Source organism: Persicobacter sp. CCB-QB2, assembly GCF_001274635.1.
In the GTDB taxonomy this organism is placed as follows: Bacteria; Bacteroidota; Bacteroidia; order Cytophagales; family Cyclobacteriaceae; genus Persicobacter; species Persicobacter diffluens.
Genome location: NZ_LBGV01000001.1, coordinates 1 through 57,671 on the forward strand (window position 1 = coordinate 1; position 57,671 = coordinate 57,671).

Below are 57,671 nucleotides of genomic sequence, written 5' to 3' on the forward strand. Positions count from 1 at the left end.
GCCGCCAAAGCAGCCAAAATGTTAGCAGTCGGAGTACCGGAAGAAAATATGAAAGGGAATCCTAAATTCCAGATCGCCGATGTTTTATTAAATTCTTTAGAAGATTTCAACGAAGAAGTGTTTAACACTTTAGCAAACCAACATTAAGCATGAAAAAGAGCCAAAAGCTAGTATTTGGAGGGTTGGCCGTGATGTTGATAGGAACGTATTTTATGGGGCCACAGGCGCCCAAGCCAGAGCTGGATCCGAAAATTACCAGCCTGCCGGCCATGACGCCGGGGCAGGTAGAAGCCAGTGTGCGCAAAGCGGAGGAGTCGGTGCCCAATATTCGCCCTAATAATGAGGCGGAAATTGTTTGGCCAATGACAGCCTGAAGCAAAAAAACACCCTGGGCGGTGGTGTATTTACACGGCTTTTCGGCCAGTCGCTACGAAGGGATGCCTACGCATCGGACTTCGCCAAACGTTACGGCCTGAACATGTATTTGGCACGATTGGATGCCATGGTTTGCAGTCCGAAAATCCGCTTTTAGAGATGTCTCCGGAAGGAATGGTGAATTCCGCTAAGCGCGCCATTTCCATCGGAAAGCAATTAGGCGAAAAGGTGTTGGTGATGTCTACTTCTACTGGCGGAACCCTAGGCCTGTATTTAGCGGCCAATAATCCGGAGATGATTGATGCTTTGGTTTGCTATTCCCTAATGTGGATATCGCAGATCCAACCTCCAAAATGCTGACTAAGCCTTGGGGCTGGAGATGGCCAAACTGGTGATGGGCTCGGATTTTCGTGATACCGGCGGTACGGAGGAGGAAGGGAAGTATTGGGATAATAAATATCGGGTGGAGGCTCTGGTAGCACTACGTTCCTTAATGGATGCGACCATGACCAAATCCACCTTTGAAGCCATTACCCAACCCACCTTTGTGGGCTACTATTATAAAGATAAAGATCATCAGGATGAGACCGTTTCGGTAGCTTCTATTTTAAAAATGTATGAAGAATTGGGAACGCCGGAGGGGAAAAAAGTGAAACAAGCCTTCCCCGAGGCAGGGGATCATGTGATTGGGACATACCTTCAGTAATGATATTCAAGGGGTCAAACAAGCGACATTCAGGTTTGCAGAGGAGGTACTGAATGAAACCGATAAGCGAACAAGCCAGTTAAACTTTTATGCTGAGCGCCGGGTCTGAAAAAGGTTCGGGTTTTTTTTATCCCGATTTAGCTATGCTTGAGCCGGGTAATTCATCCCTAAATCCTCGTTTAGCTTCAGGGCGGGAAAAATGACGAGATAGTTCCTTGTTTCGTTGTGGGGCCCCACGGCAAGCGGCGGGCTTTCGGCGGTCGCTTTTTTCGGAGGGAAGTACCGCTTATTATTCCAGAATTACTCGCCGAAAAAGAGCTCCACAAACGGCTGACGCCTCCGCCTCTATCCCTGCCCAAAGACTTTGTGCCTTGTCCTGAAAGCGGTGCGTCGGTTATTGCTGATGAATATCCAAAACAAGAAAAGCCAGCTCTTTCGAACTGGCTTTCGGTGATTCGGGGCTCGAACCCAGGACCCTCTCCTTAAAAGGGAGATGCTCTACCAACTGAGCTACCGAATCGGGCGTGTTAACGCGGATTTATTAGGTTGTGATTCGGCTGGGGCTCGAACCCAGGACCCTCTCCTTAAAAGGGAGATGCTCTACCAACTGAGCTACCGAATCGTTCGCTGATGCGAAGAGTATTTTTAGAAGTGATTCGGCTGGGGCTCGAACCCAGGACCCTCTCCTTAAAAGGGAGATGCTCTACCAACTGAGCTACCGAATCGTTCGCTGATGCGAAGAGTATTTTAGAAGTGATTCGGCTGGGGCTCGAACCCAGGACCCTCTCCTTAAAGGGAGATGCTCTACCAACTGAGCTACCGAATCGTTCGCTGATGCGAAGAGTATTTTTAGAAGTGATTCGGCTGGGGCTCGAACCCAGGACCCTCTCCTTAAAAGGGAGATGCTCTACCAACTGAGCTACCGAATCGTTCGCTAATGCGAAATTATTTTTAGAAGTGATTCGGCTGGGCTCGAACCAGGACCCTCTCCTTAAAAGGGAGATGCTCTACCAACTGAGCTACCGAATCGTTCGCTGATGCGAAGAGTATTTTTAGAAGTGATTCGGCTGGGGCTCGAACCCAGGACCCTCTCCTTAAAAGGGAGATGAACTGAGCTCGAATCGTTCGCTGATGCGAAATTATTTTGGAAGTGATTCGGCTGGGGCTCGAACCCAGGACCCTCTCCTTAAAAGGAGATGCTCTACCAACTGAGCTACCGAATCGTTCGCTAATGCGAAATTATTTTTAGAAGTGATTCGGCTGGGGCTCGCCCAGACCCTCTCCTTAAAAGGGAGATGCTCTACCAACTGAGCTACCGAATCCTTGCGAAGAGTATTTTAGAAGTGATTCGGCTGGGCTCGAACCAGGACCTCTCCTTAAAAGGGAGATGCTCTACCAACTGAGCTACCGAATCGTTCGCTGATGCGAAGAGTATTTTTAGAAGTGATTCGGCTGGGGCTCGAACCCAGGACCCTCTCCTTAAAAGGAGATGCTCTACCAACTGAGTACCGAATCAATTTATGTCTGAATTGACTATATTAAGGAAGAAAAAGTTATGCCATTTTTTCTTAACAGATCATATTTTTTGTGATTCGGCTGGGGCTCGAACCAGGACCTCTCCTTAAAAGGGAGATGCTCTACCAACTGAGCTACGAATCGTGGAATAAAACGGTCAATAAAAAATCGAGGTGAACTTCGGATTTAAGGAGCAAACCTGCATATTTGAAGCAGTGTTTGTTTTTCGATTCGTTCTTTCCGTAATTGGACTGCAAATGTAGTAGGTTATGTTTTAATCACAAAGTTGGTGAAGAAAATTATCTTGTTTTTTGGCGTTTTTTATGCCTGTCGGTGCAATCTTTTGGTTCCCAATCAGCTAGCGAGCGATTGAATTTAGGGGACAGTTTGTTTAGTGAGAAGCGATATTCAGAAGCTTTGAACAATATCAAGAAATTCTTATTGATCAACAGCAGGTCAGTGAAGTGATGCTGTTGAAATGCTTACATCCGGGAGGGAGTGAAGGATTGGGCAGTACAATGTACTACCTGAATTTGTATTATAACCGTACCCTGGATAAATCGGTCCTCAAAAAATGGGCGAAATAGCCAAGAAGGAGGGACTACAAGGCTATGATTATAATGATCAGGTCTTTTTTTCTAATTTGTACCAGAAAAATTATAATTTGGTCAATGTAGTTATCCTGTTCATTATTGGAGGATTTTGGTAGGGTTTTGTTTTACAAAGATCGAAGCCCCGGGGTAAATGGACTTTCGCGGCTTTACTGGCTTTTTTCTTAATGCTTTGGGCCTGGAGGTGAATATTTCTGCCGGGAAGGCAAGCAAGCCATTACGTCTTTTTCGAAAGTATGTTAATGGATCAGCCTTCAGCAGGTGGGATTTGGTGGAAACTATTCTGCGGGCTACCGATTGGATGTATTGGGAAAGAGGATGTTTGGTTGAAAGTCGCCTGGAATGGGGAGGTTTTGTTTCTGAAAGAGACCAACGCTAGGCTTTTGTAAGTAAATGTTTTTTGACACCATTTAAACCAATAAATATGAAAAAGGGAATTTTGCTCAGCATAGCTTTGTGTCTTTTTGCACTAGTATCCTTTGCGCAGAAATTTAAGGTAGATCCGCGCACTGAGCTATTGGCGAAAAAGAAATGGAAAATTGTTCGGGTAGATGGAAGATACGATGATCGCTTCCAGATGGGCGAGACCCTGGATTTCCATCGTGATGGCCGATTCTATTTTGAGGGGACCAAAAACCCATATGCGCATGGGAACTGGGTAATGGATGGAAAATATTTAATTCTGCAATACAAAGATCAGGAAGATCACGCTACCATCTCTGAGCGCATGCAGATCAAAAAGTTAAAAGATGATCAATTGGTGCTCAAAACCTTTAAGGTGAAGTCCAAGGATGGCAAAAGCATACGCTTTATCTGAGGTAAGCGAAAAAATAATATATAGCAATCAGAGGAGGCCCGGGCAATTTGTTCGGTTTTTTTATGCATTTTTCAGAGGAAAGGCACCGCTTTATTTTCTCTGTTATGCAAAAAGCCGGAGAATAATTCTCCGGGCTTATAGAGCGTGTTTAAAAGCGCACCATCCGGCTGCAAATTCTATTTATTGGAAGTGATTTTGGATAATTTCTCAACAATAGCGATGCTATTCTCTCAAAATAATCGGGTATCGCTTCTACAATACTTCAAATTTTCGCTTCGAATTTTGGCTTTTGAACACGCTCTTAGTTATTAGTATTGGGCTTGTTTTAAGCTTCTACTTCCTCCGCATAGTCACTAACCGGAATACAAGAACACATCAGGTTACGGTCTCCGAAGGCATTGTCAATACGACGAACAGAAGGCCATATTTTAGCGGCCTTCACATAATCTAATGGGAAGCCTGCTTTCTCACGGCTGTAGGGTAGCTCCCACTGATCAGCAGCCACCATCGCTTGCGTGTGTGGCGCATTTTTCAGGACATTATTCTCCTTATCGCGATGCCGTCTTCCACTTCTTTAACTTCCGCGCGAATGCCGATCAAAGCTTCGCAGAATCGATCCAATTCTTCCAGTGATTCTGATTCCGTTGGCTCGATCATTAAAGTTCCGGCTACCGGGAAAGAAACGGTCGGAGCATGGAAGCCATAGTCCATCAGGCGCTTGGCAATATCTTCCACCTCAATGCCCAGCGGCTTAAACTGACGGCAATCCACAATCAATTCGTGTGCATTACGACCATTGGCGCCTACATACAACACCGGATAGTGGTCTTTCAAACGGGCCTGAATGTAGTTCGCATTCAAAATGGCCAGTTTAGTGGCATTGGTTAAGCCCTCAGCGCCATCATGGCGATGTAAGCATAGGAGATCGCCAATACTCCTGCAGAGCCCCATGGAGCGGAAGAAATTGCGGTAATGGCTTTCTCTCCACCAGCTTCAGCCACTAATGGGTTTCCAGGAAGGAAAGGAACCAAATGTGCTGCCACGCAGATCGGGCCGATACCCGGGCCACCACCACCATGCGGAATAGCAAAAGTTTTATGCAGGTTCAGGTGGCAAACGTCCGCGCCAATATTAGCGGGAGAAGTGAGTCCTACCTGCGCATTCATGTTGGCGCCATCCATATAAACCTGACCGCCATTTTCATGAATAATATTACAAATCTCAATGATGGATTCCTCATACACGCCATGTGTGGAGGGATAAGTAATCATCAAAGAAGAAAGATCGTCTTTATGTGCTCTGCTTTCTCGCGTAGGTCAGCCACATCAATGTTTCCAGCCTCATCGCAAGCGACTAATACGATCTTCATTCCCGCCAATGCTGCAGAAGCCGGATTGGTTCCGTGAGCAGAAGTCGGGATGATACAGATGTTACGGTGGCCCTCGCCACGATCCTCATGGTAGGCTTTGATGACCATCAGTCCGGCGAATTCCCCCTGTGCACCTGAATTTGGCTGAAGGAAGTACCGGCGAACCCGGTGATTTCATTCAGCCAGGCTTCCAGATTTCGGAAAATCTCGAAATATCCCGCTGTCTGTGACGCAGGAGCGAAGGGGTGGATGGCTGCCAGTTCCGGCCAGGTGATCGGTGCCATCTCTGCAGTGGCATTTAATTTCATCGTACAAGAGCCTAAGGAGATCATGGAGTGTACCAAGGAGATGTCCTTATTCTCCAGGCGCTTCATATAACGCAACATCTCATGCTCCGAGCGGTAATCGTGGAATACCGGATGCGTCATGTATTCACTGCTACGTTGCAAGTGTGCCGGCCACTGCATTTCCAAAGCTTCTGCGGCTGCCTGAAGATCGAAAGCATTGGCGTCAGCGTTTTTCGCAGCAGCAAAGATTTCGATCACCTCCAACAGGTTTTCCATCTCGGTGGTTTGGTTCAGGGCCACACCCACGGAATCAGTGGTGTATCTAAAGTTGATGCCTTTTGCTTCCGCTGCTTCACGAATTTGTGAAATTTCTGCCGGGGAAGCAGCAACTTTCAATGTATCGAAATAATTTTCATTCAATTGCTGGTAACCGAATGCCTTTACTGCCTGCTCCAATAACTGGGTATGTCCGTGGATATTGGTGGCAATGGTTTTGATGCCTTCCGGTCCGTGGTAGACGCCATACATACCGGCGATGACAGCCAATAATACCTGAGCGGTACAAATGTTGGACGTCGCACGCTCCCGCTTAATGTGTTGCTCCCGCGTCTGCAAAGCCATACGGTAAGCCTTATTGCCATCACGATCCTGAGAAACCCCAATGATACGGCCCGGAATCTGACGCTTAAAGGCATCCTTGGTAGCGAAGAAAGCGGCATGTGGGCCTCCAAATCCTAGCGGAACACCGAATCGCTGGCTGGTTCCTACCACTACATCGGCTCCCCATTCACCAGGAGGAGTTAATAAGGTCATGGCCAAAAGGTCTACTGCTACCGCTACAAACTGACCGTTTTCTTTGGCCGCTTTTGCTACAGCAGGGTAGTCATTGATATTGCCTTCCTGATTAGGGTATTGGAGTAAAATCCCGAAGAAAGTTTCATCCTTAGCATCGTATTTAGCCACATCATCCACTACTAATTCAATGCCGATTGGGTTGGATCGGGTTTTTAGAATGGACAGGGTCTGTGGTAAGACGTGCTGATCTACAAAGAACTTAGTTGCTATCTTCTTTTGCTTGCCTTTGCGGGAAGCAAATAGCATGGACATGGCTTCTGCAGCGGCGGTACCCTCATCAAGCAAAGAAGCGTTGGCTAATTCCATACCGGTAAGGTCAGTGACCATGGTTTGGAAATTAATCAACGCTTCTAATCTTCCTTGTGCAATTTCTGCCTGATAAGGCGTGTAGGCAGTGTACCAGCCTGGATTCTCCAGTATATTTCGCTGAATAACGCCCGGCGTGATGGTGTTATGGTAGCCCAAACCAATATAGGAGCGGTATACCTTATTTTTTTCCGCTATCGCTTTAAACGACTTTAAAAAGCCGTGCTCAGTCTGAGCAGCAGGAAGGTCCAGTGGATTCTTCAGGCGAATCGCCGCAGGAATGGTCTCGTCAATCAACTGCTCGATATTCTCCACCCCAATACGGTCCAGCATCTTTTTGGTCCGGATTTCTCTTGAGCCATTGTGGCGACGCTCAAAGCGATCAGCTTCGGTTAGTCGAATCTTCGTCATTTTTGTTCTACGAATAAGTGATTTAAAATGAGCTAAAAAAATAAAGCACCCCGGTTTCCAATTGCCAGTAGGGTGCAGCTTTAATGGTTTTTTTGGATTACCGAAAGGTAAACCCCATGTGCAAGCAAAAATAATTAATTTTAAGAAGGAAAGGTTTAAATAAAACACAAAAATGTGCTCTACGTCATAATTTTTCCTGATGTGCTAATAGAATGGACTTAAAATCGTCCTGCTTTCAAAATAAATCGACTTTTGCTGTCAAAAATGAAAAAGGCCCGAGCGTTTGCTCAGGCCTAAACAGTTTAATTTAAAACGATTAGATTTACCAGCCTAGGGCATAGTATACCGGGTCGCCATCTTCATATTGACCGGTGATCAGGATGCCCCGGATTTAGAAGATAATACCCTGGAAAGTTCTTCCGTATTCCGGACCGGGCGCTTATCTACCTGTGTAATCACAAAGCCTTCTTTAATGCCTGCATTTTTAAATTTACCGGATTTAAGGCTCACGATCTTGGCGCCGCCTTCCACATTCAGCGCTTCCAGTTCTTTAGGATTCAGGTTAGCGAAAGTAGCTCCTTCAATAGCGGTGGATCCTGCGTATTTCACCACGGAGGTTTCTCCCATCATATTTTTCAGGGTTACCGTAGTGGATTTTTCTGATTTACCACGTTTAAATACTACTTTGACCTTATCACCAGGGCGATGACGGGCAATAGACTCCTGCAGGTCGGCTACATTATTGGTCTTGGAATCATCAATTTTTAAAATCACATCGCCTTTTTCCAATCCGCCATCCTTAGCTGCGGAATTTTCATTAACCTCTGCAACAAAAACACCCTGAACTTCATCCAATCCCTCTTCCTTGGCCAATTCAGCATCCACAGGACGAATCTGAACCCCCAATAGGGCGCGTTGTACAATTCCAAACTCTTTAAGGTCTGCCGTAACTTTTTCCACTATAGAAGCCGGTACTGCAAAAGAATATCCCGCATAAGAGCCGTAGGGAAGCAATGGCCGTATTTACTCCGATTAATTCTCCTTTTAAATTCACCAGAGCGCCACCGGAATTACCAGGATTCACTGCGGCATCGGTCTGAATGAAAGACTCAATACCATACTGACTGCGGGAAATGTTGATGTTACGTCCTTTGGCAGAAACAATCCCGGCTGTTACCGTAGAGTTCAATTCAAAAGGATTCCCTACAGCCAATACCCATTCTCCAACTTTAATGTTATCGGAATCACCCATTCTGACAAAGGGTAAGTTGCTTTCATCAATTTTAAGTACCGCTAAATCAGTAGTAGGATCCGTACCAATGACTTTCGCATCAAAGCTTCGGTTATCATTCAGGACCACCTTTACCTCTGAAGCGTTGTCAATCACGTGATTGTTGGTGACGATATAACCATCATCTGAGATAATTACCCCCGATCCTGAGGCTTGCCCCTGACGGGGAGATTGTTGCCTTGGTTCAAAACCGAACTCTCTGAGCCAGTCTTCCATGGGGCTCCTTCTTCCACCATAACCTGAAGTATTTTGAGTGATGGTGGATTTAATGTGCACTACACAAGGGGTGGTGGCTTCTGCGGCAGCAACAAAATTTAGCCCTGCCGGAACTTCCATATCCGTTTCTGCCAGAAAATTGGTCAACTTAACGTGATGCTCTTTGGCGGTTTCACTATTGGAAGCAGGTGTCGCGTTTTGCTGAGGGGACACCAAATGGAATCCGCCCACTGCGATGACTCCTCCCAAAAGAGAGGCTGCAAAAAGTGCTAAAAATAATTTGCGGTTACTCATGGTGAATATTTTTAAATTGCTAATGCTATTTTTGATTAAATTTCGTCAAAACTTACGCCATTATTCAGAAAAGGGTTAAAACCTTAACATATTTTAACAGGAAGGTGGCCATAATCTACAAATATTGTTTAGTAGAATCTTAGCAATGTAATATTTGGCACAGCTTAATGTCGAATTGTCATTGGTATACTGCCATTTTAAACTTCTTGTGCATTATTTTGTCAGACCGGTGTCCTTGAAAAATTCCTTTACCCAAATCAGGCGGCTGAAAAAAAAATCAGACCGAATAAAATTGAAAATGAAGCTATTGCCTTAGTGGGGGACTTTTTGAGAAAAAAATTGTTTGCCCATGCTTGCATAATTAAAGGTGATCATGCACCTTTGCATTCCGTTAAGACAAGGCGCCGATAAGGCAGCAGGAAAACGGAATATAAATTCCCGAGTAGCTCAGTTGGTTAGAGCATCTGACTGTTAATCAGAGGGTCGTTGGTTCGAGCCCAACCTCGGAGCAAAATTTGCCAAAAGTGGTAGATTAAAGAAAATATTTGGTTTAATCCCGAGTAGCTCAGTTGGTTAGAGCATCTGACTGTTAATCAGAGGGTCGTTGGTTCGAGCCCAACCTCGGAGCAAAGATTTGCCAAAAGTGGTAGATTGAAAAAATATTGGTTTATTCCCGAGTAGCTCAGTTGGTTAGAGCATCTGACTGTTAATCAGAGGGTCGTTGGTTCGAGCCCAACCTCGGGAGCAATATTTGCCAAATTGGTAGATTGAAAAAAATATTGGTTTATTCCCGAGTAGCTCAGTTGGTTAGAGCATCTGACTGTTAATCAGAGGGTCGTTGGTTCGAGCCCAACCTCGGGAGCAAAGATTTGCCAAAAGTGGTAGATTGAAAAAATATTGGTTTATTCCCGAGTAGCTCAGTTGGTTAGAGCATCTGACTGTTAATCAGAGGGTCGTTGGTTCGAGCCCAACCTCGGGAGCAATATTTGCCAAAAATGGTAGATTGAAAAATATTTGGTTTATTCCCGAGTAGCTCAGTTGGTTAGAGCATCTGACTGTTAATCAGAGGGTCGTTGGTTCGAGCCCAACCTCGGAGCAAAATTTTGCCAATAGGTGAATTTTATTTGATAAACTGAATCCCGAGTAGCTCAGTTGGTTAGAGCATCTGACTGTTAATCAGAGGGTCGTTGGTTCGAGCCCAACCTCGGGAGCAAAAAAGCCGGTCTGTTTCAGATCGGCTTTTTTTGTGTTTATTATTTTATAGAAATTTCCTGTAGTAAGGCCAGCACTTTCTGCTGCAGGGCCAGGGAGGAGTTTTTGAGGTGGAGAAGGAATTCATCCTGCGCCAGCATTCCCCCGTCTACCAAATCCGTCACGGACTTAATTCCCAAATAGGGGACTTGCATCAGTTCGGCTACATAGGCTATTCCTGCAGCTTCCATTTCCTTGACTACCCGCTCCTCCTGATCCAGGATTTGGTAATCCGTATCACACATATCCAAAGAATTTCCGGAGGAAATGGTCGCAAATTCCATTTCCAGCTTTTGGGCCAGGGCCTGATCTGTAAAAACAGGATAATCTCCCACACCATATTCCCTGAAGCCCGGAATGCTGATGCGACGGTCATGGTGAATGACTTTATTGCCCCAGTATACTTTAGCGATTTCCGCTCCTTTACTTTTAAAGGCTCCGCAAGTCCCTGCATTGAGGATGAGGTCAGGTTGCCAGGCCTGAATGGCGGCAAAAGTGGCTAAAGTGGCGGGCTGCGTGCCGATGCTGTCCACCTGAAAGCGCGGATCCACCCCATTAACCAGCAAGAGGAGCTCTGTCTGGCCGATTTTTCCTTTATAACTGTCCATGGGCAGGGAAGGGTGGAGCTTGTCCATTTCCTCCAGTTCCAGGGCATCCCGAATAGGATCTGCCTCAGAATGCATGGCCATGATTAAAACGATTTTCTTAAATGTCATGCTTGTTAATTTTTTGCAAACTAATAAGCAGGGAGGACAATCAATACCCACAGACGGTAAAATCCGGCAAAGTAGGATTGGCTGGTTCTATTTCCCCCTCCACTGGGGCTTTCTTTTTTCTCTAAAAGCAGCAAGGCCTTCTTTGGCATCCTCAGTAGCCAATAGCTTTTGGAGCTGGTCGTGCAAATATTCGTGCTGTTCGGAACTATTGATGTCTTGCATTTTACCATAGGCGGCTAATCCTTTTCTTACAGCCGAGGGGGATACCTGTTTGATCTGGTCAATCAGCTTTTCCTTTACCGATTCCAGGTCTTCAGGCGCCAGCACATAGGTGATCAGGCCCCAGCGCTCCGCTTCCTGAGCGGAGATGACCTCCGCTCGCATGCACCAGTCAAGTAAAGTGCGTTTGGGGATAATAGGCGCTAAAGAAGCCATGACCTGCATGGGCCAGATACCTCTTTTGGCTTCCGGCAGGCTGAGCTCCACATTTTCCAAACAAAGCACATGGGAACAGCCCGCCAGGATTAAAAAGGCTCCGGCATACACATTCCCTTCCACAATGGCGATACAGGGTTTATACAACTGCTGAAAGGCATCGCCCAATTTTACCGGGCTTTGGGGCTCCGGAATGGTGGAGCCCTTATCCTCCACGGGAAGGCCGGCAAAGGCTTTTAGGTCAGCGCCGGCAGAGAAAACATCTCCACGGGATTGAATGACCACCCCCCAGATGTCCCCATTGAAATGCGCATGATTTAATAGCATGGCGATTTCGTTCATCATCTGTGGCGGCATGGCATTTTTTTTCTCCGGCCGGTTCAGGGTGATATACAGGAAGTGATCGTCCACCTCCCATAAAAGAAAACCAAAATTATAATCTTGGGGATTTTTCGATTCCGATTCTGAATAAGCGTGCATGCCTTTATTTTAAAGTCAATAATACTTTATCGGATTCCACCATGCCATTTTCCTCCACGAAAACCTCATCAATGACCCCTTCTGAGTGGGCAAAAATAGTGTTTTCCATTTTCATGGAGCTCAGCACGACCAGGGGATCTCCGGCTTTTATCGAGTCTCCCTGCTGGACCATCACTTTCACGATCTGGCCGGGCATAGGAGCGGTGTAGTCATCTTTTCCACTGTTGGATTCCGAAGAGGGGTACCTTGGTACGGTATTGATTTTGATGGCCCCAAATGAAGGACTATGCAAAAAGTAAGCATTTCCTTCGGTGAAAATGCGCCACTTTCTTCTTAAGCCATTAATCTGGATAATCCATCTATCCTCTTCCTTTTCGATAATCTCTGTGGTAAATATTTTTTTCCCTAACAAGCATTCCAGCGTATTCGCTTCTATCCGCTTATATTCCATGGGGTAGACTTCCTGATCAATTTTATAAGAGATTTTCTGGAGCATGGAAAGATTGTTTCTCCAGCCGCTGGGCACATGGCGGAAGTAAGGTTGTTTTTTGCTTCTTTCCTGCCATTCATAAATCAAAGTGACGCACAGGGCTTCTTCCAGAAATCGTGGATCAGTGGGGGTTTTGATAGGATGTTTCACCAAAAAGGAGGTATCAAAATCGCCTTTTTGGAATACCTCATGCTTCATGATGGCATTCAGGAAGGCAATATTATTGGTGACACCCACCAGAGAAGTGTTTTCCAAAGCGTAAGACATTAAGCGCATACTTTCCTGTCGATCTTTCCCATGGGTGATGACCTTGGCGATCATCGGATCGTAGAAAATGCCCACCTCTGAACCGGTTTCAATGCCTGCATCTATCCGAATGTTAGGGTGGTCAGGGCAATGGAAATCCAGTATTTTTCCGGTTTGCGGGAAGAAATCTTTGGCCGGATCTTCCGCATAAAGGCGGACTTCCAGGGCATGGCCTTTTTGCTGGATGTCTTCCTGTTCCAGTGGCAAAGCAAGGCCCTGGGCTACCAGAATTTGCCATTCTACCAGGTCCAGCCCTGTGATTAATTCAGTCACCGGGTGCTCTACCTGTAATCTGGTGTTGACTTCCAGGAAATAGAAAGACTGATCCGGAGCGAAGAGGAACTCCACCGTACCGGCATTATCATAGTTCAGCGCCTTGGCAGCGGCTACGGCGGCATGAGCCATTCTCCCCCGAGTGACAGGATCCAGGGCAGGCGATGGGCTTTCTTCCACTATTTTTTGATGACGGCGCTGAATGGTACAATCCCTTTCGAAAAGGTGAAGGGCATTCCCATGCTGGTCACCGAAAATTTGAAATTCGATGTGCCGGGAAGAAGTGAAGTATTTTTCCAGCAACATACTATCATTTCCAAAGGCAGCCTTGGCTTCCCGCTTGGCGGCCTCCAGCGCTGAAGGAAATTCTTTGGCCTCATTCACCACACGCATTCCTTTTCCGCCACCACCTGCAGTGGCTTTAAGTAGTACCGGATAGCCAATTTTTTCTGCTTCAGCACTTAGGGTTTTAATGGACTGGTCATCGCCATCATATCCGGGAATAACGGGAACCTCATGTTTGGCCATGAGTTGTTTAGCCGTTTTTTTATCTCCCATCAGGCGAATAGCTTCCGCATGCGGGCCAATAAAGTTGATGCCGGCAGCTGCACATTTTTGCGCAAAATCGGTATTCTCTGAAAGAAAGCCAAAGCCGGGATGGATGGCATCCGCTCCGGCGTTTTTTGCGGCTTCAATGATTAAATCCTGTTTTAGATAGGATTCATCCGGACGATTGCCTCCAAGTGCTATGGCCTCATCGGCTTCTTTGACAAAAGCTTCTCGACGGTCGGCATCAGAAAAAATGGCCACGGTTTTTATACCCAGCTTATGACAGGTACGGATGATGCGTCTGGCAATCTCCCCGCGGTTGGCGATTAGAATCTTATAAATAGGTTTCGGGTTCATAGTTTGATTGTTGTTACAATAAAATACAAAAATCCATGAGAAAAATGGCTTTTTGCCTCATCGTAAATTTCTATGCGGTGACGTTTCCTTTGCGGGATTCCACAAATTGTTTTTCGTGTTTGATACGGTCTATTTCAAATTTGCTGATAATTTCATACATGATTTCCGAGGAGCCGGCTCCGATTGAAAATAAGCGAGTGTCGCGCCATGCCCGGGCAATACCATAGGTTTCCACATACCCATTACCTCCATGGACCTGTATGGCCTGATTAATGATTTTCATGGATTCCTCCGCGGTAAATACCTTGGACATGGTGATCAGCTCAGTGGCTTTCGGGCCGATTTCAATGAAGGATTCAATGGCCGAACGCGCCATGGCGCGGCAGGCTTCCAGCTGAGTGGCCATATGGGCAATTTTATGGCGAATGACCTGCAGTTCTCCCAGAGTCCCGCCAAAGGCTTTGCGTTCCCGAACATATTGTAGGGCCTGATCATAGGCGTACTGGGCAGAGTAGGTGGCCATTACGGACATCAGCAAGCGCTCCTCCTGAATATTATTCATCAGATAATAAAAACCTTTATGGGCTTCTCCCAGGACATTAGCTTTTGGCACTTTTACATTGTCGAAAAAAACCTGCGCCGTGTCGGAGGTATGCCAGCCCAGCTTTTTATCAATCGGGCTGGTGGATACACCTTCCCACTGATTTTCTACCAATAGTAAAGTCATCCGATGGCCTTCCCCGGTACGGGTGACCACCACCATAAAATCGCCAATATTAGCATTGGTGATGAAAGTCTTTGCCCCATTTAAAAGGAAGTAATCTCCCTTGTCCTCTCCATGTGTTTTGATGCCTTTCACATCAGAGCCAGCCTCCGGTTCGGTAATGGCCAAGGAGGCAATTTGATCCCCCATCAGTGCCGGCCGCAGGTATTTTTCTTGTTGCTCTGTAGTCCCGATAGCATTAAGTAGGGGTAGCGGAAGGAAGGAGTGGGCATAATACGAGCCGGTAAAGCCTCCGATGTTGGCATAGGAAAGCTCGGCCATGATAATGACGGAGGCCCAAAAGTCCATGCCACTGCCTCCGACCTCTTCCGGGAAATTGGCGCCAATAAATCCCTGCTCTCCCATGAGTTTGAAAAGGTGTTTGGGGCATTCCTCCTTATCTTCCCATTCCTGCACGTTGGGGGTGATTTCTTTGGCAATGAATTGGCGGAGGGCATCCCTCAATAATTGCTGTTCTTCATTAAAATTTTTCATATGGATCGTTGTTTGTTGTTGCTTGGTATTACATGCGGAATACGCCGAAATTCCGACTGCTGTCAATTTGTTGGAGATGAATCACCTCCAGGCAAATGCTCAGGTAAGTGCGCGTATCCGAAGGCCTGATGACACCATCATCCCATAAATGCCCGCTGGAATAATAGGGCGTGGATTTGTAGTCAATGTCTTCGATCAATGCTTTTTTATCGGCTGCCAGCTGTTCCTCATCCACTGTTTTGCCTCCTGCCCGGCGAATGATGTCCATCACACCGGCCAGCTGTTCTCCTCCCATTACGGAAATTTTCGCATTGGGCCAGGTGAATAAAAATCGGGGCTTGTACATGCGTCCCATCATGGCATAATTCCCGGCACCGTAGGAGGCGCCTGTCATTATGGTGATGGCAGGTACTTCGGAATTCGCAACGGCATTGATGAGCTTGGCACCATGTTTTATGATGCCTTCCTGCTCATATTTCTTCCCTACCATAAAGCCGGTAATATTTTGGAAGAAAATCAAAGGAATCCGATGCATATTGCAGAGCTGAATGAAGTGCGCTCCCTTATTGGCTGCATCGCTGAACAAGACCCCGTTATTCGCTATTATGCCCACCTTAAAGCCATTGATATGGGCATAACCGGTAACGAGTGTGCTTCCAAAGTCAGGCTTGAATTCACTAAAGGCAGAGTCATCCACCACGCGGGCAATGATTTCTCTGGCATCAAAGGGCTGTTTGATATCCGGCGGAACAATCCCATGGATTTCTTCCGGATCATGTTGTGGAGGTTTGACTTCCCGATCTGCCGCCTGTGGGCTTTCCGGTTGATAAAACTCCATGATTTCTCTTGCTTTTCGAATACCGTCCAACTCATCTTCGGCCAGGTAGTCGGATACACCGGAGGTTTTCGAATGCATATGCGCACCTCCGAGCTCTTCCGCTTTAGCATCTTCATTGGTGGCCATTTTGACCAGTGGAGGACCGGCCAAAAATACCTGCGCGCGGTCTTTGACAAAAATCGCATAGTCGGACATACCGGGAATGTAGGCACCACCAGCCGTACTGCTGCCAAAGACGATGGATATGGTGGGGACTCCCAGCTTGGATCGGCGGGTTATCTCCCGAAACATGGTGCCAGCATTATTGAAAATATTTTCCTGTTCGGGTAAATTCACCCCGGCAGATTCTACCAAATTAATTACTGGTAAATGATTCTCCCAGGCAATTTCGGCAATACGTTGGTGTTTTTGGACTGTGGCATGGTCTATGGCACCACCTTTCTTGGTTCCGATATTGGAAGCGATGAGGCAAATTTTCCCGCTGACCAATCCGATACCAGCCACCAAAGTACCGCAGGGACCGAATCCATCGCGCCCAATTCCCGCCAGGGGTAAAAGCTCTAAAAAGGGGGAATCCCGGTCCAAAAGCAATTCAATTCTTTCACGGGAAAGGAATTTATCCTTTTCGCGTGCTTTTTGAATGTGTTTTTCAGGCCCTTCGAAACGAGCCTCAGCCAAGTGTTTTTCCAATTGCTCCAGGAGGGATGCCATATGCTCCTGGTTAGATTGAAACTGGGCAGATGATTTAATGATATAAGAGTCTATTGTTTGCATTCAGGTTTATGTTGATTTTGGGTGTGTCGGAATTATGGGAAGTTTCCCCGTTCAGAACAGTTTTAGTAGGTCCTTGTTAGGGGGCGTCTTTTATTCCTTATACAGAATATACGAAAAATCAACGACTGGTTGACTGTGAATTTGAATAGCAATATAAATTTATCAACAGTCGTGATTTCTCGTGGAATGGTAAGTAGGTGTAGGTCAGGTGTTTGTTGTTTTTGTTCTAAAGGATGTAGGCTTTTAGTGTAAGTTTTATGACTAAATAGTTTAAATACCCTGTAATTGAAGATTGTTTTGATAAGCCACAGTCTGGAGTTTCCGCGTAAAATGGGCAGTAAGCAACCAGGTAGCCCACGTAAACTTAGTCGTGGAGACATTTTATATACGGAAGCATTTAAGCAGCATTATTCATCTTAATAATTGATGTTTCGGTGAAATTAACTCACGGTTAGTTTGTTGCGATTGGGTTTGGGTTTTTTAATGACCTCAATTTGGGCAAGCTTGCTTTCTCCTCATTCATCTGCTTCAAAGCAAAAAATTCAAAAGAGGAAAAATTCCTTCAATTTTTCCGCCCGATAGCTAAAGGGGGATTTAAGGATAAATAATCCGGGATTATAATCTGTGATAACCTGAGTGATGCATGATTCCAGGTCTTTCAAAATTGCTACTGTTTTTTTGATAGAAATCCCGGGAAATTTTGAGGAGGAATGAGGTGGGGGGGGATGTGAGGCTGAAATTGGAGGTTATAGCGAGGCCAAAAAAATCCCGGAGACTAATATATTTCCGGGATTTTTTAAATGGTTTTTACTTTTTAGGCTCTGCCACTTTCGGAAATTAATTGTCTGATCTCTTCATTAAATTCTTCCTCCTCTATCAGATCTTCTATGTTCATATGGAAACGGTATCTCCAGTAGTGATTAGGATTAGCCGGAACATTGATCTGCTCCGCCTGAGCATCTTCACGACGAAGTCTTTCATCAATGGCTACCAGATCCTGTATTGGGAAAATGGCCCACATGGCCGGTGACCATAGGTGCTGATTGACCATCTCCCGGGCAATCCATGGTTCACAATAGAAAGGAGAACCTCCCCAATGTCCCAGAATTTGGTTATAAAACTCCTGAGTCTGGTGCGAATCTTCTTCCCACCAACCCCGAATGGTGGACATATCATGGCAAGAAGGGGTCACCACCGACATATAAGGCGCATCTGCCGGATGGCCGAATTTGACTTTTGGATTTTTGGGCATTCTTTGAATTTCCAGTGATAAAATTCCCAAATCATCCATCACCGGCGGAACACAATCCGGCACCATGCCCAGGTCTTCTCCACAAATTAACATATTAGTGGCTTCTTTCAGTGCAGGTAATTTGATCATGGCCTGCTCCCTCCAATACCATTCCTGTCGGTGGTAGTAGAAGTCGATGTAAAGTTCATCCAGTTTTGCTTTGGTATAATCATCCAAATCCTGGAAAGAACGGGTGAAATGCATGGATATGCGAGGGCTGTAGCCCTGTCCGTTGGGTAATTCAATGAATAGCACTTCGGCAATTAACCCAAATAAGCCTTCTTTCAGTTTTTCTCTTTGGGCTTTTTCTCCCATACTCATGGTGGGGTCCGTCGCTAAAGCAGTTTCTACCTTACGTTGGGTATCAAACTCAGGCTTCATTCTGAAAAATCCCGGATGATATTCCTCCAGATAGGTTTCTTTGACCATGGCGGTATTTTCTCCGAACCTTTCGAATAGGAAATGTTCCCGAATATAGGGCTTTACAAACCGTTCGTAGTCGAAATGAATTCCCCGGTGTTGTATCTCATTCGCCGTTACTGCCAGACATGGATTGAAGTAACCCAGAATGCCCTGTACATTATCCCATGGAATCTCCCAGATCCGGAAAAAACCAAGGATGTGGTCAATGCGGAAAGCATCAAAATACTTACTCATATTGGTCATCCGGCTTTTCCACCAGGCATAGCCATCTTTGGCCATTTCCTCCCAATTATAAGTTGGGAATCCCCAGTTTTGGCCATTAACCGCAAAGCCATCCGGCGGCGCACCGGCCTGGCAGTCCATATTGTATAGTCTTGGTTCCATCCAGGCATCTACCGAATAACGATAAATCCCAATTGGAATATCTCCCTTTAAAACAATTCCCTTGGATCTGGCATAATCAGCAGCTTCCAGCAACTGCTTGTGCAGATGGTACTGGCTGTAAAAATGAACGGCTATATCATCGAACTGATCTGAGCCAGGCTTGCAAAGCGCTTCGATTTTTTTCTGATCGTAATCCGCATAGGCCCCCCACTCTTTGAAGTCCGGTGTTCCGTAAAGATCACGCAAATAGGAGAAGGCGGCATAGGGCTTCAACCAGTGGCCATTCTCTTTCATAAAAGCAGTCGCTTCCTTGTCTGCGAAGAATTTCTCTTTGGTTTCATCGTAGATCATTTTGATATAGCGTCTTTTAATACGCATTACCCCATCGTAATCTACTGTGTCCAGTTTATTGAGATTTTCCCGTACTTCAGAAATAATCCCCTGGGTGGTTTTAGAGGCTAATTTTCCTAAAGCCTCCATGTTGAGGTACATGGGGTGCAGGGCAAATACCGAAATGGCGGAATAGGGATAAGAGTCCATCCAGGTATGTTCCGCAACGGTATCATTGATTGGTAATATCTGGATTAACTTCAGCCCTACTTTTTCCGACCAGTCTGCTAGAACTTTAAGATCCAGAAATTCTCCAACTCCCATGCCCTGGCGGGTGCGCAAAGAAAACACGGGAATGGCGACTCCCGCCCCTCTCCAGGGTCCCATCGGATAACTGAATTCTTCATCGGAGATGATGTGAACGCTGTTTTCTTCACTAACTTCCGCAAAAAGCACACGGTTGAACTCCCGTTGTTCCCAGGCTGTGATTTTTTTTGCTTTGGTGTCGTAAAGCCCATATTTATACTCAACCGGAAGCGCAATGCCATTCAGCGCAACTTCCGCTTGCCAAAGTGATTCTCCTTTAGGTTCCAGTACCAGTGCTTTCGACTCCGCCCAACCTCCAAGGGCTTCAGAACTCCCCAATAAACAAATTTTATGGCCTTCAGGCACCCGCGCGGTCGAGATCTGAAAGCGGAAAAGGTCTTGTCCTTTTTTCAGGGTGATTTTTTTCTTTTTAGTTTTACTTGCCTTGGCGGGTTTCAATAAAGCATTCTGGAAAGCGGAGGTGAAGAAGGCATTTTCGGGTCTGTCTTTTGCGCGCCAAAAGTCTTTCAGGTAAAAAGCCTGTTTTTGTTCTGTTGCCGTAAAAGAAACTTTGCGTTCGGTACCCCATTCATATTTCACCTCAGTATGCTCTTCTTGTCGGATAAAATATTTGTAGGATAGCTGGGTAACTTTTCCGCTAACGGAGATTTCTCCACGCCAATGTTCTCCCTGCAGGACTTCCAATGCTAATGCTTTCTCTGGGTCCCAGTTTCCCAACTCTGGTATGGAACCGCATACATAAACACGTTGTCCCCAGTGGGTGTAGTAGTCGATATTAAACTGAACCTTCATTATAAATAGTAATGGTTTTTTGTTGGAAAAAGATGATGGGTTAAATGAAAAAAATAGCGTTGATTAAATAATTGGTTGGTCCTTAAGTTAGAAAGAAAAATAATTGTATTCGTGCATCATTGAATTTAATTTTTTGAATTCACTTGCAAATGTTTGCAAGTGAAAAAATTATGATTACCCCCCTTATAAAAGGATTTGTAGAGGAAACATTTTTGCTAAATAATGCGTAAGCTTGACACTATAATTAATCAAACAAACAACCTTTAGAACAAGACAATTCATGGATATTCTTGAAAAACTTCAGTGGCGCTATGCAACCAAGGAATTTGATCCCACTCAAAAAATTACGGAAGAAAAGCTGCATCGTTTACTGGAAGGTTTACGCTGGTCAGCCTCCTCTTTGGGTTTACAGGCCTGGAAGGTGATGGTGGTGGAAAATCCGGAGGTGAGAGCGTCATTGGTGGGGCTTTCTTATGGACAAAAACAGGTGGCAGAAGCTTCGCATTTACTAGTGCTTTGCCGGGTAAATGAGGTAGATGAACCTTATGCAGAGGATTATATTGATTTAGTCTCCTCGACTCGCCAGATTCCCAAAGAAGAATTGTCGGGTTATTCCGGCATGGTGAAAGGCTTTATCAATGGTATGGCCGATGAGGCCAAGACCGGTTGGCTGGATCACCAGATTTATTTGGCCTTGGGGAATTTATTGACTATCTGTGCCATGGAGGAGGTGGATTCCTGTCCGATGGAGGGTTTTGACAAAGCCGCGGTAAATGAAGTTTTGGAAACAGCTGCTATGGGGCTTACGGCGGTGGTGATGTGCCCTGTGGGGTATCGTTCATCAGCAGACAAATATGCATCATTAGCTAAGGTGAGAAGACCACTGGAAGAAATCGTGATCAGGAAATAAAAGACTAAAAATAGAAAAACCCGTGGTTACCAGCCACGGGTACAAATACACTTAATCGTGTTACCCAATCTTATCGGCCAAAGCCGATTAAATTATCTTTTTCTATAGGATTGATTCATTGTAGTCAAATGCTTTTTATCTGTTCTGAATCGCTTTTCGCTTCATAATTGGATTGGAGCAACATCCCAGTATTCCCATTATCCTCAGAAAGATGAGTTTTTTCCCGAACCTCCAGTTTTGCCAAAGGAAAGAATTGCTCCCCTTTTGGTAGACTTACCAAAAGTCCGATAATCAAGCCCAATATGATCAGTATTCTTTTCATAGTATTAGTTTCACTGATTAGAATCCTAATACTGTGCCAAAAATAGAAAAGGGAGTTTTAGCACGGTGAGAGCAGTTTTTGATTTTTCCTGTAATAAAAAGTGTCCGTTTTTAGGACAGTACTGATTACAAATCGGACAGTTTAAACCGAATGACGTATGCTTAAATTCTCGTTTAGCTGTAAGGCAGGGGAAATGAAAGCATGGTTTCTTATTTTGGGTGGAAGGTAAACCAAATAGGCCTTTCCTGTTACCTTTGGCTTAAAAGATTTGCTTAGGATGGATTTTCGTTGATTTTCTTACTGGCCAAAAAAAGCCCGTAAATGATTTACAGACTTTGGAATAGCGACTAATCAATATACTCAGGCATTTGTGAGTTTTATTTTTCAATTTCAGACCTTCTAATAATTACTGACTTATCCGGGGTCTGGTGAAGCGTTGCGAAAGAAGGATTCAATCTCGGGGAAAGCGCCATTAAAACTGCACCAGTAAGTGGACAATTTTATTGAGGTTGGTTCTGTCAAAGGCCCCGACGATTTCCTCACCGGCAATGCGAACCGTTAATTTTTCCAGTTCATAAGTACTCTGCTTAAGCATACCTCCGAAGTAGCGCACCACGCGGGTTTTATAAGCATATTCATCCATTCTGTTTAAATCGATGGCAGTGTGCTGATCCTTTAATTGCTTTCCGCTTAAATCAATTACCATTTCTTTTCCATCGTCGGTAATGGCTACGGTGATTTTATCGCCCTTTACATCTTCAGCGGAAAAATTCATAGCGGGGGCATGGATGGCGGTTATTAAAAGAACGAGTAGGGTGGTTACAAAGCTTCTCATGGTATTAAGGTTCGAGGTTCGTTATTTATAATGCCAATGAGATGCCAAAATGTAAAAAGGGCTTTTTAAGCGAGCGGGAGTGGTTTTTGTTTGTGAGTCAGTGTGTTAGTGTTCGGTTTTTGGACACTTTTTGTTGAGAAATCGGACAGTTGTACGTAAGGTAATTGTTCCTCTTTTTCCCATGTTTTTTTAAGAAATCTTTCCTTGAGGTGGTTTATGGCTCTTTCTGTCATTAATTAGCTATGGGTGGGAAAAAGGAGGCAAGATGCTCTAATTAAAATTTATAGAGGTCGGTAGTTAAATGCATAAAATTTGGGTCTGGTAAATTTTTTCTGACCTAACCATTCTCGAAATCAGATTATGGAAGATCGTTTCTTTTGTTTGTGAGCGATTTAATCGGTAATTGAATTCACTTAAATACCGATCTACGTGCTTTTTGCTCACCCATGAAAAGGTTGTTCGAACCCAAGATTTTACCTGATGAATCATCGTGTGTAATGCTTTGAAATTCATCCCATTTTCACTTTTAATCTGGGTCAATGAATAATCTTCAGCAATTGGATCATACCCTCTCCATTCATCTGCTGTAACCTTTGCATTTGGTGATATATGACGATCAAAAATCTGCCTCAACTCCTTACTGGAATAGTCTTTTATTCTCATCGAATACATCCGTTTCACTTTTAAATCTTCCGTTAATTCAAGGGCACAAACAATCTTTTTCTTCTTTGTATGATAGCTGCGGCCTATTTTCCCATTTTCCTTTCCTCCAATCACAAATTCGTCAACGTGGACAGTACCCTGCATCGGATGTTGTTCACTTGATTTCATTGCCTCCCGAACTTTGTGCATAAACATTCTCGCCGTTTTTTCGGTGATTGAATACCTTTTAGCCATATATCTGGCAGAAAAACTCTTAGTCGATGTAGACATTTCGAAACAAATAAAAAATGCCTTTCTAATACCAAATTTAACTTTGTGAAAAAGTGTATTTGCCGTTGGTGATTCTGTATGGCTACATTTATTGCAGGTACGAGAGTGATTCTTCCGAACCTGACTTGCTCCATGGCCACATTTTCTACAAGTATAACCATGGTCCCATTTTTGTGCCGCTAAATATTCCTGGCACTCTAAGTCTGATTGGAATTTCGTTGTAAAGGCAATAAGATCCTGTCCCTTGAAAATTTTCATGATTGTATGGCTTTTACAGTTATAACAACCTATTTTAATATGTGTTTACCTACCGACCTCTAAAAATTTATATGATCGCGAACACTGAATAAACAGTTTGCACATAAACCGGATTATGGATATTTTATTTTTGACCGGATAGGAGCAGAGGCCAGATTAATAATTTTATAAAATCGGGCAGGTGAATGATTCAGCTTTATGAAACAAATAGCGCGGCCTTAAAAAAGAAAAACTCGCGGTACCAAACCGCGAGCACAAAACTTAACACTTTCTAGTGTCACCCAATCTTGTCGGCTTATGAGACCGACCACTTAATAATATTTTTTTCAGATAAACTGCTGAATTTCTGTTTGATTGTAAACTATTTAACGATTGCCATGAAAGATGAGTTTCCTCCTTTCTGATTACATGGATTTTTTTCTGATGAAAACGAAATCCATTTTTTTGTTTTCATATAGGAAAAAAATATTAAATCTAATGATTTCCTAACAATAAATGTACCAATTGATTTACGTTAGCACGGTCAAAAATTTCATTTATTTCCTCAGTTGCTGTTCTGATGGTAAGCGTCTTGATTTCATAGGTTTTTTGTTTCATTAATCCGCCAAAATACCTCACAACTCTGGTCCGATAGGAGAAAATGTCCATTTTTTCCAAATCAACAATCGTATGCTGGTTATCCAGTTGTGCGCCGGTAAGATCTACCACTAATGCTTCTCCGTTTTCTGAGATAGCAACAGAGACTTTATTATTGGTGATTTGATCTTGAGAAAAATTCATTCCATTTACGGAAAGGCAAATAAGGAAAAGTGGAAGTAGGATAAGGTTTTTCATGGCGGTTAAATCGTTGTGTTATGCCATATTAATAACCAATCCAGTGCCAAATATTAAAAAGGGCGATTTAAGCGAAATAAGGCACTTTTTGAAAAAAAAGGTCCGGGAAAAGTGTCCGTTTGTGTACAGTATCGGACAGTGGCGGACAGTTTTTCTCTCGAATAATGCACGGCAAAGTGCTGCATAAAGACTCAACTTAACCCGAATTATTCATACAAAACACACAAAAAAAGCTATAAATCACTATATTACAATTAGTTAAATCAAAAATATAGCATCGATTTATAGCCCAAATATGAGCAATCAAAATACAGTATTTTATCAAAAGAGTAAAGCCGTTTTCGTTGATTTTCATGGTGATGAAATGACTTCTGATGGAGGAGTTGTTCTATTGGAGAAAATAGAAAAGAAATTCGGTTATATAAATGAAATAAGTAAGGCTTACATTGATAGCCGAAATCAAAGTTTGATTCATCATAAAGCCGTTGATTTGTTCAAACAGAGGATTTTCGGCTTAGTCTTAGGATATCAGGACTGTAATGATGTGAATTATTTAAAAAATGATCCCGTGATTTCCAGTATCTTAAATGGTTCTCTTGCCTCTCAGCCAACACTATCCCGATTTGAGATGAGCGTTGATCGAAAAGTTATCTATTCGCTATGTGAAAGCTTTGTCAGTCATTACATTAACTCACTCAGAGGGAGGAAAAAAATCATTTTAGATTTTGATGGAACAGACGATAAAACACATGGGCACCAGCAGTTAGCCTTATTCAATGGCTATTACGGGCACCATATGTATCATCAATTATTTGTCCATGATGGGGAAACAGGACAAATAGTTCTACCAGTATTACGTCCAGGCAATAGTCATTCAAATCGTTGGTTTGTCGCGATCTTAAAAAGGTTAGTTAAAAAAATACGATCACATTATCCCGAGATAGAAATTGTCATTCGCGCAGATGCTGGGTTTAGCTGTGCTCCATTTTATAAATTAGCCAATGAATGTAATTTGAAATATACTATTGGTATTGCCAGTAATTCAATATTAAAGGCTAAAGCAGAGAAGGTGCAAAGCGCTGTGCGTCATATTTTTGAAGATGGCTCCGAAAAACATCAGCACTTTTTTAATTTCCAATATCAGGCTCAAACCTGGGAACAAGAACAAAATTGCATAGCTAAAGTCGAATGGACCGGAAAGGGGCTCAACACCCGATTTGTAATCAGTAATATGGATGAGGCAAGTGTACGAGATATATATTTTGGCTTCTATGTTAAACGGGGAGAAAGCAGCGAAAATAGGATAAAAGAAGTGAAAAATATGTGTTTCGCCGATAGGTTGTCCAATCATTTTTTTTGGCCGAACTTTTTCAGACTAATTCTATCGTCGATGGCTTATGAAATTTTCAGATTAATAAAAAAAGAAATAAGTCAGACAAAGCATGAATGGGCAAAAAAATGGCAAGTGGATACAATTCGCCTATGCCTATTAAAAATTGGTGGGACGATAAAATCGACGGTTAGACGAGTATATTATAGCTTCTCCAAGGCATTTCCACAACAAAAATTATTTTTGGAACTACTGCAATAGATTAATTCGCAAAAACAATCCAATTTCATGGAAGAGGTCCGTCCAAACCACTCTAATCTGCTATTTCATGCATCAAATTGGTATTTTGACCTTAAAATCTCGCTATTGAAAGCCGAATAAATAAATAAAAACACCTCACCATTTTAAGTGCCACTCCATTTGCTAGAGATATCAGGAAATACACTACCAAAATCTATTTAGATATAAAGGGTATGAATAATTCGGGTTAATCAATTCCTCCCTTTGGTAGGTCGTAGGTGTTTTACATATTTTTTTACAGCCCAGATCTTGTTGAGCTTGTTCTCTCCTCATTCACCTGCTGCCATGGGGAAAATTCAAAATTGGGATCTATTCCTTCATTTCTTCCACTTTGCAGCTAAACGAGGATTTAAGCATGAAGTAATTCAGGTTAGGCATTTATAATCCGGACAAAGCAAAAGGCTATCGTGCGATTTGATTTGAGCTTTTGTATCATTTAGTGGAAATAAAAAAAGGCGGAACAAGTCCGCCTTTTGAATATATTTTACGTCGAATGATTTAAATATGCACGTCCTTATTCCATGCCTCTAGATATTCACTCACTCGTTTTACAAATAAACCACCTAATTGCCCATCTACAACACGATGATCATAGGAATGAGAAAGAATCATTTTTTGGCGGATGCCAATAAAATCTCCTTGTGGTGTTTCAACCACTGCAGGTTTCTTTTGAATAGATCCAAGGGCCATAATGGCGACCTGAGGCTGCATAATGATCGGGGTTCCGGCAATATTTCCGAAAGACCCAATATTGGAAACCGTATAAGTTCCGCCACTTAAATCATCAGGACTTAATTTATTTTCACGGGCGCGCTTGGCCAAATCATTTACTTTTTCTGCCAAACCGGCAAGGCTCAGTTTATCGGCATTTTTAATGACCGGAACTATCAGGTTGCCCGAGGGAAGTGCTACTGCAATCCCTATATTAATATCTTTGCGCATGATGATGCGATCACCATCCACGGAGGCATTAATGGCCGGATAATCCTGAATAGCTTTCACAATCGCCTGAACGAAGATAGGGGTGAAGGTAAGCTTCTCTTTATAACGTTGCTGGAAAGGATTTTTATTGGCATTTCTCCAGTTGACTACCTCGGTAACATCAGATTCCACAAAAGAGGTTACATGGGGAGCCTGACGCTTGGAGTCCACCATACGGTCCGCAATCATTTTCCGCATACGATCCATTTCCACGATTTCATCGTTGGCCATTGGGCTCGCTTTTACCAAAGGAGCGGAATTTGAGGCCGGAGCAGAAGGCGCAACTGCTTTTGCCACAGGTGCAGCTTGTGATACCGGTTTGGCTTGTCCTCTGTTTTGGAGGTAAGCCATGATATCTTTTTTGGTCACACGTCCTTCCAGGCCGGTACCGTTTACCTGTGCCAACTCCTGGGTAGAAATATTTTCCTTAGCGATGATGTTTCTTACCAATGGGGAATAAAAACGTTCCCCGTTCGCCGCTAAAGTGGTTCTGCTTGCCGTTGCCTGAACCGGAGCATCCTGTCCGTTTATGGCTTCAGCCTGCTTCTCCGTAATGGTTTCACTCTTGGTGCTTGATGTTACCACTGTCGTATTGCCATCAGCTGTTTTGATCAGCGCGATCGGGGATCCGATTTTCGCAAGCTCTCCTTCCTGTACTAAAATTTTAGTAAGCACGCCGGAAGCACTTGCCGGAACCTCCGTATCTACTTTGTCAGTAGCTACTTCCACTATGGATTCATCCGCTTCAATGGTGTCACCTTCTGCTTTCAGCCAGTTGTTTACCGTTGCTTCAAAAACACTTTCTCCCATCGGAGGAAGTACCATTTCTATTTCGCCGCCTGCTTCAGAAGTGTTATCCTCTGCCACAGGTTTAGCTACGGGTGTCGCCTGTGCTGCGGTGCTTTCATTTTTTGCTGGCGCATCTCCATCGGTATTAATCAAGGCGATAGGCTGACCAATTTGCGCCACCTCTCCCTCCTGAATAAGAATTTCTTGAAGTACACCCGTATGAGAAGCCGGGACATCGGTGTCTACCTTGTCCGTTGCAACTTCAACCAGTGATTCATCCTGCTGGATGTTTTCCCCCACCTGCTTCAGCCATGAATTGACGGTTGCTTCAAATACACTCTCGCCCATTGGGGGCAATACCATTTCTACAATTGCCATGTCAAAAAATTGATAAAAGACACAAAAAGTGCCCAATTCCAAATTACGTTTGTTCCATTGAAGATTTTGTTGAAGAATCTTCTGTGGCGAAATCACTGAAAGACCAACGAAAGTTTTGAGTTTCGGTGTGTTTTCAGTGGTTGAAATTCGCCCTATGTAAATATAATCATTTGGTGGGTTCTATGAAATTCAGGACCAGGTGCCTCGCAAGAAGCGTTGGATCATATTGAGCACTGCGTAGGAAGAAAGTTGAATGTTCCATTCCCGGTTCTTGCCCATCAGGAAATGCCGGGTAGTGGTTCGCTCTCCATCAGAAAGGGCTATCCATACGGTTCCCACCGGTTTTTCAGCGCTGCCACCATCCGGTCCGGCAATGCCTGAAGTAGCCACGCCTATATCGGTACCTAACACTTTTCTAACTCCCTCTGCCATTTCAATGATGGTGGCCTCGGAAACAGCGCCATGGGTCTCCAGGGTAGATTTTTTCACGCCTAATATTTTTTCTTTGATTTCGTTTTGGTAGGCGACAATACTTCCATTAAAATAAGCAGATGAGCCGGGGACAGTGGTAATTAAATGCGCAATATTTCCTCCGGTACAGCTTTCGGCGGTAGAGAGTGTTAGTCCTTTTTCTTTTAATAATTTGCCCACTACGGTTTCTAAAGTTTCCTCTCCATAGCCAAAAACATAGGGGTGAGCTAATGGTAACAGTTTTTCTGTTTCTGCTTCCAGTGCCTCTCTGAGGGCATCTTTATTTGTTCCGGCAGCCGTAAGCCGTAACTTTACCTGTCCGGGCGAGGGCAAATAAGCCAGTTTAATGTTTTCGGGCAGCCGGTCTTCCCAGTCTTTGATCTTATCCGCCAGAAAGGATTCTCCGATGCCCGCAGTTTTGATCATCTTATGGGCAATTACCGGCAGGTGAAAATACTCCCTGATTTTAGGCAGTACGGATTCTTCCATCATGATGCGCATTTCATGCGGAACACCCGGCATGCTCACAAAAATTTTCCCATTTCTTTCGAACCACATCCCGGGAGCGGTACCATTTCTATTGGTGATTTTGGTACATTTTTCAGGAAGCATGGCCTGAAGGCGGTTAAGCTCTGTTAGTTGGCGGCCACGACTTTCGAAATAGTGCCTCACCTCTGCCAGTGCTTCTTCATCCATGCTCATACCTGAATTAAAATATTCGGCCAATAGGGGTTTGGTGAGGTCATCGCTGGTGGGACCGAGTCCGCCGGTGATAAGGGTAATATGCGCTCGGCTTTCAGCTTCCTCAAATGCCTGCATCATTTCGGATTTCACATCCCCTACGGTGGTTTTGCGAATAACCTTAATGCCTAATTCATCCAGCTGACCACTCATCCAATGAGAGTTGGTATCCAGGGTTTGACCATATAGAATTTCATCTCCTATTGTGAGCAGTTCAGCGTAGATATGCATAATGTTGGTTTTTGTTTTTTAGCCCTTTTGTTCCAATACCTTTTTTGCATGCAGGTGATTGGTCAGCGGGTTGGTGTACATTCTTAAAATATACGGCATGTAGGCTTCGACGTGGCCGTTTATTTTCAATATTTTATTTTCGATATAAGCGATAAATTGGTCTTTGTCTTCCTGAGTATAATGATCGGTATAATGATCATTCTCATTGAGCAAATCAGCACAAATGTAGTTGGACGGCCACAGTTTGTAATGATAATGAATCAGGGTATCGATCAATTTCGCTACGGCAAAAATATAATCGTTTCGATTACTGATATCATCCAGTGCACCTAAATGTTTGTTCAACCCTTCGGTGAACCCAATGTGTACATTTCCTTTGTATTCTACCAGTCCGGTTTGCATGGAAATGATATCATCCAAAGGTCCTTTTTGGTGGTCCGGATTCATGGATTTATTGTAGTGCTCCTGCGCTTTCAGCGCATCACAAGGATCAAATTCATAGCTTATCGCAAAAGGCTTAATGTTCATGTTTCGGATGGCTTCTTTCGGGTCTTTAGCACCCCCCATCAACAACATTTTCAATAGGCCCGTTTGCGTGAAATCATTACCATCTTTGGCCCTTCCTTCTCGCTGCGCAATCCAAACGGATTGTTTTTCCTCTTCAATCTGGTGATGAATATAGTTGGATAGTCGCTGAGAGACAAAATACATTTCCTTAGGAGAAACATCACGGTTTACCACAAAGCTTTTGTTCAGCCTGGCCAGACGTCGAACATCCGGATTTTGCAAAAGATTCGAGCCAATAGCAATCTCGGTAGTGGGGTAGCCGGAGCGGAAAAAGGCATAATTCATCAGACCGGAATCCAGGATAATATCCCGGTGATTGGAAATATAAAGGCCGGGCTGGTTGGGCCGGGTTTCTTGAAGTCCATCCTGGGTGAAATCTTTGATCTGGCTTTTCAGCATATTGTCCAGAAAAGGGACAATTACTTTTCCCTGAAAATTATGGATGTCCTTTATGCTTCCTGCAAAGGAAGTGATTTCTTCTTTGTTTTGGTTCGGAAAGAAAAAATGAAGGGCCTCATTCAGGTACTTTGACTCCAGCAATTCCTGTATGGCTTGCTGTACCTCATGGTCCCGATAAGGTCTGATCGCATCAAAGTCGTTGGTATCTATCATCTATGGTTTTGCGCTATTCAATTAAATCGCAAGTTAAGAATTTATTGTCATCCCTAACTTATTCCATTAGAATTCTTGGCATAGGGCAATAAAAAAGCCCTGTTACCATTGGAACAGGGCATTCATTTAGTTTGTTCTTTTTCTATTTTTCAAAAACGACGAAGTCGTAATCATATGGATTTTTTTCATCTGCCTGATGACGCTCCCGACTGATTTCTTTCCACTCTTCGGTCAGTTCCGGGAAATAAGTGTCGGCCTCAAAACTTTCCTGGATTTCCGTGATATATACGCGATGCGCATGGGGCAGAATTTCATGATAAAGTTGGCCTCCGCCAATCATAAAGCAAGCTTTAGAATTTTCCTGTTCCGCTAGCGCAAATGCGGCAGGCAGGTCGGTGACGGTTTGACAACCGCTGGCCTCATAGGCTTCATTCCTGCTGACCACGATGTTCAGCCTTCCCGGCAGTGGGCACCCGATGGACTCAAAGGTTTTTCTACCCATGATCACCGGATAGCCCATAGTGGTTTTCTTGAAATATTTTAAATCTGCCGGCAGGTGCCAGGGCATTTGGCCGTTAAGCCCGATGGCCCGGTTTTTCCCTGTGGCAACAATAAGGTTGATTTCCATGGGATCAGTTGAATTTATATCCTCTTAAAAAGTCGGTGATTTTCATGCGCTTTTTGCCCTGAAGCTGTAAGTCCAGAATGCTCAGCGTACCGTCCGCAGTACCAAAGTAAAGATAGTTTTTACCATCGGTTTTGAATGTTCCGGTGGGCACTTCCTCCTCCACGATTTCGGTCTGGTAGACTTTCATTGTTTTGTCCTGAAGGGTCGTCCAGGCGGCAGGGTAAGGGGACAGACCTCTTACTAAATTGTGAATTTCTTCGGTTGTTTTATCCCAATGAATCTCGCAGGTCTCCTTGAAAATTTTCGGGGCATGTTTCAGTTCCGTAGACTCATCCTGTGGTTGCAGGTCATAATTTCCCTCACTGATTTTTTCCACGGTTTTCAGGACCAGCTTAGCGCCATTGTGCATGAGTCTTTCATAAACTGTCCCGACATTATCTTCCGGATGGATGGGCTCTTTGATCTGGTACATGATGCTGCCTGTATCGATTTCATGCTTGAGCATGAAGGTGGTGGCACCGGTTTCTTTTTCTCCATTGATGATGGCCCAGTTGATGGGCGCTGCTCCACGGTATTGCGGTAAAAGAGAGGCGTGCAAATTGAAGGTGCCTTCTGTCGGCATACTCCAAACCACTTCCGGTAACATGCGGAAGGCGACTACCACCTGAAGGTCTGCTTCGTAACTGCGAAGTTCTTCAATGAATTCCGGATTCTTCAGATTGGTGGGTTGAAGGACCGGAATGTCCTGGCTCACGGCATATTCTTTTACCGGAGACATGGCTAATTTTTGCCCTCTGCCTTTTGGCTTATCAGGAGCGGTAATGACGGCGACCACCTTTTGGCCGGCTTCTACTAAGGTTTGTAAGGAAGGCACCGCAAACTCCGGCGTTCCCATGAATATTATTTTTAGAGACTTCATTCTTTGTTATTTATCCTATAATTCAAAATCAGGATATAGCAGATACTGTTTGCGCATTTTCTTGTATTCTGTCAGCCGATCCTGCCAGGACAGTCGAATTTCATCTTCGGAAAGGTTGGCCTTGATCTGCTTTCTAAGTTGATCAGAGCCAGCCAGCTTGTCGAAGAATTTATTTTTCAGGAAAAAATTTTCTTTATCCTTATAGTGGAAGTAGGCATCCAAAAGGTATTCCAGTGAGAAAGTACGCGCGTTTTCGTCTTCTCTCAGGTCATAACCATAACAGGTCTGATTTTCAAATTTTGGGTATTTGGCCATGCCATCAATGCTTCTGGGGGTGAAGGAGAAAGGTCCTGCCTCCGGATCCGGATGTCCATATATCTGGAAAGGAATCATGGTGCCACGACCAGCGCTGATTGTTGTTCCTTCAAAAAGACAAAGGGAAGGGTACAGGCGGATGGATTGGTAATTGGGCAGATTTGGTGATGGCTTTACCGGCAGGTCGTAGAATCTTTTATGGGAATAATGTTCCATGGGAACGATCGTGACATCGCACTGAACGCCATTTTTGAGCCATTTTTCTCCATTGATCATTTTGGCTAATTCTCCTACAGTTAAGCCATGAACAATCGGAATCGGGTGCATGCCGACAAAAGATTCAAAACCTTCTTCCAGTACCGGACCATCCACATAGTCCCCGTTGGGATTCGGTCGGTCCAGCACTACCAAAGGAATATTCTGTTCCGCACAGGCTTCCATCACCAGGTGCAGGGTAGAAATATAAGTGTAAAAACGAACGCCGACATCCTGAATGTCAAAAACCATGACCTCTATGCCGTTCAGCATTTCCGGGCTGGGCTTTTTGCTCTTGCCATATAAAGAGAGCACCGGCAATCCGGTGGTTTTATCTTTGCCATCTTCGATTTTTTCTCCGGCATCAGCATCTCCCCGGAAGCCATGCTCCGGAGCGAAGATTTTACTGACCTCTATTTTTTTCTTAATCAGAAAATCAACCAAATGCTTTTCCTTGATGATAGAGGTCTGATTCACTACCAAACCCACTTGCTTTCCCTCTAAAAAAGGAAAGTAGACATCGGTCTGGCTGGCGCCCATTTTTATTTCCGGAAGACTCCTAGATTGCTCCGCAGACTGGGACTTGCATGAAAATGAAAAAATCAATGCATAAATGCACAAAATCCAAACTTTACCCTTCATTAAATATAATTCTTGCTTGATATTCGATAGTTTTGACAATATGAAAATCATTTTTGATTTTCCCATCAAAGGGGAAATGATTTAGACATTTAAAATTAAAGATAAAATTGAACCTATCTTTATTTATTTCCAAAAGAATTAATCAGGTAGAAGGAGGGACGTTTTCCTCCGTGATCCACCGTGTTGCGGTGGTGAGTATTGCCATGGGGCTGGGACTCATCTTGATATCCTTTCTTATTCTTACGGGATTTCGGGAGAATATTATTCGTAAAGTCGTGAGTTTTAGTGGACATTATCAGGTGATTCGGTACTCCCTGAGTAACTCTTATGAAGAAGACCCCATCTCTACCAATAATCCTATACTGGAACATTGGGAAACTTTTGCCGATATTCAGGGGGTTTATCCCTATTCCAATAAACCCGGGCTACTGAAAGATAACGATGAGGTAGCCGGCATTATTTTAAAGGGAGTGGAGGAAAGCTATCAGGAGTCCGGATTTTTGGAGAATGTGGTGGCGGGCTCATTCCCTCAATTTGATGCTACCAAAAGGTACGATCAGCAGGTGATGGTGAGTCAGAAGTTGGCCAATCTGCTGGATCTTCAGGTAGGAGACACGACAAGGATGTATTTTATTCAGGATCCACCGCGGTTTCGGAAAGTGTATGTGAGTGGGATTTATGAGTCGGGTTTGGAGGAGTTTGATGAGAAGGTAGTGCTGGGAGATATTCGAATGATTCAACGCCTGAATCAGTGGGCTGACACCCTGGTAGGTGGCCTGGAAGTGCACCTGAAAAGTATGGATCATATCGATGAGGTGCATGAGGAGCTCTTTGATCTGGCCGGCTTTGATTTATTCGTTACCAAAGTTACGGATCGGCATGCAGATTTCTTTGACTGGCTGAAGTTGCTGGACAATAATGTGGTGATCTTCCTGACTATTATCCTGTTTGTGGCCTGTTTTAATATGGTTTCTGTGGTGTTGATTCTCATTATGGAGCGCACACAAATGATTGGGATGCTGAAGGCGCTGGGAGCTACGGATTTTCAGGTTCGAAAAATATTCATGTACAATGGACTTTTGCTGATTGCCAAAGGAATGTTTTTGGGTAATCTGGTCGGTTTAGGCTTCGGCTTCTTGCAGGGAAATTTTCATTTGATTCCTTTGGAGATGGAATCCTATTATATGAATCACGTACCGATTTCCTGGGATTGGCCCATGTTATTGGCGGCGAATCTTTTGACCTTATTGGTGGTGGCTTTGGTGTTATGGATTCCGACCATAGTGGTCACCCGGGTGAATCCGATCAGGGCGATCCGTTTCGATTGACCTGAATTATTCACCACTTAATTTAGTCGCTCTCCTTAAATGAATTATTGATCAGCGTGATAAGATCGTGGTTGTTGATTTAATTTAATAGCCCAAATTGGGGCAAGTTTGCTTGCTCCCCCTTCATCTGCTTCCTTGGAAAAAACTCGAAATAGGAAAAATTCCTTCATTTTTCCCGCCTTGCAGCTAAAGGAGGAGTGAAGCATGAATTATCCGGGCTATCCGCCCTTGGCGCAAAAAAAAATCCTGCGACGGTATTTCGGTCGCAGGATTTTTTTGTCTCAATATTGGGGCGTCCCTCAGGCATGTATTGTCGGTTCCGAATGGGGATCTCGACGCACTGCATCGAAGGCCATAGTGCCCAGTAGAATGACTACCGGAATAAACAAACCTTCCACGCCAAAGGAGCCGTAATCAAACACCGCAATGGCGCCTCCACAGATAAAACAGGCAGCGATGGATATTTGCAGCGTTAGTTGTCTTCCAATTTTTTTGCGTTCCTCACCTTTCTTCCAGAAAAAGCTCACCAACTCCATTCCAATATCAGTAGTAATACCCGTCAGGTGGGTAGTGCGTACCACTGCGCCGGAAACACGGGTAACCATCGCATTCTGTAAGCCCATGGCGAATAGTAGGATGTAAGAACTGGTGATATTGCCCAATTGATTATGCAGGAAGATCACCATGAAAAGTAAAAGTACTTCCAGAAAAATAGAGGTGGTATGGGAATACCTGGGATATTTTCTACCGGTAATATATATTAGTAAAGAAGCGGTGGAGGCTCCGGTGAGAAAGAAGAAAATGAAGCCGAATTGTTCGATAATGGGACTTAATTCTTTTCTGCCAATGGCTTCGGCAAAATAGGTATAGTGGCCGGTTACGTGAGTGACCAGTCTGCCAAATTCCAATAGTCCGATGATGTTGACCAAACCCGCGGCAAAGGTTAAGAAACATGCTAATTGCAGGTTTTGAGAAAAAGTACGGTTTAATTCTTTAAGCTTAAACATAATTCATATTAGAAAGAACCATCAAAAGTCTATAGCATCGCTTGGAATTTATATGATTCAATTGTCTTTTTCAGAAGGGACAGATCATGCTAAGTTGTGAATTGTTGTCGCGGGATTATTGTTTTGATTCTAACTGTTTTGTTTTTAAAGGATTGGGTTGGGGTACTGCTTTTGGGTGAAACATAAAGGGAGAGTTAGGTTTGTGAATTCTAATTAAATCATAATCAGAATCTAAGGGGTTTGGATTTGGAAAGAGGGTTCTCAAATCATATTCCAATAAAAAAGCGGACTGTATAGCCCGCTTTTAAATATCTTCCCCTGAAATTATGCCTCCACCAGCGAGGCCTCTTCCTTTTTTTCTTCGATCTCTGAAGCTGCCTCCACCACAGCATGCTTGGGTAATGAACATGGTTCATACTTGCGGAAGAAGCTGCTCAACTTCATCTTGATCACCCCAAACACTGCTTCTTTGAAAATACCTCCGGACATTTTGGATTCTCCCTGCGTACGATCAGTAAAGACAATCGGTACCTCTACAATGTTAAAACCGTGCTTCCAAATGGTGAACTTCATTTCTATCTGGAAGGCATAGCCTACAAATTTTATTTTCTCCAGGTCCATATGTTGCAGGACTCTTCGACTATAGCATACGAAGCCAGCGGTGGTGTCATTGAAAGGAATGCCCGTGATAAACTGAACATACTTACTGGCAAAGTAAGACATCAATACCCGCTTCATCGGCCAGTTCACCACATTGACACCAGATACATAACGAGAACCGATGGACATATCTGCCCCTTCTACTGCACAGGCATTATATAGCCGAACCAAATCTTCCGGATTATGCGAGAAGTCAGCATCCATTTCATAAACGAAATCATACCCCTGTTCCAGACAATATTTAAAACCAGTAATATAAGCCGTACCCAGACCCAATTTGCCAGAACGCTCAATAAGGTGCAGTCGCTGACCAAACTCCTGCTGTAGCTTTTTAACAATAATCGCTGTTCCATCAGGAGAGCCATCATCTACTATAAGGATATGAAAATCTACCTCCAAAGAAAACACCTTTCGGATGATTGCCTCAATGTTTTCCTTTTCATTGTAGGTAGGGATAATGACAATATTCTTACTCATAAAAATGTTCTTTTTCACCCATTGATCGGGTCTCAATACCTGCCAGCAATAATGCTGCCGATTTGGGATTGAAATTGGAGATTAAAGATGTAAAGCTAAGAAAAGCATATGGATTCCCCAATAAAATATGACTTAGGCTTTTTTGATGCTCATAATTCAATAGTTTTGGGATGTGAAAAAGGAATTATTGAATATGAACAAGTGCATATTTCTAGATAGGGATGGGGTGTTAAATGTGGAAAGAGGGGATTACACCTTTCGATTGGAAGATTTTGAGATAGAGGCTGGGGTGGGAGAAGCGCTTCAGCGTTTGAAAGCTGCAGGCTATTATTTGGTGGTGATCACCAACCAGGCAGGTATTGCCAAAGGCTTGTACACTAAGGAGGATGTGTTGGCCTGTCATGAAAAATTACAAGCCAATACAGGTAGATTGATTGACGCCATTTATTATTGTCCGCATCACCCCACCAAGACGGAATCTTTGGCAAGAAAACCGGGGACGCTGATGTTTGAGCGTGCGATTGCCCGCTTTAAGATTGACCCGACGATTTCTTTTATGGTGGGCGATCAGGAGAGGGACTTGATACCCGCAAAGGCATTAGGCATGGGCACGGTACGAGTGGCACCAGAGGTAGTCGAAACCGATGGAGATCATTTCTGTCATAGTCTTTTGGAAGCTTGCGATTACCTTTTGAAATGATTTTCAGGAGATGTCATTGAGCCGGTCCTCAAATTGACATTTTTTAATTTTGACGGCCCGGGAGGCGAAGATGATTTGAAAAAGAATCCCTACGGTAAGGCAGACGGTGGCCAGGGCAAAAAAGAAAAGAAATGGACTCGGAACTTGAATTAACCAATGCTGATGAACTCCTTTACTGAGGGTGGAGAGGAGAAAAAGGAGGGCAGAGAGATAAAAGAAAACATTGGCTTTGCTCAGGAAATTTAGTTGTTGGATTTTTAATTTGACAAGGGTTTGTGGTCTGGGGTCTTCCTTCAGCAATTGCTGAATGTATTGTTCCAGTGCCACGGAGGCATTGGTATTGGCTGCGATGAATAGGCCAATGCCCGGCAATATGGTCAGGGGAATGATCCAGGATTCCATTTGCAGGGATAACCCGAAAAAGGCGCATATGTTGAGCAAGTCGAAATTTTTCGAAATAGAAATTTGTGAAGTCGAATGATGCGGGCTAATCTCCGCCTTGCAGCTAAACGAGGATTTAAGCATACATAATTCGGATTAAGTTGTTTTGGGATAGTGGACCATAAAAAAAATCCCTCTGGCTCGGAAGTCAGAGGGATTTTTTATGGAATAAACGCAAAGTTTACCAATTCACCCAACCGGAAGGTAATAGCTTGATGATGTCATTGGCAAAAATGAAGACCATCAGGCCGAGCAGTAGCACCATCCCAACTTTTTGAGCATTCTCCAGGAACTTGTCACCAGGCTTATGACCGGTAATCATTTCAAAAAGTAAGAACATTACATGTCCACCATCCAATGCAGGAATTGGTAATAAGTTCATAAAGGCCAAAACCATAGAAAGCATTCCGGTCAGCGACCAGAAACGGAACCAGTCCCAGGTGCCTCCGAAGGATTGGGCAATGGCGATTGGTCCACCCAATGATTTCTTAGCCGAAAGCTCACCGGTGAAGATTTTACCAAAGGCTTTGATGTTTAACCAAACGACAGAGAAGGCTTTCTCCGTACCCAGACTCATCGCTTCGCCAAAGGTAGGCTGGATCGATGAGAAGTTAATGTCAAAGTCCGGCATGAAGCCTAATTTGCCATCTTCTCCTACAGTGGCCTGCAGGGTTTTGATCTCTGTTCCTCTCTTTACTTCTAAAGAGATGGCCTTGTCGGCATGACTGTTCAAAGACTGCTGCAACTCATCAAAGAAGCCGATAGGTTGCTGATTGATGCTGATAATTTCATCTCCCTTGCTCAATCCGGCTTCGGATGCCGCAGAGTTGTTCATCACATCACCTACGGTGAATGGACGGCGGAAATCAATGAAATGGGGCTTGTCATCCTCATTCGCTGTTGCCAGCTTATCCATGAAGCCGGCGGGAATTACCACCTTGTGCTCACTCCCGTTACGTTTTACGGTGTAATAGGAACCGGAGGTCATCATCAATTCCGGATCTCTCAGATCTGAGAAGCGCTCGAAGTCCTGTCCATTAATATTTTCAACTTTATCTCCGGTACGGAAGCCAATCTCCTGTGCCAGGTCATAAGCCACGATACCGTTTTTGTTCAATTCACTTTTTGACAGATAATTCTCTCCATAGGAAAAAGTCAATAGCACGAAAATGAAGATACCCGTGATCACATTAACAATAATACCGCCCAGCATCACGATCAGACGTTGCCAGGCTGGTTTAGAGCGGAACTCCCAAGGCTGAGGCTCCTGGTTCATTTGCTCTTTGTCCAGTGATTCATCAATCATACCGGAAATTTTCACATATCCTCCCAGAGGAATCAGTGATAGAGAGTACTCGGTCTCTCCCCATTTCTTAGAAAAAAGTTTAGGCGGGAATCCAATAGAATATTGCTCCACGCGCATTCCAAAAACTTTAGCTGCCACCAAGTGGCCCAACTCGTGAACCCCCACTAAGATCGACAGTCCCAGGATCATCTGGGCAGCCATAATCAAACCTTCCATTTCTTAAATTAATTCTGATGCTAGATTTCTAATTACTTTGTCTGTATTGATGAGGTCTTCCAGGCTTGGCTGGGCAATGAACTCACCAGATTGCATGCATTTCTCGATCAGGTCAGACATATTCAGAAAACCTATGCGATCTTCTAAAAAAGCCTGCACGGCAATTTCGTTCGCGGCATTCAGTATGCATGGCATATTCCCCCCCTTTTCAATGGCTGCATAAGCCAACTGTAAGTTACGGAAAGTTTTTGTATCCGGTTGCTCAAAGGTCAAATTTGGATAGTCCATGAAGTTAAATCGCGGGAATTTGTTCTTCATTCGCTTCGGAAACCCTAGCGCATACTGAATGGGTACGCGCATATCAGGCAAGCCCAACTGTGCTTTAATGGAGCTGTCTTCAAATTCCACCATGGAGTGAACAATGGACTGAGGATGCACCACTACATCAATCTGGTCTGTATGCAGGTCAAACAGCCATTTTGCTTCAATCACCTCCAGCCCCTTATTCATCAGGGAGGCGGAATCAATGGTGACCTTGGCGCCCATGTCCCAGTTGGGGTGTTTTAAAGCCTGGGCTTTAGTGACATGGGCAAGTTCTTCCGCTTTTTTTCCCCGAAAGGGCCCACCGGAAGCGGTCAGGATAATTCTTTCAATCGGATTGTATTCCTCCCCTACCAGGCACTGGAAGATGGCCGAGTGCTCGGAATCTACAGGCAAAATGCTTACGCCGTTTTCTTCTGCCAGCCTGGTGATAATCTCTCCGGCAACGACTAAAGTTTCCTTATTAGCTAAAGCAATATGCTTCTTTGCTTCGATCGCTTTGATGGTCGGAATTACGCCGCTGTAGCCAACTAAGGCGGTTAATACGATGTCAATTTCGTCCATCTGTACCACGCTGTTCAAAGCGTTGTTCCCCGCATAAACCTTAATGCCATGGGGATCCAGCGCATCAAACACCTTATCATACAGGCTTTCTTCCGTAATGACTACCGTATTGGGTTTAAAGGCAATCGCCTGTTGAATCAACAGGTCCGCATTGCGTCTTGCAGTCAGCAGAGAAACTTCAAAGTGCTCCTGCTGCTCTGCAATCACCTCCAAAGCCTGGGTGCCGATGGAACCCGTAGAGCCGAGGATGGCAATATTTCTTTTCTTTTCAAAAAATGAACTCATTCTTTAGTATACCGAAGGCCGGTATCTACTTTATTTTTGATTTTTGATTTTCTTTATCTTTTACCCCTCAAGCGCATAGGCCATCAGTGCATCCGCAATTTTTCGATCGTTGGACAGGCGCGGCACCTTATTTTGTCCCCCTAATTTACCTTCGCTTTTCATATACTCCTGAAAAGCACCTTCTTTAAGTGAAACGATCTCCAGCGGACGAAGGATATTTCCCACAATCAAATCCTGGTAATAAACATTCAGCTGCTGCAATTTTTCATCCAAAACCTTAGCAAAGGCCGGCATGTCAGCGGGCTTTTGAGCAAAATCAATGAACCATTGGTGACTGGATTGTCCCTCATCCTGACTCACATTCGGTGCCACGGTGAACTCTCTCAATTCAGTCTCCGGATATTGGTCAATAGCGGCCTTCATGGCTTTCTCTACTTCCTCTCCAATCACATGCTCACCAAAGGCGGAAATAAAGTGCTTGATACGTCCGGTAACAATTACCCGATAAGGTTTTTTGCTCACGAATTTCACGGTATCTCCGATGGAGTAGCCCCAAAGTCCGGCATTATTGTTTACAATCAGGGCATAATTTACTCCAAGTTCTACTTCTCCTATACTCAGGCGGGTCGGGTTTTCATTGAAGTACTCCTCAGAAGGAATGAACTCAAAAAATATACCTGACTTCACATTCAATAACAGTCCTTCTGCTGTCTGGCTATCCTGATAAGCGAAGAATCCTTCAGAAGCCGGATAGGTTTCCAAAGTATCCACTTTCTTCCCGATAGACTGGTACAGTTTGGTACGATATGGCTCAAAGTTTACCCCTCCCCAAACAAACACGCTGAAGTTAGGGAAGATGTCCTTAATTTTCTTGCCCCCATGTTTTTCCTGTAGACGGTCGAAATACATCTGCACCCAGGGTGGAATACCAGAGATTAGCGACATGTCTTCCGGAGTAGTCTCTTCTACAATTTTGTCCAGCTTGGTTTCCCAGTCCTCTATGCAGTTGGTTTCATAAGAAGGCAACTGGTTACGACGCAGATATTCCGGTACATGGTGATTCACAATGCCGGAAAGTCTGCCGGTGAAGATGCCATTCTTCTTTTCCAAAGTCGGAGAGCCGGAAAGGAAAATCAGCTTTCTGCTGACAAAATCATAGTTGCCGGTTTCATGCATATAATTCAATAGCATGTTTCGGGCTCCATTGATATGATTTGGGATAGACTCCTTGGTCAGGGGGATATATTTCGCACCGGAAGTGGTTCCGGAGGTCTTGGCAAAATAGACCGGTTTACCCTTCCAAAGGATATCTTTTTCACCCGCCACTACACGATCAATGTAAGGGCGCAGGTCTTCATAGTCACGAATAGGCACACGCGCTTTGAAATCTTCATAAGTGACGATCTCTTCAAAGCCGTGATCTTTTCCAAAAACGGTATTTTTTGCCCCTTCCAGCAAGTCCATAAATACAGTATGCTGGCTCTCTATTGGGCGACTGGCCCATTGGTTTTGTTTTTTGACGGTGTAGGCCGCCACATATTTAGAGAAAAATGATAGTAATCCCATAGGTCACAAAAGTAGTAAAAATCACTGATTAAAGAAGGCCTGTTAGCTTTTAGGAAGGCCATACTGCTTCAGCCATTATACGAAGATGCAATTTTGTGTGGGGATTAGGTTAAAAAATGTGAAAAATATTGGAAGCTCATTAAGGGCGTTTATTTTTGAAGCATTATGCACGGCTATCAATACCTAAATTGGCCGTGGAATGGAAAAAAAATATACAAACTGATCGATGAAGGACAGCATTAAACTAATCACCGTAGCCTTAGGGGCAGGAATTGTGGCCTCTGTCATCACCCAGTGTTGGGATCAGCCCCGGGAGGCAGCCATGCAACAGGTAAGCAACTCCTATCAGGAACCCATGGCACGAGAGGTGTTTTCGAATAACAGTGCTTACGCAGAAGAAGGGCATGTGCTTCCGAAGAATGGCTTTGTAGAAGCTTCTCGAAAAAGCCTCAATAGCGTGGTATACATTAAAACCTATGTACAGGGTCGGGCGGTGAGCTCCTGGTATGAATATTTTATGCGGGGCGGTGGAGGCTCCGGCTATCAGGGAGTGGGCTCCGGCTCCGGGGTGATTTACTCTACGGATGGCTTTATTGTAACCAATAATCACGTGATAGAAGGTTCGGATAAGATAGAGGTGATTCACCAAAAGCGTACTTATGAAGCCAAAGTAATCGGGACGGATCCCTCTACAGATCTGGCAGTGCTGAAGGTGGAGGGCCGGGGGATGCCCAATGTGGAGATAGCCACCTCCCGTGATTTGCCGGTGGGCGCTTATGTACTGGCGGTTGGGAACCCTTTTAATCTGACCTCTACCGTGACGGCGGGGATTGTGAGTGCCAAGGGGCGGCAGATCCATGTGAATAAAGGAAGTTTTCCTTTGGAATCCTTTATTCAGACGGATGCGGCCATTAATCCGGGTAATTCCGGCGGGGCCTTGGTGGATATCAGGGGCCGTTTGGTGGGGATTAATTCCGCCATTCTTTCGCAGACGGGCTCCTATGCCGGTTATGGCTTTGCTGTTCCATCGGACATTGTGACGAAGGTCGTTGATGATTTAATTAAATACGGCGAGGTGCAGAAGGCCTTCTTTGGTGGCACGGTGGTAGATGTGAATGAGAAGATAGTGAAAGAATTAGGGCTGAAAGCTTATGATGGAGTAGCTTTGGCGGATGTGCAGGCCAATGGGGCCGCCAAGAAAGCCGGTTTAAAGGTGGGAGATATCATTCTGGATATTGATGGGCTGAGCATTGACTCTCAGGCAGAATTTGAGGAGATGATCAGCTACCGATCACCAGGAGATGATATCCGGCTGACCTATAAGCGGGCAGGCAAGATTCAAAATACGCATTTGGAACTCACGAATATTGATGGCAAGACTGGTATTGTGAAAAAAGAGGTGTATGCCGATCGGGAGTTGGGTGCCGCTTTTGAGCGGGTACCGACGGTTGAGCGTGATATGTTGGAAATAGACCATGGAGTTCGGGTAATTGAAATCGGCAGGGGCTGGTTCCGCCGCCTGGGCATTAGTGAGGGCTTTGTGATTACTGATATTAACGGTATTCCGATCAAGGACCCGGAGCAGTTGGTCGACATGCTTTCAAAAATTCGTGGCCGGGTGATTATAGAGGGCGTTACGGCCAATGGTCGAAGAGGGTACTATCGTTTTTACTTTTAGAAGAACATATTAGGTTAAGGTCAGGGAGGGCGTGTCATAAGATGCGCCCTTTTTTTGTTTCATGCCGAAATAGACCTGCTCTCTCCGAATTAAGCAATCTCATGTTGGATTATATACACTTAATCGTGTAGCTGCAAGGCGGGATAATGCCGAAATAATGCCCTATTTCTAATTTTTCCAAGGGAGCAGAGGAATGAACAGAAGCAAATCTATCCAAATTCGGGCTTTTGAAAATCAGTAAAACCGACCGAAGTGTGTTGATAGGGGGTCTCTTAGTTTGGTCCGCTGAATTTGGTGGTGATTAATTTGGATTAGGCAATCTCTAGCTGGTTCAAACGAAACAGAGGAATCCCTTTTGCTGCCTGATTTTTTTTCAGAGCCAGGGGTGTTGCTGGTGGGTTTTTCCAGCGGTTATGAGACCACAGGTAGGTGTGAGGCTGTGCCTCAATACTTCTTTCCAGCTGTTTGAAAAAGCATTCCACCACGCTTTCTTCAGCAGAAGGCTGCAGTGCTTTGAAGGTGACTTCATATTTTCCCCTCGCAGTTTTGCGGATGTCTGCATAAATGACTTCATAGTCAAACATTCGGCTGATGAAATTCAGTCCCTGAAAGGCAGCCACCGGTTGATGCATAAACTCCAGGATGGTAGGTTTTTTACTTTCGGAGGGGCGCTGGTCGCAGAGCATGTAGAGTAGTTGGGGCTGTTTGTTGTCCTGATGCTTGAGATAGGGAAGCAAGTCCTTGTCTTGCACCAGTTCCATCCCGAATTTGCTCCGGTTGGCATAGATCACCTCATCCGCAAAAGGGGAAGACTGTTTTCGATAAACTGCTTTTGCCTCCTGCCCAACGTATAGCGGAAGCAGGGCCATCCATTCCCAATTGCTCTGATGTCCGCTGGCGAGTATTACGTTTTTATGCTTTCGGTAGTATTCATGTAATAGCTCCAGGTTGTTGAATTGAAAGCGCTTTTTCAACTCATGAGCCGTCAGGCGAGACATGGCTGAGGTCTCCACCAGGTAATCAGAGAGGTGGCGATAGAATTTTTTTTCTATCGAAAGACGTGCTTCTTCTGTCATCTCGGGGAAGGCGGCTTTGAGGTTTTTTTGTACTACAGCTTTCCTGTAGCCAAAAAGCCTATAGCCAATCAGGTAAAGCACATCTGCGAGCAGGTAGTAGAAAGCCATTGGGATGCGTTTGAGGGTGGATTGAAAAATACTTACGGCGATCATCATTAATGTAGGTTTAGGGAGGGAACCTATTTCCTCTCCCTAATGAGATTGCCGAAGCAGACTTTACCCCCACGCCGGACATAAAAAAAGCAGCTCTTTTTTTGAGCTGCTTCGATATCGTTTGTAGGTCAGAGGTTTACTCCGCCATGTTTAAGTCAAAATGTTTTGCCTCTTTAAAGGAAGCGCGTGGTTTCAGGTTCAACACCTGGAACATTTCTTTGTCACGATCCTCTTCAGGGTTTGGAGTAGTTAACAACTCGTCACCAGCGAAGATAGAGCTTGCACCCGCCATGAAGCAAAGGGCCTGATCTTCAAAGGACATTTCGGTTCTACCAGCAGATAAACGAACCATTGATTTAGGCATCAGGATACGAGCAGTAGCAATCATACGGATCATTTCCCAGGTGCTTACCCGCTTGTTGCCTGAAAGTGGAGTGCCGTCAATCGGTACCAAAGCATTTACAGGAACCGATTCCGGATGCGTCTGCAGAGTAGAAAGGGTATGCAACATCGAGATTCGATCCTCATTGGTTTCTCCCAATCCAATGATACCGCCGGAACATACGGAGATCTTCGCCTTCTGTACGTTCTCGATTGTTTCCAAACGATCATCGTAGGTACGGGTAGTGATCACTTTGTCATAGTGCTCGCGAGAAGTATCCAGGTTATGGTTGTAGGCGTAAAGACCGGCATCTTTCAATTTTTGAGCTTGCTCTTCCGTTAACATCCCAAGGGTACAACACACTTCCATGCCCATCTCGTTTACTTCCGAAACCATTTCCAATACACGGTCGAAGTCACGGTTGTCACGGATGTTTCTCCAGGCAGACCCCATGCAGAAACGGGTAGATCCATTAGAACGTGCATTTTGTGCCGCCTGAATCACCTCATCTTTAGGCATTAATTTGTGTACGTTCACGTCTGTATTGTAACGGGCAGATTGTGAGCAGTAGGAGCAGTCTTCAGAACACCCACCAGTTTTGATGGAAAGTAGCGTACAAACCTGCACCTCATTAGGGTCATGAAACTCACGGTGAACCGTAGCGGCACGGTAAATCAGTTCCATGATGGGCATATTAAAAATCTCAGCAATTTCTTCGCGAGTCCAATTATGTCTTATCTCAGCCATGTTGCATTAGTTTAATCTTATACCGATTCAAAAAAATAACATTGGGAACCGGTCGAGTAAAAGTAGCGCATTTTTTCTAATCATCAAATTATCAGGAGGCATGAACAGGTTGATTTTCGTCATCCTTTTTGACTAACACTCAAGTTGAAGGTTTCCGCTCAAATGCCTGATAATGCCCGAAAAGAATTGAATGGATTCTAACAAGTTTCCTGAGGGGAAGTGTTTGCGCAGGATTTGGGTAATGATTATGGAATGCCTCATAAAGAAATCAGACTTAGATCATCTTAACTTTCTCTTCATTTTATCTTTAAATTATAATCGAGAATCTAATTTAGAGAGGGGAAGGAATTCCTATATTTGTCGGTTGATTAATTGATGGAGATAAATCATGAAGAATTCATATAAGGGCCAGTCACTTTTGATTTTGATGGCCTTCTTCTTTCTGGCAGCCTGCCAGCCAAAGGTATTGGTGAAGCAATCCGTCACCGGGGTAGATGTGCAGGTAAGTCCGGCTCAGGGAGCTGATCCGGAGTTTGAGGCCATGATTCAGCCTTATAAAGAAAAACTGGATGCCGGCATGAACACCGTGATCGGTGAAAATGCAGTGGACATGACCGTTCAGCGAGTAGAATCCAACCTGGGGAACTTCATGGCTGACCTGATGCAGGTAGAAGGAAGTAAGGTCTACGGGCAGCCAGTGGATATGGGTGTGGTGACGAATGGCAGTTTGCGTAAGCCGATTGCGGCGGGACCGATGACCACCCGTGACATATATGAATTAATGCCATTTGAAAACCGATTGAATATTCTGGAACTTACCGGCGAGCAGGTGATGCAGTTGATGGAATATATGGTGAAAACCAAATCGGCATCGGTTTCTAACTCGCAGGTGCATGTAGTGGGAGATCAGATCCAGCAGGTATTGATTGGCGGAAAACCATTGGAGTTAAACGGAACCTATACGGTGTCTATTAGTGACTACCTTGCCGGTGGAGGAGATAATATGAAATTCTTTTTGGAGACCAAAAAAGTATTGGCCTCCGATTATATGGTAAGACAGATGATCTTTGATTATATTGAAGCTCATACTGTTAAGGGGGAGCCTGTTCATGCAGAAGTGGAAGGTCGTGTAATCATTGAGTAAGTCAGGAGATGAAAAGAAGAGATTTTATTAAAAAGACGGCCATGGGAACCGCCATGGTAGCGACCGGTTTGCCTGCATTGGGGAAATCGGCGAATTCACAGGTGAAATTGACCATCTTACACACGGCTGATACTCATTCCCGCATAGAGGCTTTTCCGGCCACCGCTTCCAAGTATGCCGGACGTGGGGGCTATGCTGCTCGTGCCTCTTTAGTGGATAAAATTCGCGCTGCAGAACAAAACGTATTGCTATTTGATTCCGGGGATATGGTGCAGGGAACGCCTTATTTCAACTTCTACAAAGGAGAGTTGGAGATGAAGCTGATGAGTAAGATGAAATATGATTTGGCTACGATTGGTAATCATGAGTTTGATAACGGGCTTTCCGGTATTGAATACATGCTGCAGTTTGCAGAATTCCCATGGATTATCTCCAATTATGATTTTAGTAATACCATTTTAGCGAATCGTTTCGCCCCCTACAAAATATTTGAAAAGCAAGGATTGAAGATCGGGGTTTATGCCGTAGGGGTGGAGCTTGATGGTTTGGTTTGGGGAGAAAACTTTGGTGCTACCCAATATCTGGATCCTATAGCGGTATCTCGTGAAATGGTACAGGAGCTGAGGAATAATCAGGGCTGTGATTTAATCGTTTGTTTGAGTCATCTGGGCTATGATTATGAGGGTGCCGTTTGTGACACTGCTTTAGCCAAGCAGGTTGCAGGAGTGGACATCATTTTGGGCGGGCACTCACATACCTTTATGGAGGAGTCCGTTTTTTATACCAATCCGGAAGGAGAGCAAGTGTTAGTGAATCACTCCGGATGGTCGGGTGTAAATCTGGGTCGAATTGATTTGACCTATGATTTGCAGAAAAAGAAGAAGCGCTTCGGTGGAAAAAACATGGAAGTTTAAGGGGTCTTGAGGGAATGTTCTTTTTTTTTAAATGAATTTTTATCAATTTTGGTATCCTTTTTGGAACCACTCGTCGGGAACGGGTAAATTTTTATTCGGATAATGAATTTGGATGCGCAAACGGTTTGGCAGAGATGCCTTGATTTTGTAAAGAGCAATATATCGGAGCAAGCTTTTAATACTTGGTTCAGCCCAATTGTACCCTTGCGTTTGAGTGGCACTGTGTTGACCATTCAGGTTCCAAGCCAGTATTTTTACGAATACCTGGAGGAGCATTTCGTATATTTATTGCGAGCGGCTATTGATAAGGAAATTGGAAAGAGCGGTAGGTTGGAGTATTCGGTGATCGTGGATCGCGGTAATGAAAACACCCAGCCCTATACGGTAAACCTTCCCAATGGCGGAGGGAGTAGCTCAAAGCCTTCCACTACAAGAGGAGAGGATAAAGATAGTGGCTATACCAGCCCCTTCGATATTCAGGCGATTGATAAGACCTTCAAGAATTCCAACCTGAATCCTAACTACACTTTCGAGAATTATATTGAGGGAGATTGTAACCGACTGGCACGTTCCGCAGGATTTGCGGTGGCGCAAAAGCCGGGGATTACTTCTTTTAACCCTTTGATGTTATACGGAGGAGTAGGTTTGGGAAAAACGCACCTGGTGCAGGCGGTTGGTAATGAAATCCTGAGAAAGGATGATTATAACGGAAAGTTTGTCCTGTATGTCTCTTCCGAGAAATTTACCAATCAGTTTATTGAGGCATTGAAGGCCAACCAGATGCGGGAGTTCCAGAACTTCTACCTGCAGGTGGATGTGCTGATTATTGATGATGTTCAGTTTCTGTCGGGTAAGGAAAAGACGCAGGAGATGTTCTTCCATATCTTCAACCATTTGCATCAGTCAGGCAAGCAGATCATTATGACCTCTGATTGTCCTCCGCGCGAGTTGAAAGGGTTGCAGGAGCGTTTATTGTCCCGATTCAAATGGGGATTGACTGCGGACTTGCAGACGCCGGACTTTGAAACCCGTATTGCGATTATTCAGAAGAAAATGCAGGCGGATGGTATCAATATTCCGGATGAGGTATTGGAATACCTTGCCCATACGATAGATACCAATATCCGCGAGCTGGAAGGGGTCTTGATATCTTTGATTGCACATGCCTCATTGGTGCGCCAGGAAATTGATGTGCCATTGGCCAAGCAGATCCTGAAGAATATTGTACATGATATTGAAACAGAAGTTGGGATTGATTTTATTCAGAAGACCGTTGCTGAATATTTCAGCCTGAAGGTAGATGATCTGAAGGCTAAAACCCGTAAAAAGGAGATCGTGGTGGCGCGTCAGATTGCCATGTATTTCTCTAAAGAATATACCAATCACTCTTTGAAGTCCATTGGTTATCATTTCGGAGGTCGGGATCACTCTACGGTGATTCATGCCGTACAGTCGGTGAATGATATGCTGGAAAAAGATCACGATCTGAAGACCAAGATTGCAGAGGTGGATAAACAATTGAAAATGACGGCGCGTTAATACCGACCGACCAAATAAGATATTTTAAGCCTGTAGTACTTTGATGCTGCAGGTTTTTTTATGGTCAGGCATCAACTATTCCCCGGATATTATCTTTCTGATAAACGGAAATCTTCTAAGCCGAATTATTCATTGTTAAAATCAACAAGTGACTGTAATTTATTTATTATCAATGCGTTGGGATTGGTTTTGCTGATTTTTTAATAGACCGAATTTGGGCAAGCTAGCTTTCTGCTAATCGCTCTACTTTCTTGGAAAAAACTTGAAAATGGAAGCTATTCCCTCATTTTTCCTGTTTGGCAGCTAAAATTGGTTTATGGCATACATCATGCATAATCCAGCTTAGCCTATGGGGTGGATTCCTTTAACCCGAATTATTCACCGCTAAATTTATTAACTAAGAGCAAGTAGTTTAATTTCAGTTCATTATAATTTTTTTTCTTTGGGTTATAATAGCCAAAATTGGTCAAGCTTGCTTTCTCCTCATTCATCTCTTTCGTTGGGAAAAATTCGAAATAGGAAACTATTCCTTCATTTTTTCCGCCTTACAGCTAAACGAGGATTTAAGCCTGAATAATCCGGGTTAATACCTCAAAAGTCCCGGCAGGAATAAAGGTTTCGGGAATAAAAAAGAGACTACTCCCTAAGCCGGAGCAGTCTCTAAAATCAGAACAGTTGTTCTAAAAGGTGTTTATCTAATCTTTTTGACGGATCCTGCTCCACTGGTGTTCACAATCACCCGACTGGGGCTACCCGCATAGCGAACATTTCCGGCACCGGAACATTTCCCTTCAATGGACTTTTCAGCATGGATGCTTAAGTTACTTGCTCCACTTAAATGGGTGTTGACATGCTCACAAATAAAGTCTTGTGCTTTGATATTGGATGCGCCGGAGGCATGTACCTCGGCGGTGGAGGCCTTGCCCACCAGCATTAAGTTACTCGCACCGGAAGCATGCAAATTAACATGGCTGCCTTCCAGTTCTATTTTGACGGTGGAAGCCCCGGATACATGTACTTCCACATCTTCAGATTTGATGCTGTTCTTGGTGTAGAATTTGGATGCTCCGCTAATGTGCAAAGCACTTACCTTTGGAGCTTGAATATACACCTTAATGGTTTTGGTGTTATTCGTACCCGACTTCATCTGAACTTTAAGCTTATTGCCCTTGGTGTAGATGTTGGTGCGTTCTAAATCCTGAGAACGGCCTTCCATACTCACCTTGCATTCCCCTCCGGTAGTGAAATAAACTTCATAGGCTCCGCCTACATGAATCTCGTCAAAGTTGCCCACTTCCACAGTCTGCTTGTCCTGAGCAAAGGCAAAAGTAAGGCAAAGGAGTGTCGTAAGTAGTGTTAGGATAGCTGGTTTTTTCATAATTCCTATTAATTAATTTGTTTAATCTTTGAGAAGTCAGACTTGCCGAGTTGGTTCACCTCCGGATTGCCTGTGAAACGGATTTTGCTGAAGCCCTCCGCATGTCCGCTAATTTTTTTATCTGCACAGACGGTGGCTTTGCAGAAGCCTTCCAGTTCCACATCAGTCGTCTGGCATTGCAGGGATTCTGCATTAAGTTTTCCGGTTCCTTCCATATTAACGGAAAGGCTTTCGGCCTGCCCTTTAAAAGTAGCGCTTCCCACACCTGTACTTTGGAATTCCAGGTGTTTCACGTCCACCATCAGATTTGCTTCGCAAGAGCCGGTGAGTTCCACATTCAAATGATTTGCGATAAGGGGTGTTTTGGAAAATACTTTTACCGCTCCTACCACTTCAATACTTTCCAGATTTTTCACTTGTAGGTAAACCGTGGCCTTGGGTAGCCTTACCCCAAAGTTTTGGTCAGGGAATTTGAGCTTTAGTTTACCACCGGTTACTGTGGTGGTCATGGCATCCAATACTTTCTGATTGGCGCCCTCGAGACTTAATCTATTTTCTGGCCCCTGCGTGATGATGATTTTCAGGGCTCCTTCCATATATATGGCATGGAAATCCGATATTTTTCGTTCCTCTTTCACGCTGTCATTTGCAAAAGCAATCAGGGAAAAAGACATCAGGAGCAATAAGCTGTATATGCGTTTCATAATAAGATAAGATTAAGCGTCCTCCAACATAATTTGGCGACCTTCCTGTCCCCATTCTACCATGACATATTGTTCGATGATTGGAATGTACATTTTCCCGCTAATGCGAAAGTCGGTTGGCTTTAGGGAAACATGAGAAGACCAACGGCATTGGGAAAAGAGGAATAAGATCCCCAGAGCGAAAAGGATAAATACCGGCTTTTTCATGGTTCAAAAGATTCGTTTTCAGTGGTTTGATGCCGAAGAGTCGGGAGAGGTTGCAGGACTGGACTAAATTTTTACAATTTTTTGACCGTACTTGAGCCAGATGATTCTACAATGATACTAGGAGCATCGCCCTTGTAGCGTAATGTTGAGGCGCCAGAGGCTTCTGCCATTATTTTTTCTGATCCATTAATTTTGGCATTGGAGGCCCCTGAGAGGTCAACGATCACTGATTTGCAAATAAAATCTTCCGCGTTCATACTGGAAGCTCCGGATACTTCAAAAGTGGCAGATTCTGATTTTCCTACCAGATACATTCTGCTGGCACCCGAGGTTTCAGAAACCAGCTTTTGGACAATTAGTTCTCCTTTGAATTCACAGGCTCCACTAACTTGCAGGGCTAAATTGGTGCTGTTCAATACATTTTTAGTGTAGAATTGGCAGGCGCCACCCAGCTCAATGCCATGCAGCGTTGGAGCTTGTAAGTAGATGGTGGGTTCTCCCCAGTTTTTCCAGCTTCCCTTATTGTTGATGGAGATGGAAAGGACATCACCATCGGATTCCACCTCAATTTTTTCCATGGTTTTACCGGAGGCATCAATTTTTATGGCATATTCCGGACCACTGGTGAAGTATATTTTAAAAGGTCCTCCAACCTCCAAAAATTTAAAATTTCCTATTTCGAAATTTTTGGTTTGTGCCTGAGCGAAAAATATGCTCAAGGATAAAATGAGCGTGAATAAAATACGTGTCATGGTCGATGAATTTTCTGTCTTATGCCGATATGATGCAGCAAATAGAAAAGAGGTTGCTTCGACCGTAAAAAAAAATCAAAAAAAATCCTCCGGTGAGTTTTCATCGGAGGAGAACTTCATTAGCCCGAATTATTCACCGCTAGATTTAATAGATCTGTGGAGAGGGGTATTTTAATGGTGTTGAAGGTTTTATTACTGATTTTAATTATACCAATTTTGGGCTATAAAAAATCAGTCGACTTGAATGCAATAAATTGCCAGAAAGCTAGTTAAGGCAAGCCACTAAATCTGGCGGTGAATAATTCGGGCTAGTTCCCAATGAAAGTCTATTTGATTTGAGCGCTTGTTTATGAGATAGCTTTCTATCTTTTACCGCATTGACTTTATGGTATAAAATCTTCCACACCAACAATCCGGCCTTGATCAATGGGCGAATAGATAAAGGTTCTACTGCTAACAAGAAGGCATCACAGCGACATTTTAGCCATATTTCAGCATTCTCCTGCCTTCTCCAAATGTCGCCTTGATCAATTCCGCCAGCAGGTGCTTTGTCCCGCCGACATTGATCACAGCCATTACTTTTTTGCTTCGTTTTTTATCAAGAAAAATTGAAAAAGAAGCGATTGAAGATTAAATATAAGGTGTTGAATGACTGATCTGGCTTTTTATGAAAAGCCCAGCCCTTTATATTTCCGCCTTGCAGCTAAACGAAAATTTAGGCATGAATAATTCGGCTTGTGGGCAACCATATCCATGCTGTTAAAACGAAAAAAAGCTTCACACGGCAAAATCAAACGATCGTTTATGGGTGATTAAAATAAGTGCTTATTCTTCTGTAAAGGCGTAAGTGATAATATTTGCCCCCATTCGGAGCGCCTGCTGCCGAACTTCTTCCGGATCGTTATAAATCCGTTGATCTTCCCAACCATTGCCCAAATCACTTTCATAGGTATAAAAACACACTAATTTTCCCTCGTATAAAAGGCCAAAACCCTGTGCGGGCTTTCCATCATGTTCATGGATTTTAGGTAAACCCTTCTTAAAATCATATTTGGTGTGAAAAATTTTATGATCGTGAGGCAGCTCCACAAAATCCAGCTCAGGGAATACCTTTTTCATTTCTAACCGAATGAACTGATCCAGTCCGTAATTATCATCAATATGAAGAAAACCACCGGCAATTAAATATCGACGCAAGTTTTCCGCTTCCTGATCGGTGAATACCACATTGCCATGCCCGGTGAGGTAAAGGAATGGATAGAGAAAAATATCAGAACTCCCCACTTCTACGATCTCTTCCTGCCTGTCAATATCGGTTCCAATATTTTGATTACAAAACTGTATCAGGTTGGGTAATGCCGTTTTATTGGCGTACCAGTCCCCGCCGCCATTATATTTTAGTTTGGCAATTTTTAATTGGGCAATGGAAGGGATTGTCAAGAAACAAAAGCATACAATTAGTAAAAGGCGGTTGCGCATGGAAATAGATGTTGGATTTTATTGGTAATTAACGAAAAGTCATCTGCATCAGCCAAAACCTTGGCCATTATTTCAATTTTCCGACCGGGGAAAATTTTTCAAAGACTTTTTCCGAATGAGGGGCATCGGCTAATTCCTCTGTCAGGTCCTGCCCGGCCCAGTGTTCATAGTGCTGACCATTTCTCCACATTCGGGACTTCGTCAGGTCATAAATGATTCCTTCGTGGGCAACCCATATTTCTTCTTTGTCCTGTCCATTGCGTAAGGCCAGTTGGCTTTTGGTGTATTCTTTCAGGTTTTTCATTTCTTCCATTATAAAATATTAATGTTGGTCAATATGGCAGAAAATGCAATCAAGTTCTAAAAAATTGGTAATCCCGCAGCTGAATTGTAAAAATTCAAACTTTCATGACTTATCTCTCCCTAAAAAAAGTCGAAAACTGACCCATGTTAGCTTCTAAAGCGGAATTGATGGCGACTTTTGTAAATCGAATTTTAGAAAAATTTATGAAAAGATCACTACTTATTTGTCTTCTATTGATGACAGTGCCCTTTATTTCTTTTGCGGAAGGAGAGGGACCTGTAGTTGAGGAAGAGAAATCTCAGATCCAGCGTGCAGCAGAGCAGGCATCAAAGGGGATGACTATTCCAATTGGGAAAAACTCTTATTTCAAGTATGGATTAGGAGTGCAGACATGGTTCCGTGCAGGGGAGATGAATCCGGGTTCCATTAATTCCAATACAGATCAGCCGGCGACGAATTTTCAGGATTTTGCCATGAGACGATTGAGAATGTTGGCTTACACCAATATTGAGAACAAGTACTTTTTCTGGACGCAGATTGGTATCACTTCTCATTCGCCTTATGATAAAGTACAGGCACCCATTTTCGTTCACGATTTTTGGGGGAAAATTCGCCTAGGTCAAACAGATAATTTTATCGGAGCAGGTCAGCATATGTTTATGGGGCTTTCTCGTCTGTCTTTGGTGAGTTATTGGAGAACCACTTCTTTGGATAATCCCTCCTTTAACTTTCCACAGGTAAACGTTAATGATGATTTTATCCGGATGATGGGGGTGTTCTTTCAGGGGATGACGGGCCGATTTAAGTATATGGCTTCCATTAACCAGCCCTTTCAGCCTTCTTCCTCCAGTCGTTTGAATACCAGAGCAGAAATAGCGGAAGGAGTTGCCAATGGGGATTACAAAGAAGGTACCGCGTATAATTTGCGTACTTCAGAGCTAAGTTATAATGCTTATTTGGAATGGCACTTCTTTTCCAAAGAGAAACCGGGTTTTTCTCCATTTAATACCATGTCGCATTTAGGGCAAAATGGTAGATTCCTGAATATTGGCGCAGGCTTCCGTTATGATGGTAGCAATATGGGCTATATCGAAAAAGGGGTGGCCAACCCTACCGCTGATGATATTAAAACACATAGTAGCCTCGCCTTAGCAACGGATGTGTTCTATGAAGAGCCAATGGCCAAGGGGGCAGTGCTGAATGTGTATGCGGCCTGGTATAATTACGATTATGGTCCAAATTATGTTAATACTATCGGAGTAATGAATCCGGGAGCGTTAGATCCAAATGCTTCCATTGGTACTCCCCAGGGTGCCGGGATCTCGCAGTATTATGTGGGAACCGGTAATGTTGGGTATTTGAATGTGGCCTATATTCTTCCTTTCACGATAGGAGAATTGGGACGTCTGCAGCCTTTTACTGCCTTGCAGTATAAAGACTTTGAAGCCTTAAATGACGCCTCTACCCAGTGGGACTTTGGGGCGCACTGGCTGTTGGCAGGTCATAATGTGAAGTTGTCTATGGCTTACTCTACCCGCCCGATTTACGATGAGGGGCTTAATTGGGTAGATTCAAAAGGATTGTTCATTACCCAGATGCAATTTAGATTCTAGTTTTCAAAAAGATATTGATGCAATAAAAAGCGGACTTTGTAGTCCGCTTTTTTTGTGCTGATTTTTTTGGGGAGCTTAGCCAGTTGTTGTGATAAATTAATCAGCTGAGGGTGAAATTGTGATGATTGATCGGTTTTATTTAATTCTAATTCAAACAATCCCGTAAAATTCCAAGCTAATTTCTATTTTCGGGAAGCATATTTTTTTGATCTTCTGTTTCTAAATCAACGGGACTTTTTATCTTTGATATACGCAAGCAGAAATCAAACAATAACCTAAAATATTCATGAGTGTATTAGTAAATAAAGATTCGAAGGTGTTGGTACAGGGATTCACTGGTTCTGAAGGTACTTTCCATGCGGGTCAGATGATAGAATACGGAACCAATGTAGTAGGTGGTGTGACTCCTGGTAAAGGTGGTCAGCAGCATTTGGAGCGTCCGGTGTTTAACACTGTTCAGGAAGCAGTAGATGCTACCGGGGCTGATGTTTCCATCATATTTGTGCCACCAGCATTCGCCGCAGATGCGATCATGGAGGCCACAGCAGCAGGTATTGGTGTCATTATTTGTATTACCGAAGGTATTCCAGTATTGGATATGCAGAAGGCCAAGGCTTATGTGAAAGAGCATGGCGCACGCCTGGTAGGTCCTAACTGTCCGGGAGTGATTACGCCGGAAGAAGCTAAAGTGGGGATTATGCCGGGCTTCATTTTCAAAAAAGGTCGTATTGGTATTGTTTCTAAATCCGGTACTTTGACTTATGAGGCAGCGGACCAGGTGGTGAAAGCCGGAATGGGCGTTTCAACTGCTATCGGTATTGGTGGTGATCCGATCATCGGAACTTCCACCAAAGAAGCAGTGGAATTGTTGATGGCAGATGAAGAGACAGATGCTATCGTGATGATTGGTGAGATTGGAGGTAACTATGAAGCAGAAGCTGCCCGCTGGATTAAGGAGCAGGGTAACCCGAAGCCGGTGGTAGGTTTTATTGCTGGCCAGACAGCACCGAAAGGGAAGCGTATGGGCCATGCCGGTGCGATCATCGGTGGTGCGGATGATACAGCCGAAGCTAAGATGAGAATCATGGGAGAGTGCGGCATTCATGTGGTACAATCTCCGGCAGATATTGGCGCGACTGTAATTGAGGCGAT

Annotated in this window: 47 protein-coding genes, 19 tRNA genes and 1 pseudogene (1 of these 67 running past the window's edge); 22 read left to right on the plus strand and 45 right to left on the minus strand. The window is 44.0% G+C overall.

Annotation, left to right across the window (positions count from 1 at the left end):
- Positions 1-149: 149 nt before the first annotated feature.
- From NG22_RS17500 to NG22_RS17510, 3 genes are all read left to right on the plus strand, one after another.
- Positions 150-374, plus strand: a complete 225-nt coding sequence (locus tag NG22_RS17500; protein WP_053403847.1) for a hypothetical protein — start codon at positions 150-152, stop codon at positions 372-374.
- A 160-nt stretch (positions 375-534) separates the two neighbouring features.
- Positions 535-735 (plus strand): hypothetical protein, encoded by a 201-nt coding sequence (locus NG22_RS17505; RefSeq protein WP_053403848.1) that lies wholly within the window; start codon positions 535-537, stop codon positions 733-735.
- 19 nt (positions 736-754) lie between these two features.
- Positions 755-1,081, plus strand: a complete 327-nt coding sequence (locus tag NG22_RS17510; RefSeq protein ID WP_216597576.1) for a hypothetical protein — start codon at positions 755-757, stop codon at positions 1,079-1,081.
- Between the two features lie 445 nt (positions 1,082-1,526).
- Here NG22_RS17510 and NG22_RS00020 read toward each other — a convergent pair.
- The 12 genes from NG22_RS00020 to NG22_RS00070 all read right to left on the minus strand — a co-directional run bounded on the left by NG22_RS00020 (position 1,527) and on the right by NG22_RS00070 (position 2,740).
- Positions 1,527-1,599: transfer RNA gene (locus NG22_RS00020), tRNA-Lys, on the minus strand.
- Positions 1,600-1,630: 31 nt separating this feature from the next.
- Positions 1,631-1,703: transfer RNA gene (locus NG22_RS00025), tRNA-Lys, on the minus strand.
- A gap of 30 nt (positions 1,704-1,733) precedes the next feature.
- Positions 1,734-1,806: transfer RNA gene (locus NG22_RS00030), tRNA-Lys, on the minus strand.
- Positions 1,807-1,835: 29 nt separating this feature from the next.
- Positions 1,836-1,907: transfer RNA gene (locus tag NG22_RS00035), tRNA-OTHER, on the minus strand.
- A gap of 30 nt (positions 1,908-1,937) precedes the next feature.
- Positions 1,938-2,010 (minus strand) — tRNA-Lys (locus NG22_RS00040).
- A 29-nt stretch (positions 2,011-2,039) separates the two neighbouring features.
- Positions 2,040-2,110 (minus strand) — tRNA-Lys (locus NG22_RS00045).
- 30 nt (positions 2,111-2,140) lie between these two features.
- Positions 2,141-2,204: transfer RNA gene (locus NG22_RS17685), tRNA-Lys, on the minus strand.
- 28 nt (positions 2,205-2,232) lie between these two features.
- Positions 2,233-2,304: transfer RNA gene (locus NG22_RS00050), tRNA-OTHER, on the minus strand.
- Between the two features lie 29 nt (positions 2,305-2,333).
- Positions 2,334-2,403, minus strand: a tRNA-Lys gene (locus NG22_RS00055).
- Between the two features lie 22 nt (positions 2,404-2,425).
- Positions 2,426-2,495: transfer RNA gene (locus NG22_RS00060), tRNA-Lys, on the minus strand.
- 30 nt (positions 2,496-2,525) lie between these two features.
- Positions 2,526-2,596, minus strand: a tRNA-OTHER gene (locus NG22_RS00065).
- 72 nt (positions 2,597-2,668) lie between these two features.
- Positions 2,669-2,740 (minus strand) — tRNA-Lys (locus NG22_RS00070).
- A gap of 600 nt (positions 2,741-3,340) precedes the next feature.
- On the opposite strand from NG22_RS00070, the gene NG22_RS00075 reads away from it, so the two are divergent.
- Both NG22_RS00075 and NG22_RS00080 read left to right on the plus strand, forming a co-directional pair.
- Complete coding sequence (locus NG22_RS00075; protein WP_053403850.1) at positions 3,341-3,586, plus strand: hypothetical protein; 246 nt, start codon at positions 3,341-3,343, stop codon at positions 3,584-3,586.
- Between the two features lie 45 nt (positions 3,587-3,631).
- The gene (locus tag NG22_RS00080) at positions 3,632-4,024 is read left to right on the plus strand and encodes a hypothetical protein (RefSeq protein WP_053403851.1); all 393 of its coding nucleotides are present in this window, start codon (positions 3,632-3,634) and stop codon (positions 4,022-4,024) included.
- Between the two features lie 325 nt (positions 4,025-4,349).
- On the opposite strand, the pseudogene gcvP reads toward NG22_RS00080, so the two are convergent.
- The 3 genes and pseudogenes from gcvP to NG22_RS18235 form a co-directional block, all read right to left on the minus strand.
- A pseudogene (gcvP, locus tag NG22_RS00085) lies at positions 4,350-7,252 on the minus strand (aminomethyl-transferring glycine dehydrogenase).
- 375 nt (positions 7,253-7,627) lie between these two features.
- Positions 7,628-8,212: a PDZ domain-containing protein gene (locus NG22_RS18230; RefSeq protein ID WP_367379209.1), complete on the minus strand. Its 585-nt coding sequence runs from the start codon at positions 8,210-8,212 to the stop codon at positions 7,628-7,630.
- Positions 8,187-9,053 (minus strand): S1C family serine protease, encoded by an 867-nt coding sequence (locus NG22_RS18235; RefSeq protein ID WP_367379210.1) that lies wholly within the window; start codon positions 9,051-9,053, stop codon positions 8,187-8,189. Before NG22_RS18235 ends, NG22_RS18230 begins: the two co-directional genes overlap by 26 nt.
- Before the next feature lie 437 nt (positions 9,054-9,490).
- Here NG22_RS18235 and NG22_RS00095 point away from each other — a divergent pair.
- The 7 genes from NG22_RS00095 to NG22_RS00125 all read left to right on the plus strand — a co-directional run bounded on the left by NG22_RS00095 (position 9,491) and on the right by NG22_RS00125 (position 10,264).
- Positions 9,491-9,564 (plus strand) — tRNA-Asn (locus NG22_RS00095).
- 44 nt (positions 9,565-9,608) lie between these two features.
- A tRNA-Asn gene (locus NG22_RS00100) sits at positions 9,609-9,682 on the plus strand.
- Between the two features lie 42 nt (positions 9,683-9,724).
- A tRNA-Asn gene (locus NG22_RS00105) sits at positions 9,725-9,798 on the plus strand.
- Positions 9,799-9,841: 43 nt separating this feature from the next.
- Positions 9,842-9,915, plus strand: a tRNA-Asn gene (locus tag NG22_RS00110).
- Positions 9,916-9,959: 44 nt separating this feature from the next.
- Positions 9,960-10,033 (plus strand) — tRNA-Asn (locus tag NG22_RS00115).
- 44 nt (positions 10,034-10,077) lie between these two features.
- Positions 10,078-10,151: transfer RNA gene (locus NG22_RS00120), tRNA-Asn, on the plus strand.
- 39 nt (positions 10,152-10,190) lie between these two features.
- Positions 10,191-10,264: transfer RNA gene (locus tag NG22_RS00125), tRNA-Asn, on the plus strand.
- A 42-nt stretch (positions 10,265-10,306) separates the two neighbouring features.
- Here NG22_RS00125 and NG22_RS00130 read toward each other — a convergent pair.
- The 6 genes from NG22_RS00130 to NG22_RS00155 form a co-directional block, all read right to left on the minus strand.
- On the minus strand, positions 10,307-11,020 hold the full coding sequence (locus tag NG22_RS00130) for a hypothetical protein (RefSeq protein ID WP_072159007.1): 714 nt from the start codon (positions 11,018-11,020) through the stop codon (positions 10,307-10,309).
- Between the two features lie 87 nt (positions 11,021-11,107).
- Positions 11,108-11,935, minus strand: coding sequence for an enoyl-CoA hydratase/isomerase family protein (locus NG22_RS00135; RefSeq protein WP_053403853.1), 828 nt, complete (start codon positions 11,933-11,935; stop codon positions 11,108-11,110).
- A gap of 4 nt (positions 11,936-11,939) precedes the next feature.
- Positions 11,940-13,910 (minus strand): acetyl-CoA carboxylase biotin carboxylase subunit, encoded by a 1,971-nt coding sequence (locus NG22_RS00140; RefSeq protein ID WP_053403854.1) that lies wholly within the window; start codon positions 13,908-13,910, stop codon positions 11,940-11,942.
- Positions 13,911-13,980: 70 nt separating this feature from the next.
- On the minus strand, positions 13,981-15,168 hold the full coding sequence (locus NG22_RS00145) for an acyl-CoA dehydrogenase family protein (protein WP_053403855.1): 1,188 nt from the start codon (positions 15,166-15,168) through the stop codon (positions 13,981-13,983).
- A gap of 28 nt (positions 15,169-15,196) precedes the next feature.
- Complete coding sequence (locus NG22_RS00150) at positions 15,197-16,780, minus strand: acyl-CoA carboxylase subunit beta (RefSeq protein ID WP_053403856.1); 1,584 nt, start codon at positions 16,778-16,780, stop codon at positions 15,197-15,199.
- Positions 16,781-17,594: 814 nt separating this feature from the next.
- Entirely contained in the window at positions 17,595-20,327 is a 2,733-nt protein-coding gene (locus tag NG22_RS00155) for a 4-alpha-glucanotransferase (protein WP_053403857.1), read from the minus strand.
- A gap of 280 nt (positions 20,328-20,607) precedes the next feature.
- Between NG22_RS00155 and NG22_RS00160 the strand changes: the two genes are divergently transcribed.
- Positions 20,608-21,237, plus strand: coding sequence for an NAD(P)H-dependent oxidoreductase (locus NG22_RS00160; protein ID WP_053403858.1), 630 nt, complete (start codon positions 20,608-20,610; stop codon positions 21,235-21,237).
- A gap of 124 nt (positions 21,238-21,361) precedes the next feature.
- On the opposite strand, the gene NG22_RS00165 is transcribed toward NG22_RS00160, so the two are convergent.
- From NG22_RS00165 to NG22_RS00180, 4 genes are all read right to left on the minus strand, one after another.
- Positions 21,362-21,559 (minus strand): hypothetical protein, encoded by a 198-nt coding sequence (locus tag NG22_RS00165; protein WP_053403859.1) that lies wholly within the window; start codon positions 21,557-21,559, stop codon positions 21,362-21,364.
- Between the two features lie 472 nt (positions 21,560-22,031).
- A complete protein-coding gene (locus tag NG22_RS00170; RefSeq protein WP_157600783.1) occupies positions 22,032-22,394 on the minus strand; it encodes a hypothetical protein in 363 nt (120 codons plus the stop codon).
- Between the two features lie 297 nt (positions 22,395-22,691).
- On the minus strand, positions 22,692-23,585 hold the full coding sequence (locus NG22_RS00175; protein ID WP_053403861.1) for an IS1595 family transposase: 894 nt from the start codon (positions 23,583-23,585) through the stop codon (positions 22,692-22,694).
- Between the two features lie 474 nt (positions 23,586-24,059).
- Positions 24,060-24,419, minus strand: coding sequence for a hypothetical protein (locus tag NG22_RS00180; protein ID WP_157600784.1), 360 nt, complete (start codon positions 24,417-24,419; stop codon positions 24,060-24,062).
- Positions 24,420-24,714: 295 nt separating this feature from the next.
- Between NG22_RS00180 and NG22_RS00185 the strand changes: the two genes are divergently transcribed.
- Positions 24,715-26,010 carry an IS1380 family transposase gene (locus tag NG22_RS00185; protein ID WP_053403863.1) on the plus strand — a complete coding sequence of 432 codons (1,296 nt, stop codon included), beginning with the start codon at positions 24,715-24,717 and terminating at the stop codon, positions 26,008-26,010.
- 537 nt (positions 26,011-26,547) lie between these two features.
- On the opposite strand, the gene sucB is transcribed toward NG22_RS00185, so the two are convergent.
- The 6 genes from sucB to NG22_RS00215 all read right to left on the minus strand — a co-directional run bounded on the left by sucB (position 26,548) and on the right by NG22_RS00215 (position 33,476).
- Positions 26,548-28,197, minus strand: a complete 1,650-nt coding sequence (gene sucB, locus NG22_RS00190) for a 2-oxoglutarate dehydrogenase, E2 component, dihydrolipoamide succinyltransferase (RefSeq protein ID WP_072159008.1) — start codon at positions 28,195-28,197, stop codon at positions 26,548-26,550.
- Positions 28,198-28,386: 189 nt separating this feature from the next.
- Positions 28,387-29,640, minus strand: a complete 1,254-nt coding sequence (locus tag NG22_RS00195; RefSeq protein WP_053403864.1) for a competence/damage-inducible protein A — start codon at positions 29,638-29,640, stop codon at positions 28,387-28,389.
- A gap of 18 nt (positions 29,641-29,658) precedes the next feature.
- The gene (locus tag NG22_RS00200; protein ID WP_053403865.1) at positions 29,659-30,819 is read right to left on the minus strand and encodes a 1-acyl-sn-glycerol-3-phosphate acyltransferase; all 1,161 of its coding nucleotides are present in this window, start codon (positions 30,817-30,819) and stop codon (positions 29,659-29,661) included.
- Between the two features lie 142 nt (positions 30,820-30,961).
- Positions 30,962-31,447 carry a dihydrofolate reductase gene (locus NG22_RS00205; protein ID WP_053403866.1) on the minus strand — a complete coding sequence of 162 codons (486 nt, stop codon included), beginning with the start codon at positions 31,445-31,447 and terminating at the stop codon, positions 30,962-30,964.
- Between the two features lie 4 nt (positions 31,448-31,451).
- The gene (gene fmt, locus NG22_RS00210) at positions 31,452-32,366 is read right to left on the minus strand and encodes a methionyl-tRNA formyltransferase (protein ID WP_072159009.1); all 915 of its coding nucleotides are present in this window, start codon (positions 32,364-32,366) and stop codon (positions 31,452-31,454) included.
- 15 nt (positions 32,367-32,381) lie between these two features.
- A complete protein-coding gene (locus NG22_RS00215; RefSeq protein ID WP_367379211.1) occupies positions 32,382-33,476 on the minus strand; it encodes an exo-beta-N-acetylmuramidase NamZ domain-containing protein in 1,095 nt (364 codons plus the stop codon).
- A gap of 209 nt (positions 33,477-33,685) precedes the next feature.
- On the opposite strand from NG22_RS00215, the gene NG22_RS00220 reads away from it, so the two are divergent.
- Positions 33,686-34,906, plus strand: a complete 1,221-nt coding sequence (locus tag NG22_RS00220) for an FtsX-like permease family protein (protein WP_053403868.1) — start codon at positions 33,686-33,688, stop codon at positions 34,904-34,906.
- Between the two features lie 299 nt (positions 34,907-35,205).
- Here NG22_RS00220 and NG22_RS00225 read toward each other — a convergent pair whose 3' ends face one another.
- Together NG22_RS00225 and NG22_RS00230 are read right to left on the minus strand one after the other, a co-directional pair.
- A complete protein-coding gene (locus NG22_RS00225; RefSeq protein ID WP_053403869.1) occupies positions 35,206-35,913 on the minus strand; it encodes a YoaK family protein in 708 nt (235 codons plus the stop codon).
- A 324-nt stretch (positions 35,914-36,237) separates the two neighbouring features.
- On the minus strand, positions 36,238-37,050 hold the full coding sequence (locus NG22_RS00230) for a polyprenol monophosphomannose synthase (RefSeq protein WP_082304945.1): 813 nt from the start codon (positions 37,048-37,050) through the stop codon (positions 36,238-36,240).
- Between the two features lie 193 nt (positions 37,051-37,243).
- On the opposite strand from NG22_RS00230, the gene NG22_RS00235 reads away from it, so the two are divergent.
- A complete protein-coding gene (locus NG22_RS00235) occupies positions 37,244-37,750 on the plus strand; it encodes an HAD-IIIA family hydrolase (RefSeq protein ID WP_053406835.1) in 507 nt (168 codons plus the stop codon).
- A 3-nt stretch (positions 37,751-37,753) separates the two neighbouring features.
- Here NG22_RS00235 and NG22_RS00240 read toward each other — a convergent pair whose 3' ends face one another.
- The 4 genes from NG22_RS00240 to NG22_RS00255 all read right to left on the minus strand — a co-directional run bounded on the left by NG22_RS00240 (position 37,754) and on the right by NG22_RS00255 (position 42,449).
- A complete protein-coding gene (locus tag NG22_RS00240) occupies positions 37,754-38,152 on the minus strand; it encodes a DUF2721 domain-containing protein (RefSeq protein WP_053403870.1) in 399 nt (132 codons plus the stop codon).
- A 220-nt stretch (positions 38,153-38,372) separates the two neighbouring features.
- A complete protein-coding gene (rseP, locus tag NG22_RS00245; protein WP_053403871.1) occupies positions 38,373-39,713 on the minus strand; it encodes an RIP metalloprotease RseP in 1,341 nt (446 codons plus the stop codon).
- A gap of 3 nt (positions 39,714-39,716) precedes the next feature.
- Positions 39,717-40,883, minus strand: coding sequence for a 1-deoxy-D-xylulose-5-phosphate reductoisomerase (locus NG22_RS00250; protein ID WP_053403872.1), 1,167 nt, complete (start codon positions 40,881-40,883; stop codon positions 39,717-39,719).
- A gap of 60 nt (positions 40,884-40,943) precedes the next feature.
- A complete protein-coding gene (locus NG22_RS00255; RefSeq protein WP_053403873.1) occupies positions 40,944-42,449 on the minus strand; it encodes a GH3 auxin-responsive promoter family protein in 1,506 nt (501 codons plus the stop codon).
- A gap of 226 nt (positions 42,450-42,675) precedes the next feature.
- On the opposite strand from NG22_RS00255, the gene NG22_RS00260 reads away from it, so the two are divergent.
- Positions 42,676-44,127, plus strand: coding sequence for a trypsin-like peptidase domain-containing protein (locus NG22_RS00260; RefSeq protein WP_072159010.1), 1,452 nt, complete (start codon positions 42,676-42,678; stop codon positions 44,125-44,127).
- Between the two features lie 311 nt (positions 44,128-44,438).
- Here the strand turns inward: NG22_RS00260 and NG22_RS00265 are convergent, their stop codons facing one another.
- Complete coding sequence (locus tag NG22_RS00265) at positions 44,439-45,359, minus strand: lysophospholipid acyltransferase family protein (protein WP_082304946.1); 921 nt, start codon at positions 45,357-45,359, stop codon at positions 44,439-44,441.
- 133 nt (positions 45,360-45,492) lie between these two features.
- A complete protein-coding gene (gene bioB, locus NG22_RS00270; RefSeq protein WP_053403875.1) occupies positions 45,493-46,485 on the minus strand; it encodes a biotin synthase BioB in 993 nt (330 codons plus the stop codon).
- Between the two features lie 388 nt (positions 46,486-46,873).
- On the opposite strand from bioB, the gene NG22_RS00275 reads away from it, so the two are divergent.
- From NG22_RS00275 to dnaA, 3 genes are all read left to right on the plus strand, one after another.
- Complete coding sequence (locus tag NG22_RS00275) at positions 46,874-47,629, plus strand: 5'-nucleotidase C-terminal domain-containing protein (RefSeq protein ID WP_053403876.1); 756 nt, start codon at positions 46,874-46,876, stop codon at positions 47,627-47,629.
- Between the two features lie 8 nt (positions 47,630-47,637).
- The gene (locus NG22_RS00280) at positions 47,638-48,543 is read left to right on the plus strand and encodes a metallophosphoesterase (protein ID WP_053403877.1); all 906 of its coding nucleotides are present in this window, start codon (positions 47,638-47,640) and stop codon (positions 48,541-48,543) included.
- A 102-nt stretch (positions 48,544-48,645) separates the two neighbouring features.
- The gene (dnaA, locus tag NG22_RS00285; RefSeq protein WP_053403878.1) at positions 48,646-50,082 is read left to right on the plus strand and encodes a chromosomal replication initiator protein DnaA; all 1,437 of its coding nucleotides are present in this window, start codon (positions 48,646-48,648) and stop codon (positions 50,080-50,082) included.
- Positions 50,083-50,773: 691 nt separating this feature from the next.
- On the opposite strand, the gene NG22_RS00290 is transcribed toward dnaA, so the two are convergent.
- From NG22_RS00290 to NG22_RS00320, 6 genes are all read right to left on the minus strand, one after another.
- Entirely contained in the window at positions 50,774-51,460 is a 687-nt protein-coding gene (locus NG22_RS00290) for a head GIN domain-containing protein (RefSeq protein WP_082304947.1), read from the minus strand.
- A gap of 8 nt (positions 51,461-51,468) precedes the next feature.
- Entirely contained in the window at positions 51,469-52,164 is a 696-nt protein-coding gene (locus NG22_RS00295) for a head GIN domain-containing protein (protein WP_082304948.1), read from the minus strand.
- Positions 52,165-52,176: 12 nt separating this feature from the next.
- Positions 52,177-52,371, minus strand: a complete 195-nt coding sequence (locus tag NG22_RS00300; RefSeq protein ID WP_053403881.1) for a hypothetical protein — start codon at positions 52,369-52,371, stop codon at positions 52,177-52,179.
- A gap of 71 nt (positions 52,372-52,442) precedes the next feature.
- Complete coding sequence (locus NG22_RS00305; RefSeq protein WP_082304949.1) at positions 52,443-53,123, minus strand: head GIN domain-containing protein; 681 nt, start codon at positions 53,121-53,123, stop codon at positions 52,443-52,445.
- A gap of 825 nt (positions 53,124-53,948) precedes the next feature.
- Positions 53,949-54,602: a DUF4159 domain-containing protein gene (locus tag NG22_RS00315; protein ID WP_053403884.1), complete on the minus strand. Its 654-nt coding sequence runs from the start codon at positions 54,600-54,602 to the stop codon at positions 53,949-53,951.
- Between the two features lie 67 nt (positions 54,603-54,669).
- On the minus strand, positions 54,670-54,897 hold the full coding sequence (locus NG22_RS00320; protein WP_082305116.1) for a cytochrome b5 domain-containing protein: 228 nt from the start codon (positions 54,895-54,897) through the stop codon (positions 54,670-54,672).
- Between the two features lie 212 nt (positions 54,898-55,109).
- On the opposite strand from NG22_RS00320, the gene NG22_RS00325 reads away from it, so the two are divergent.
- Complete coding sequence (locus NG22_RS00325; protein ID WP_157600786.1) at positions 55,110-56,519, plus strand: hypothetical protein; 1,410 nt, start codon at positions 55,110-55,112, stop codon at positions 56,517-56,519.
- Positions 56,520-56,805: 286 nt separating this feature from the next.
- Positions 56,806-57,671, plus strand: partial view of a succinate--CoA ligase subunit alpha gene (sucD, locus tag NG22_RS00330; protein WP_053403886.1) — the 5' portion only. Its footprint extends 19 nt past the window's final position; 866 of the gene's 885 nt are visible here — the first part of the coding sequence; it begins with the start codon at positions 56,806-56,808; the stop codon falls past the right edge of the window.

Excerpts from the sequence above, each read along its gene's own strand:
- NG22_RS17500 (WP_053403847.1), top strand. The coding sequence starts at position 150 with ATGAAAAAGAGCCAAAAGCTAGTATTTGGAGGGTTGGCCGTGATGTTG.
- NG22_RS17505 (WP_053403848.1), top strand. The coding sequence starts at position 535 with ATGTCTCCGGAAGGAATGGTGAATTCCGCTAAGCGCGCCATTTCCATC.
- NG22_RS17510 (WP_216597576.1), top strand. The coding sequence starts at position 755 with ATGGCCAAACTGGTGATGGGCTCGGATTTTCGTGATACCGGCGGTACG.
- NG22_RS00075 (WP_053403850.1), top strand. The coding sequence starts at position 3,341 with ATGGACTTTCGCGGCTTTACTGGCTTTTTTCTTAATGCTTTGGGCCTG.
- NG22_RS00080 (WP_053403851.1), top strand. The coding sequence starts at position 3,632 with ATGAAAAAGGGAATTTTGCTCAGCATAGCTTTGTGTCTTTTTGCACTA.
- NG22_RS18235 (WP_367379210.1), bottom strand. The coding sequence starts at position 9,053 with ATGAGTAACCGCAAATTATTTTTAGCACTTTTTGCAGCCTCTCTTTTG.
- NG22_RS00130 (WP_072159007.1), bottom strand. The coding sequence starts at position 11,020 with ATGACATTTAAGAAAATCGTTTTAATCATGGCCATGCATTCTGAGGCA.
- NG22_RS00135 (WP_053403853.1), bottom strand. The coding sequence starts at position 11,935 with ATGCACGCTTATTCAGAATCGGAATCGAAAAATCCCCAAGATTATAAT.
- NG22_RS00140 (WP_053403854.1), bottom strand. The coding sequence starts at position 13,910 with ATGAACCCGAAACCTATTTATAAGATTCTAATCGCCAACCGCGGGGAG.
- NG22_RS00145 (WP_053403855.1), bottom strand. The coding sequence starts at position 15,168 with ATGAAAAATTTTAATGAAGAACAGCAATTATTGAGGGATGCCCTCCGC.
- NG22_RS00150 (WP_053403856.1), bottom strand. The coding sequence starts at position 16,780 with ATGCAAACAATAGACTCTTATATCATTAAATCATCTGCCCAGTTTCAA.
- NG22_RS00155 (WP_053403857.1), bottom strand. The coding sequence starts at position 20,327 with ATGAAGGTTCAGTTTAATATCGACTACTACACCCACTGGGGACAACGT.
- NG22_RS00160 (WP_053403858.1), top strand. The coding sequence starts at position 20,608 with ATGGATATTCTTGAAAAACTTCAGTGGCGCTATGCAACCAAGGAATTT.
- NG22_RS00165 (WP_053403859.1), bottom strand. The coding sequence starts at position 21,559 with ATGAAAAGAATACTGATCATATTGGGCTTGATTATCGGACTTTTGGTA.
- NG22_RS00170 (WP_157600783.1), bottom strand. The coding sequence starts at position 22,394 with ATGAGAAGCTTTGTAACCACCCTACTCGTTCTTTTAATAACCGCCATC.
- NG22_RS00175 (WP_053403861.1), bottom strand. The coding sequence starts at position 23,585 with ATGAAAATTTTCAAGGGACAGGATCTTATTGCCTTTACAACGAAATTC.
- NG22_RS00180 (WP_157600784.1), bottom strand. The coding sequence starts at position 24,419 with ATGAAAAACCTTATCCTACTTCCACTTTTCCTTATTTGCCTTTCCGTA.
- NG22_RS00185 (WP_053403863.1), top strand. The coding sequence starts at position 24,715 with ATGAGCAATCAAAATACAGTATTTTATCAAAAGAGTAAAGCCGTTTTC.
- sucB (WP_072159008.1), bottom strand. The coding sequence starts at position 28,197 with ATGGCAATTGTAGAAATGGTATTGCCCCCAATGGGCGAGAGTGTATTT.
- NG22_RS00195 (WP_053403864.1), bottom strand. The coding sequence starts at position 29,640 with ATGCATATCTACGCTGAACTGCTCACAATAGGAGATGAAATTCTATAT.
- NG22_RS00200 (WP_053403865.1), bottom strand. The coding sequence starts at position 30,819 with ATGATAGATACCAACGACTTTGATGCGATCAGACCTTATCGGGACCAT.
- NG22_RS00205 (WP_053403866.1), bottom strand. The coding sequence starts at position 31,447 with ATGGAAATCAACCTTATTGTTGCCACAGGGAAAAACCGGGCCATCGGG.
- fmt (WP_072159009.1), bottom strand. The coding sequence starts at position 32,366 with ATGAAGTCTCTAAAAATAATATTCATGGGAACGCCGGAGTTTGCGGTG.
- NG22_RS00215 (WP_367379211.1), bottom strand. The coding sequence starts at position 33,476 with ATGGGCGCCAGCCAGACCGATGTCTACTTTCCTTTTTTAGAGGGAAAG.
- NG22_RS00225 (WP_053403869.1), bottom strand. The coding sequence starts at position 35,913 with ATGTTTAAGCTTAAAGAATTAAACCGTACTTTTTCTCAAAACCTGCAA.
- NG22_RS00230 (WP_082304945.1), bottom strand. The coding sequence starts at position 37,050 with ATGAGTAAGAATATTGTCATTATCCCTACCTACAATGAAAAGGAAAAC.
- NG22_RS00235 (WP_053406835.1), top strand. The coding sequence starts at position 37,244 with ATGAACAAGTGCATATTTCTAGATAGGGATGGGGTGTTAAATGTGGAA.
- NG22_RS00240 (WP_053403870.1), bottom strand. The coding sequence starts at position 38,152 with ATGGAATCCTGGATCATTCCCCTGACCATATTGCCGGGCATTGGCCTA.
- rseP (WP_053403871.1), bottom strand. The coding sequence starts at position 39,713 with ATGGAAGGTTTGATTATGGCTGCCCAGATGATCCTGGGACTGTCGATC.
- NG22_RS00250 (WP_053403872.1), bottom strand. The coding sequence starts at position 40,883 with ATGAGTTCATTTTTTGAAAAGAAAAGAAATATTGCCATCCTCGGCTCT.
- NG22_RS00255 (WP_053403873.1), bottom strand. The coding sequence starts at position 42,449 with ATGGGATTACTATCATTTTTCTCTAAATATGTGGCGGCCTACACCGTC.
- NG22_RS00260 (WP_072159010.1), top strand. The coding sequence starts at position 42,676 with ATGAAGGACAGCATTAAACTAATCACCGTAGCCTTAGGGGCAGGAATT.
- NG22_RS00265 (WP_082304946.1), bottom strand. The coding sequence starts at position 45,359 with ATGATGATCGCCGTAAGTATTTTTCAATCCACCCTCAAACGCATCCCA.
- bioB (WP_053403875.1), bottom strand. The coding sequence starts at position 46,485 with ATGGCTGAGATAAGACATAATTGGACTCGCGAAGAAATTGCTGAGATT.
- NG22_RS00275 (WP_053403876.1), top strand. The coding sequence starts at position 46,874 with ATGAAGAATTCATATAAGGGCCAGTCACTTTTGATTTTGATGGCCTTC.
- NG22_RS00280 (WP_053403877.1), top strand. The coding sequence starts at position 47,638 with ATGAAAAGAAGAGATTTTATTAAAAAGACGGCCATGGGAACCGCCATG.
- dnaA (WP_053403878.1), top strand. The coding sequence starts at position 48,646 with ATGAATTTGGATGCGCAAACGGTTTGGCAGAGATGCCTTGATTTTGTA.
- NG22_RS00290 (WP_082304947.1), bottom strand. The coding sequence starts at position 51,460 with ATGAAAAAACCAGCTATCCTAACACTACTTACGACACTCCTTTGCCTT.
- NG22_RS00295 (WP_082304948.1), bottom strand. The coding sequence starts at position 52,164 with ATGAAACGCATATACAGCTTATTGCTCCTGATGTCTTTTTCCCTGATT.
- NG22_RS00300 (WP_053403881.1), bottom strand. The coding sequence starts at position 52,371 with ATGAAAAAGCCGGTATTTATCCTTTTCGCTCTGGGGATCTTATTCCTC.
- NG22_RS00305 (WP_082304949.1), bottom strand. The coding sequence starts at position 53,123 with ATGACACGTATTTTATTCACGCTCATTTTATCCTTGAGCATATTTTTC.
- NG22_RS00315 (WP_053403884.1), bottom strand. The coding sequence starts at position 54,602 with ATGCGCAACCGCCTTTTACTAATTGTATGCTTTTGTTTCTTGACAATC.
- NG22_RS00325 (WP_157600786.1), top strand. The coding sequence starts at position 55,110 with ATGAAAAGATCACTACTTATTTGTCTTCTATTGATGACAGTGCCCTTT.